Origin of the sequence: Methyloceanibacter sp. (genome assembly GCF_050726195.1) — a bacterium.
Taxonomy (GTDB): domain Bacteria; phylum Pseudomonadota; class Alphaproteobacteria; order Rhizobiales; family Methyloligellaceae; genus Methyloceanibacter.
Map to the genome: position 1 here is coordinate 223452 of NZ_JBOHJC010000001.1, position 43694 is coordinate 267145.

General features: G+C 64.3%; 38 protein-coding genes and 1 pseudogene (1 of these 39 only partly in view). 13 read left to right on the top strand and 26 right to left on the bottom strand.

Annotation, left to right across the window (positions count from 1 at the left end; all coding sequences use genetic code 11):
- From ACRECX_RS01160 to ACRECX_RS01190, 7 genes are all read right to left on the bottom strand, one after another.
- A protein-coding gene (locus ACRECX_RS01160; protein WP_431556970.1) for a DUF447 domain-containing protein crosses the window boundary here: on the bottom strand, positions 1 to 11 show its 5' portion. 586 nt of this gene lie to the left of the window's left edge; 11 of the gene's 597 nt are visible here — the first part of the coding sequence; the start codon lies at positions 9 to 11; its stop codon lies beyond the left edge, outside the window.
- Between the two features lie 19 nt (positions 12 to 30).
- A complete protein-coding gene (locus ACRECX_RS01165; protein ID WP_431556971.1) occupies positions 31 to 1431 on the bottom strand; it encodes a DUF6513 domain-containing protein in 1401 nt (466 codons plus the stop codon).
- A 13-nt stretch (positions 1432 to 1444) separates the two neighbouring features.
- Positions 1445 to 2107 carry a hypothetical protein gene (locus tag ACRECX_RS01170; protein WP_431556972.1) on the bottom strand — a complete coding sequence of 221 codons (663 nt, stop codon included), beginning with the start codon at positions 2105 to 2107 and terminating at the stop codon, positions 1445 to 1447.
- Positions 2108 to 2109: 2 nt separating this feature from the next.
- Positions 2110 to 2514, bottom strand: a complete 405-nt coding sequence (locus tag ACRECX_RS01175) for a dihydroneopterin aldolase (RefSeq protein WP_431556973.1) — start codon at positions 2512 to 2514, stop codon at positions 2110 to 2112.
- 41 nt (positions 2515 to 2555) lie between these two features.
- Complete coding sequence (locus ACRECX_RS01180; RefSeq protein WP_431556974.1) at positions 2556 to 3284, bottom strand: (5-formylfuran-3-yl)methyl phosphate synthase; 729 nt, start codon at positions 3282 to 3284, stop codon at positions 2556 to 2558.
- A gap of 28 nt (positions 3285 to 3312) precedes the next feature.
- A complete protein-coding gene (locus ACRECX_RS01185; protein WP_431556975.1) occupies positions 3313 to 5025 on the bottom strand; it encodes a tetratricopeptide repeat protein in 1713 nt (570 codons plus the stop codon).
- 102 nt (positions 5026 to 5127) lie between these two features.
- Positions 5128 to 6615 carry an NAD(P)H-hydrate dehydratase gene (locus tag ACRECX_RS01190; protein ID WP_431556976.1) on the bottom strand — a complete coding sequence of 496 codons (1488 nt, stop codon included), beginning with the start codon at positions 6613 to 6615 and terminating at the stop codon, positions 5128 to 5130.
- Between the two features lie 308 nt (positions 6616 to 6923).
- Between ACRECX_RS01190 and ACRECX_RS01195 the strand changes: the two genes are divergently transcribed.
- Together ACRECX_RS01195 and glnA are read left to right on the top strand one after the other, a co-directional pair.
- Positions 6924 to 7262: a P-II family nitrogen regulator gene (locus ACRECX_RS01195; RefSeq protein WP_431556977.1), complete on the top strand. Its 339-nt coding sequence runs from the start codon at positions 6924 to 6926 to the stop codon at positions 7260 to 7262.
- A gap of 97 nt (positions 7263 to 7359) precedes the next feature.
- The gene (glnA, locus tag ACRECX_RS01200; RefSeq protein WP_431556978.1) at positions 7360 to 8769 is read left to right on the top strand and encodes a type I glutamate--ammonia ligase; all 1410 of its coding nucleotides are present in this window, start codon (positions 7360 to 7362) and stop codon (positions 8767 to 8769) included.
- Positions 8770 to 8929: 160 nt separating this feature from the next.
- Here glnA and ACRECX_RS01205 read toward each other — a convergent pair whose 3' ends face one another.
- From ACRECX_RS01205 to ACRECX_RS01230, 6 genes are all read right to left on the bottom strand, one after another.
- Complete coding sequence (locus ACRECX_RS01205; protein ID WP_431556979.1) at positions 8930 to 9232, bottom strand: hypothetical protein; 303 nt, start codon at positions 9230 to 9232, stop codon at positions 8930 to 8932.
- Between the two features lie 86 nt (positions 9233 to 9318).
- On the bottom strand, positions 9319 to 10011 hold the full coding sequence (locus ACRECX_RS01210; RefSeq protein ID WP_431556980.1) for a glycosyltransferase family 2 protein: 693 nt from the start codon (positions 10009 to 10011) through the stop codon (positions 9319 to 9321).
- A gap of 10 nt (positions 10012 to 10021) precedes the next feature.
- Entirely contained in the window at positions 10022 to 11497 is a 1476-nt protein-coding gene (locus ACRECX_RS01215; protein ID WP_431556981.1) for a glycosyltransferase 87 family protein, read from the bottom strand.
- Between the two features lie 151 nt (positions 11498 to 11648).
- Entirely contained in the window at positions 11649 to 12221 is a 573-nt protein-coding gene (locus tag ACRECX_RS01220) for a DUF547 domain-containing protein (RefSeq protein WP_431557016.1), read from the bottom strand.
- 12 nt (positions 12222 to 12233) lie between these two features.
- Positions 12234 to 12524, bottom strand: coding sequence for a hypothetical protein (locus tag ACRECX_RS01225; RefSeq protein WP_431556982.1), 291 nt, complete (start codon positions 12522 to 12524; stop codon positions 12234 to 12236).
- A gap of 107 nt (positions 12525 to 12631) precedes the next feature.
- Positions 12632 to 13186, bottom strand: a complete 555-nt coding sequence (locus tag ACRECX_RS01230; protein WP_431556983.1) for a thioredoxin family protein — start codon at positions 13184 to 13186, stop codon at positions 12632 to 12634.
- 97 nt (positions 13187 to 13283) lie between these two features.
- Between ACRECX_RS01230 and phnD the strand changes: the two genes are divergently transcribed.
- From phnD to ACRECX_RS01260, 6 genes are all read left to right on the top strand, one after another.
- Positions 13284 to 14231, top strand: a complete 948-nt coding sequence (phnD, locus tag ACRECX_RS01235) for a phosphate/phosphite/phosphonate ABC transporter substrate-binding protein (protein ID WP_431556984.1) — start codon at positions 13284 to 13286, stop codon at positions 14229 to 14231.
- An 88-nt stretch (positions 14232 to 14319) separates the two neighbouring features.
- Entirely contained in the window at positions 14320 to 15156 is an 837-nt protein-coding gene (phnC, locus tag ACRECX_RS01240) for a phosphonate ABC transporter ATP-binding protein (RefSeq protein WP_431556985.1), read from the top strand.
- Complete coding sequence (phnE, locus tag ACRECX_RS01245; protein ID WP_431556986.1) at positions 15153 to 15959, top strand: phosphonate ABC transporter, permease protein PhnE; 807 nt, start codon at positions 15153 to 15155, stop codon at positions 15957 to 15959. The genes phnC and phnE (ACRECX_RS01245) overlap by 4 nt, the downstream gene beginning before the upstream one ends.
- Complete coding sequence (phnE, locus tag ACRECX_RS01250) at positions 15959 to 16774, top strand: phosphonate ABC transporter, permease protein PhnE (protein ID WP_431556987.1); 816 nt, start codon at positions 15959 to 15961, stop codon at positions 16772 to 16774. The genes phnE (ACRECX_RS01245) and phnE (ACRECX_RS01250) overlap by 1 nt, the downstream gene beginning before the upstream one ends.
- Positions 16775 to 16900: 126 nt before the next feature.
- Entirely contained in the window at positions 16901 to 18940 is a 2040-nt protein-coding gene (gene parE / locus ACRECX_RS01255; RefSeq protein WP_431556988.1) for a DNA topoisomerase IV subunit B, read from the top strand.
- Between the two features lie 132 nt (positions 18941 to 19072).
- Positions 19073 to 20488, top strand: a complete 1416-nt coding sequence (locus ACRECX_RS01260) for a M10 family metallopeptidase (RefSeq protein ID WP_431556989.1) — start codon at positions 19073 to 19075, stop codon at positions 20486 to 20488.
- Positions 20489 to 20521: 33 nt separating this feature from the next.
- Here the strand turns inward: ACRECX_RS01260 and ACRECX_RS01265 are convergent, their stop codons facing one another.
- Positions 20522 to 20995 (bottom strand): methyltransferase family protein, encoded by a 474-nt coding sequence (locus ACRECX_RS01265; protein ID WP_431556990.1) that lies wholly within the window; start codon positions 20993 to 20995, stop codon positions 20522 to 20524.
- Positions 20996 to 21358: 363 nt separating this feature from the next.
- Here ACRECX_RS01265 and ACRECX_RS01270 point away from each other — a divergent pair, with 363 nt between their 5' ends.
- Positions 21359 to 22834 carry a DEAD/DEAH box helicase gene (locus tag ACRECX_RS01270; RefSeq protein WP_431556991.1) on the top strand — a complete coding sequence of 492 codons (1476 nt, stop codon included), beginning with the start codon at positions 21359 to 21361 and terminating at the stop codon, positions 22832 to 22834.
- 201 nt (positions 22835 to 23035) lie between these two features.
- On the opposite strand, the gene ACRECX_RS01275 is transcribed toward ACRECX_RS01270, so the two are convergent.
- The 8 genes from ACRECX_RS01275 to ACRECX_RS01310 are packed head-to-tail and all read right to left on the bottom strand — an operon-like array spanning position 23036 to position 30324.
- Positions 23036 to 23419, bottom strand: a complete 384-nt coding sequence (locus tag ACRECX_RS01275) for a HesB/IscA family protein (protein ID WP_431556992.1) — start codon at positions 23417 to 23419, stop codon at positions 23036 to 23038.
- A 44-nt stretch (positions 23420 to 23463) separates the two neighbouring features.
- Positions 23464 to 23916 (bottom strand): SUF system Fe-S cluster assembly protein, encoded by a 453-nt coding sequence (locus tag ACRECX_RS01280; RefSeq protein WP_431556993.1) that lies wholly within the window; start codon positions 23914 to 23916, stop codon positions 23464 to 23466.
- Positions 23917 to 23930: 14 nt separating this feature from the next.
- Entirely contained in the window at positions 23931 to 25196 is a 1266-nt protein-coding gene (locus ACRECX_RS01285; protein WP_431556994.1) for a cysteine desulfurase, read from the bottom strand.
- Between the two features lie 12 nt (positions 25197 to 25208).
- Positions 25209 to 26564: a Fe-S cluster assembly protein SufD gene (gene sufD / locus ACRECX_RS01290; protein ID WP_431556995.1), complete on the bottom strand. Its 1356-nt coding sequence runs from the start codon at positions 26562 to 26564 to the stop codon at positions 25209 to 25211.
- A gap of 12 nt (positions 26565 to 26576) precedes the next feature.
- Positions 26577 to 27329: a Fe-S cluster assembly ATPase SufC gene (gene sufC, locus ACRECX_RS01295; protein ID WP_431556996.1), complete on the bottom strand. Its 753-nt coding sequence runs from the start codon at positions 27327 to 27329 to the stop codon at positions 26577 to 26579.
- A gap of 44 nt (positions 27330 to 27373) precedes the next feature.
- Positions 27374 to 27676 (bottom strand): hypothetical protein, encoded by a 303-nt coding sequence (locus ACRECX_RS01300; RefSeq protein WP_431556997.1) that lies wholly within the window; start codon positions 27674 to 27676, stop codon positions 27374 to 27376.
- Positions 27669 to 29141, bottom strand: coding sequence for a Fe-S cluster assembly protein SufB (sufB, locus tag ACRECX_RS01305; RefSeq protein WP_431556998.1), 1473 nt, complete (start codon positions 29139 to 29141; stop codon positions 27669 to 27671). Before sufB ends, ACRECX_RS01300 begins: the two co-directional genes overlap by 8 nt.
- Positions 29142 to 29175: 34 nt before the next feature.
- Positions 29176 to 30324 (bottom strand): cysteine desulfurase family protein, encoded by a 1149-nt coding sequence (locus ACRECX_RS01310; RefSeq protein WP_431556999.1) that lies wholly within the window; start codon positions 30322 to 30324, stop codon positions 29176 to 29178.
- Positions 30325 to 30593: 269 nt separating this feature from the next.
- Between ACRECX_RS01310 and ACRECX_RS01315 the strand changes: the two genes are divergently transcribed.
- Together ACRECX_RS01315 and tyrS are read left to right on the top strand one after the other, a co-directional pair.
- Positions 30594 to 31262 carry an alpha/beta hydrolase gene (locus ACRECX_RS01315; protein ID WP_431557000.1) on the top strand — a complete coding sequence of 223 codons (669 nt, stop codon included), beginning with the start codon at positions 30594 to 30596 and terminating at the stop codon, positions 31260 to 31262.
- Positions 31263 to 31369: 107 nt separating this feature from the next.
- Entirely contained in the window at positions 31370 to 32623 is a 1254-nt protein-coding gene (tyrS, locus tag ACRECX_RS01320; RefSeq protein WP_431557001.1) for a tyrosine--tRNA ligase, read from the top strand.
- A gap of 2 nt (positions 32624 to 32625) precedes the next feature.
- Here tyrS and ACRECX_RS01325 read toward each other — a convergent pair whose 3' ends face one another.
- Positions 32626 to 36282: an AsmA-like C-terminal domain-containing protein gene (locus ACRECX_RS01325; protein WP_431557002.1), complete on the bottom strand. Its 3657-nt coding sequence runs from the start codon at positions 36280 to 36282 to the stop codon at positions 32626 to 32628.
- Between the two features lie 637 nt (positions 36283 to 36919).
- On the opposite strand from ACRECX_RS01325, the gene ACRECX_RS01330 reads away from it, so the two are divergent.
- The gene (locus tag ACRECX_RS01330) at positions 36920 to 37342 is read left to right on the top strand and encodes a bactofilin family protein (RefSeq protein ID WP_431557003.1); all 423 of its coding nucleotides are present in this window, start codon (positions 36920 to 36922) and stop codon (positions 37340 to 37342) included.
- 45 nt (positions 37343 to 37387) lie between these two features.
- Here ACRECX_RS01330 and prfB read toward each other — a convergent pair.
- The 3 genes from prfB to ACRECX_RS01345 form a co-directional block, all read right to left on the bottom strand.
- Positions 37388 to 38501 (bottom strand): peptide chain release factor 2 gene (gene prfB, locus ACRECX_RS01335; RefSeq protein WP_431557004.1). Its coding sequence is split into 2 segments (ribosomal slippage): positions 37388 to 38431 and positions 38433 to 38501, totalling 1113 coding nucleotides; the frame shifts between segments, so codons are not numbered across the junction.
- Between the two features lie 81 nt (positions 38502 to 38582).
- The gene (locus ACRECX_RS01340) at positions 38583 to 41237 is read right to left on the bottom strand and encodes a penicillin-binding protein 1A (RefSeq protein WP_431557017.1); all 2655 of its coding nucleotides are present in this window, start codon (positions 41235 to 41237) and stop codon (positions 38583 to 38585) included.
- A gap of 234 nt (positions 41238 to 41471) precedes the next feature.
- Positions 41472 to 42719, bottom strand: coding sequence for an N-acetylmuramoyl-L-alanine amidase (locus tag ACRECX_RS01345; protein WP_431557005.1), 1248 nt, complete (start codon positions 42717 to 42719; stop codon positions 41472 to 41474).
- Positions 42720 to 43310: 591 nt separating this feature from the next.
- Between ACRECX_RS01345 and ACRECX_RS01350 the strand changes: the two are divergent.
- Positions 43311 to 43694 (top strand): annotated as a pseudogene (locus ACRECX_RS01350) (ribonuclease E/G); the annotation flags it as partial.

The window sequence follows — 43694 nt, forward strand, 5'->3', positions numbered from 1 at the left end:
ATCATGGGCATGGCGCGGCCTTGAGCGGGATTACGACACCTTGCGCTTCTTCTTGGCGACCAAAGTGTGGCCGGCCTCCTTCAGACGCGTCTTGTCGTCGGCCGGCGCGTCGGCGGCCACGCCCCAATCGAGCGGCTCGTCTTGCGCATAACGCTTGGCGAGCCGCCAGGCGATCTCGGCGCGGGCGAGCTCGGCCCCGAGATAAAAGGCATGGGCGCTGTCGCTGCCGAGATCGAGCTTGGGATAGAGGTCGAAAATTTCACGGCTGAGATGGTGGCCGTCGCGATTGTAGATGTGGACGCCGTCCTCGGCGATCTCGATCCTGAAGTTCTTGTCGCGCACGGCTTCGGCGTTCTCGGCGATCTCCTCGGGTGTGAGGGGAAACGGCCGCCGCGCATGAAGCGCGAGCAGCCCGTCGGCATAATCCTTGGGCAGGTCCTGCTCGGCGTGGCTCGCGAACATGATGCGGCGGGCGAGATCGTGCTCCTCCACCGTGCGGCGGGTGTGCGGGCTCACCTGCACCACGAGCACGTTGCGGATGTGAAGCTCCGAGGCGATGCCGAGCAGGACGGCGGTGATGCCGGTGGTATCGGCGTCGGTGAGCTCGGTGAGATTTCCGGTGCCCATCAGCATCTCGGCCTTTGGCCGCTCGCGGCGGACTTGCGCATAGCGCTCGAGCGAGGCCATGAAGCCGAAATTGATGGGGTCGAGCACCGGATCAACCAGGTAAGCCCGGCCCTTGGCGTCGAGCACGTCCATGGCGCGGTAGAGCGAGGATAAGTCGCCGTGATCCTTGGGGATCAGCACCGGCGTCGAAGCGACCTCCTCGGCGATGTTGAGCGTGGACTCGTTGAGACTGAGGAGATAGTCGGCGCCGGCCTTGCCGCCGCGCAGCAGCTCGTCAGGGTCGGCGGAGTCGACGCTGACCTTGTAGCCCTTCCCCTTGAGCGCCACGACCGTCTCCTCAAGATGCGGGAACGGCGTATCGGGGAGGCCGCCGAGGTCGATGACGTTGGCACCCTTGCGCGCGTAGTCCTCGGCGCGTTTCAAGATCGCGGCGACCGACAGTGCGGAAGCATCGACGATCTCGGCGAAAATCTGGATGTCGTATTTTGTCATGTCGGCGGCCTTCCGCGCGCGGCCGAAATAGGTCGGGATGTCCTTGAGCTCGTCCGGCCCACGCAGGACCGGCACGTTGTAGCGCGCGCTCAAGCGGTCGAGATCGGCGCGGCAGCGGCCAGGCAGCATGATCTTATCGGCACCGACCGGATTTTCGAGCCGCCTGAGGATGATGTCCTCTGTCATCAGGGCGGCGACCTTGACGCCGATATCGAGCACCTTCCAGTCGAAGCCGGCGTCCATGCCCTGAAGCACGGCCTCGAGCCGCGGCCGCGCCAGATGTCCGGTGAGGAACAAGATGCTTTCGGTCATCGCGGGGACGACTTTACTCGATCCGGGCGCCGCCGGGCGCGCCGTTCGTCAAGCACGCGGCAAGCGCCTCCTGGTCGCCGCGGCCGAACAACACGGCCGAGACACCTGTCTCGGCGAGCATGGATGGGAACGCCTCATCCACGAGGCCGGTTCGCGCAAGCTCTGCCGCGCTCAGCGGCGCACCCTGCCCCGCAATGGACTTGATGAGGTAGCAGCGCGCCGCGCCCAGCTTGCCGGCCAGCCAAAGTGCGAGGCTGTCGGAGGTGAGGCGCCAGGTCTCTTCGATATCAGTGCGGCTCGATATCAGCACATAAGGCGCCCATACCGCGACCCGACCGCGATCGATAGCTTCGAGCAGCGCGCCCTCGGTTGTGCCCACCTCGAGACCGGGGCGCAAACCCGCCACGGCCCAGGCCAGCTGATCCATGGCGAGCAACGCCATGCGGTGGGCGGCGGCGTCGCCAAAGCCGAGCTGTCGTTGGCAGCTCCGCACCTCGTCGGCAAGCGCCCCTCCCCCCGGCACGATGACGACCGGCGCGCCCGCCGCGGCAATCACATCGAGCCATGCGGGGAGCTCCGGCGAGCGGATGACGCTGCCGCCGAGCTTGACGACGGCGATTTGCGAGGCGCCCGCTGGGGCCGCGTGCGCTCGCCTGTGCAGCGCCGGCGCATCCATGGTCAGGTCCTCGTTCTGCTCCGCACGATCTCGACGCCGACGGCGCCCGGATCCTTGTCGAGCTTCTCGATGCTCACGGTGACGCGGGCCGCGCGCGGATGGGCGAGACAGTGCATGGCGATCTCTTCGGCCAGGGTTTCCACCAGATTGATGTGGCCGCGGGCGATGATCGAATTGATGCCGTCGATGATCGTGTCGTAGTCGAAGGCGCGCTCGATATTGTCGCCAAGCTCCTCCGAGCCGCGAATCACGTCGACATCGACGGAGAAGCGGACGCGCTGCGTGACGCCCTTCTCGTGGGTGTAGACGCCGATCTCCACGTCGAGCACGTAGTCGTGCACGAAGATGCGGTCGAGCGGCTCGCCCGTCTCGCGCGTGGAGGATACGCGTCCCAGCTTTTCCGTCATGACCCGGGTCCTGTCGCGGCGCTTTGTTGGCGCCGACCGTCCTAGCACAATGCGGGCGCTTGCGACTCCGGCATTTGCCGCTCGGGCCAAGGCGCCGCGACGGGGATCAGGGCCCGGATGCGGCCGCAGGCGATCGGGTCTAGGCGACCGTTCCGTAGGCCGTCATGACACAGCGCGCCACGGAAGCCGATTAGGTCCGGCGCAAGCGGGAGAAGCGCCGGCACCTGTGCGGCCCGCAGCGAGCCCGCCACCCCGGCGATCAGCCCTTCGCGGTGAGCGGCCTGCACGAAGCCCTCAACATCGCCGATGGTCATATGGTCCAACAGCGAGCCAGACTGCTTGCTGGCGGTGTCGAGCATGACGCCATGCGCGCCCGCGCGCCGCGCCAAGCGGAGCGCGTCGAACGACGGCATGGCGTCAGCGAAGAAAACGAGGACGAGGCGGGCGCGCAGCTGTGCAGCGCGTAGCGACTCGAGACAGGGCTGCGGATCGCCGTCAGGCCAGACCCCGAGCTTGACGTAGTCCACGCCGCTGGCGGCAGTCGCTGTAACGGCCTGCTCGACGCGGTGGGGCTCCATCGGCAGATCGCCCACCGTGGCGCTCACGGCGGCGCGGGCGGAAATTTCCACGATGCACGCTTCGAGGGTCGCCCGATCGACGGCGCCGAGAGCGCCTTGGCCGGGGTCCTTGAGGTCGACGATATCGGCCCCGGCGCCGAGCACGAGTTCCGCCTCGGCGCGGTTGCGCACGCTCGCAAGGAACAGGGTCATGACTGTGCCCCGGAGGCCTGAGACGGCATCAGCGGAAAAGCCAGTCGAAAACGCCGCCGCCACCGCCGGGGGCACCACCGCCTCCGCGGCGCGCACGGCGGCTCTCGCCGCGCGGCTGCGGCTGGGCCCCTAAGCCAAAGAATCCGCCATCATCCCGGCGGGCGACCGGCGTCGCCCTTTGCCTGACCTGGCGCAAGGTGACCTCGTTGGCGTGGCCGTCGGGATCGGTGACGACGACCGAGACCGCCTGCCAGTTCCACTGAGCAGTTTGCGAGCCCCAAGCATGAGGCTCGATGGAGACGATCTTGTTGGCGCGCGTGTCGACGATGGCGACATATTCGAGGTCGCCGCCTTCGCCGATATTGCCGGCGTAGTATTTCAACAGCCCAATGCCAGACAGTGCGTCGCGCAGCAGCTTCCATTCCAGAACCCTGGGCTTGCCCGCTCCGAACATCTCAAGCTCGGCCCGGAGCGATCCATAGTCAGGATTGGAGGCGATATAGCGTCCGGGTGCCGGTTCGGTGATGACCCACCCATCGACCGGATCCGCCAGCGGTTGGCCGGTCGCAATAGGGACTTCCTGACCCAAGCGAACCAGAGCCTCCCGGCTCTCGGTCTGGAACGGATCCTTGGCCAGAGCCCTCTGATAATCGAGGATCGCATCCTCCAGGCGCTCTTGCTTCTCGTAGACGCTTGCCCTGATGCGCAAGGCCAGCGGATCACCCAACGCCAACGCAAGCGCCTGATTGACATCGAGCAGCGCCTCGTCGGGTTGATCCGAATTCAACTTTGCCTCCGCGCGGAGGGCATAGGCCCTGGCGTTCTTGTAATCCATCTCGATGGCGCGGTTATAGTCGCCGATGGCGTCGTCGAAGCGGCGGTTATTGGCGAAGAGGATGCCGCGCTCCACATAGGCGTCGATCAGGTCGGGATTGAGTTCGAGAGCGGTGTCGAAGTCGGCAATCGCCTCCCGGAGCTTGTTCTCCGCGGCATAGGCGCGCGCGCGCAGCAAGACAAGATTGGGCTGCGGCACGTCGGGCTCGAGATCGAGCGCTAGCGTCGCGTCCGCCGCCGCCGCCGCATAGTTGGCAATGGCGAAGTTGGCCTCGGCGCGGTTGCGGTAGGCGGCAGCATATCTCTGATCGAGGCTGATGGCGCGGGAGAGGTCGCGTACGGCGGCGTGATAGCGCTCCAGCTCAGTATGGGTACGCCCGCGTCCGTTGAACGGCAGGCCGCTTTGCGGCATCAACTCCGCAGCCTTGCGGAAGGCTTCAAACGCCGCTTCGTACTGATGGAGCGCGGCATATGCATTGCCGCGGTTGATGTAGGCGGCGCCATAGGACGGCGACAACGCTATGGCCCGATCGAAGTCCTTCAGGGCCTCTTCGGGGTGGCCGAGTTCCATCAGCACATTGCCGCGATTGTTGTAGGCGGTGGGGCTTTCGGGGGCGAGCTGTATCGATTGGTTGAAGTCTTCGATCGCCTCCTTGGTTTGCTTCATGCGCCACTTGGCGATGCCCCGATCGCTATAGATGCTCGCCTGGACGAAATTGGAGACATCCGGCGTCGCCAGGGCCTCGTCGTACAAGGCGACCGCCCGGTCGAACTGCCCGCGGATCATGGCGGCGGCGCCTTCGCGCGCGCGCAGCAGCACCTGATCCTCGGCGCGCGTCCCGGCGGCGCCTGTGGCCAGGGCGGCAAGGACAAGGATCAGGCAGATGTTCGCGCGAAAGCATGCCATGGCGGCGACAGACCGGCTTTCCCTCGGACGGCGTCTTCCCTTCATGTCCCCCATAAGTCCGGAGTGTGTCAACAAAGGGTCGCCAGGCGGTTCCCCGGGCAGTCAGCGGCGATTCCCGGGCATTTCGAGGCTGCCGAGTACCTCCGGCAGCATTTCCGGCAGATCCTCGGCGATCAGCCCAGGACCGAAGGCTCGGGCCGCCTCGCCATGCAGCCACACGGCGGCGCTGGCCGCGAGAAACCCGCTCATGCCCTGGGCGAGCAGGCCCAAGACCATGCCGCCGAGGACGTCGCCGGAGCCTGCGGTTGCAAGCCACGGACTCGAGGTGGCGTTGATGGCGGCAGCGCCATCAGGCGCGGCGATCACAGTGTCCGCACCCTTGAGCACCACGGTAGCGCCCGAGCGGGCGGCTGCCCCGCGCGCTCGTTCGACCTTGGACTCCCCACCGATATCACCGAACAGCCTCGCGAATTCGCCATCGTGCGGCGTCAGCACCACAGGCTTTTGGCGCCGGGCGATGGCGGCAAAGAGTGCATCGGTGTCGCCGGCGAAGGAGGTCAGTGCGTCGGCGTCGAGCACGACGCTTGGCTTTGCGGCGAGGACCGCGCGCACCATGGACCTGGTCTGCTCGCCAACACCATGGCTGGGCCCGATCAGCACGGCGTTCTTGCGCTCGTCGGCCAGCATCTGCGCAAGCGCGCGCGCATCGTCCGCCTCACGCACCATGATGGCCGTCAGTTGCGCGGCGTTGACTGCGAGCGCATCGCGCGGCGAGGCCACGGTGACGAGCCCCGCCCCTGCGCGCAGGGCGCCGCGCGCAGCGAGCCGCGCCGCGCCGGTGCTGTAGACGGGCCCAGACACCACGACCGCGTGGCCACGCAGATATTTGTGCCCCTCCACGGTGGGCCACGGGTACTGCGGGAGCCATAGCTCCGGCTCGTCGGCGAAGGTGTTCGGCTTGACCGCGGCCAGAACGCTGTCGGGAATGCCGATGTCGATGACCTTCACCGCGCCGCAGTAGAGCCGCCCCGGCATCAAGAGGTGCCCCGGCTTGCGCCGGAAGAAGGTCACGGTCGCGAGCGCCCGGATGGCCGTGCCGCGGACCGCGCCAGTGGTGCCGTCGATGCCGCTCGGCACGTCGACGGCAACGATGGGCCCGCCGCGAGCGTTGGCTGCGTCGATCAATGCGGCAAGCTTGCCCTCGATGGGGCGGGCGAGCCCAGCCCCGAACAGCGCATCGACGATGACGTCGGCGCCGTCGAGAAGCCCCTCCCCGAGCGGTTCGATCCGGCCGGCAAAACGCCCGGCCATGGCGGCCGCATCGGCGGGGAGCTTCGCAGGGTCGCCATCGAAGCCGAGCCGCACCCTGTAGCCTCGCTCCATGAGATGGCGCGCGGCCACGAAGCCGTCGCCGCCATTGTTGCCAGGACCACACAGGACGGCGACGGCCGGCGCATCGGGAAAGCGGGCCGATATCTCGTTGGCGACGCCGCGCCCGGCGTTCTCCATGAGGATGACACCCGGCACCCCGCCCTCGATGGCGAGGCGGTCGGCGCGGGCCATCTGCTCTGCGGTCAGAAGCTCCAGCATTTGCGTTCGCCCGTCACGTTCCCCTCGCTGCGAGTTTGTAGACCCAGCGGAGCCGGCGAAGAACCCGGTCAATGCAGTAGACTTGGCGCCTTATTTTTGCGCATATCGCCCAAAATCTAGGCAGTCGTTTACCGAAATTCGCCTGTGAAATTCGCGATGCCCAGACAACTCTCTGGAATCGCGGAAGAAAGTACCGCCCAAGAGATTGGCATAGGGCGTGCTTTGGCTGGCGCATAGTAGGTTCATGGAGCGGCGAGAGTGCGCGGTAGCCCCTGTTTTGCGCCGCGCTAGGGAGGTGTAATCGAAGAATGAAAAAGATCGAAGCGATCATCAAGCCCTTCAAACTCGATGAGGTGAAGGAGGCGCTGCAGGAGATCGGGCTCCAGGGTATTACGGTGACGGAGGCCAAGGGCTTCGGGCGCCAGAAAGGGCACACCGAACTCTATCGCGGCGCCGAATATGTCGTCGACTTTCTGCCCAAGGTGAAGCTAGAGCTCGTGCTCGGCGACAGCATGGTGGAAAAGGCGATCGACGCCATTATCGCCTCGGCCAAGACCGGCCGCATCGGGGACGGCAAGATCTTCGTGTCGAATGTGGAAGAAGCCGTGCGCATTCGTACGGGCGAGACGGGGAACGATGCCATCTGAGAAGTAGTGCCGGGCAAAAATCTGGAGACCAACAACAGCAACCTTTCCGCCGCCGGACGTGGACGGGCGGTTCAAACATGCATGACAGGGGAGTAAAATGGCAGACGCAAAGAGCATCGCGAAGAAAATCAAGGACGAGGAAATCAAGTTCGTCGACCTGCGCTTCACCGATCCGCGGGGCAAGATGCAGCACGTCACGATGGACTCCAAGGTGATGGACGAGGAAGCCTTCGCCGAAGGCATCATGTTCGACGGTTCGTCAATCGCGGGCTGGAAGGTCATCAACGAGTCGGACATGAAGCTGATGCCGGATCCCGACTCAGCCGTGATCGATCCGTTCTTCGCCCAGAGCACGCTCGCCGTGTTCTGTGACGTGCTCGAGCCGTTGACCAATGAGCCCTACGAGCGCGACCCGCGCTCGATCGCCGGCAAGGCGCAAGCCTATATGCAGCAGACCGGCGTGGGCGACGTGGCCGTGTTTGGTCCCGAGGCCGAGTTCTTCGTGTTCGACGACGTGCGCTTCGCCACCGAGCCTTACAATTGCGGCTACAGGATCGACTCGATGGAGCTGCCGTCCAACATGGATACCGAGTACGAGATGGGGAACCTGGGACACCGCCCGCGCACCAAGGGCGGCTACTTCCCGGTGCCGCCGGTCGACTCGGCGCAGGACCTGCGGTCCGAGATGCTGTCGGTCATGGCCGACATGGGGGTCGTTACCGAGAAGCATCACCACGAGGTGGGCGCCGCCCAGCACGAGCTCGGCATCAAATTCGGTCCGATCGTCAAGACCGGCGACGCCATGCAAATCTACAAATACGTGATCCACAACGTGGCGCAGGTCTACGGCAAGACCGCCTGCTTCATGCCGAAGCCGATTTTCGGCGACAACGGCTCAGGCATGCATACCCATCAGTCGATCTGGAAGGGCAACACGCCCGTATTCGCCGGCGACAAATATGCCGACCTGTCGGACACGGCGCTGCACTACATCGCCGGCATCCTCAAGCACGCCAAGGCGCTCAACGCCTTCACCAACCCGAGCACCAACTCCTATAAGCGGCTGGTGCCGGGCTACGAGGCGCCGGTGCTGCTCGCCTACTCCTCGCGCAACCGCTCGGCCTCGTGCCGCATCCCGCTCGGCGCCGGGCCAAAGGCGAAGCGCGTCGAGGTGCGCTTCCCGGATCCCGCCGCCAATCCCTATCTCGCCTTCGCGGCGATGCTCATGGCCGGCCTCGACGGCATCGAGAACAAGCTCAACCCGGGCGACCCGATCGACAAGAACCTCTACGATCTGCCGCCGGAGGAACTGGAGAAAGTGCCGACCGTGTGCGGTTCGCTGCGCGAGGCGTGCGAGTCGCTCGACGCCGACCGTGCCTTCCTCAAGAAGGGCAATGTATTCACCGACGACGCGATCGACTCTTATCTCGAACTGAAGATGGAAGAGGTGGAGCGCTACGATATGATGCCCCACCCGATCGAGTTCGACATGTATTACAGCGTGTAGCGCGAGCAGCACGCGATAACCGAAAAAGACGGGGCGGCCGCAGGATATGCGACCGCCCCTCTTTCGCCCGGCCTGCAAACCTTCGGCTTCCCCCCGTGTTCCCCCGTCGGACACGGACCACCAAGGCTGTTGCCAGGCTCCCCCAACTACTCGCGCGCGACTACATCAAATAGAACGCTCCGTAGATCATCCCGCCGATGATGACCGTGTAGAGCCAGGACTTGTTCTGCTGGAACCAGCCATCCATCATCGACGGCAAGCCGAAAATCACAAAGCGCAGGAGCGACAGGGTCATGAGTGCGGCAACGCCGCCGAGCGCCCACAGCCAGAGATTGCCCTGCCCGATGGAACTCGTATGGCCGGCGTCGACCAAGTACATCCCGGCGTTGCCCGCGCCGAGATTGACGGCGCCCCACAGCGCCGCGGCCGCCGCGCCCATCAGCATGATGTACCGCATCAGCATGCTGCCCCCAAAGACCTCCTCGCATTTGAGAGGAATTTTAGGAAGCGGCCGTAAAGAAACGGGAAAGGGGTAGGCTTAAGCGCGAGTTAATCCGTGTTCAGGGCCGAGCGGGCGATCACCCCCAGGATGCCAATTGCGGCCTTGAATGAACCACGCAGCGTGCCGGAAATCTTCGAGGTTCCGATGCGCGGCCGATAGCTCACGGGCACCTCAAGGCATTTGAGCCCCGCCTTCGCCGCCTTGACCTGCATCTCGACGGTCCACCCGTACTTGCGGTCGACCATCTTAAGCCCATCGAGACTGTCGCGCCGAATTGCGCGAAAGGGCCCAAGATCGCTGTAGGCGACGCCCCAGAGGCGCCGCATCAGAAGACAGGCAAGCCAATTGCCGAAGCGCTGCTGTGGCGTCAGCGCGCCGCGCTGGGCCTTGCCGGCGACCCGCGAGCCAACAACGAAGTCCGCCCGGCGCTCGGCGATGGGTTCGACGAGAGCGGCCATCTCGGCCGGACAATCGCTATAGTCGCCGTCCAGAAACACGACGATATCGGCAGCATCTAGCACGCCTATGCCGGCCTGACACGCCGCGCCATAGCCGCGTTCGTGCTCGCGCACGATCCGGGCACCGGCACGCTCGGCAATCTCAGCCGTGCGGTCGCTGGAACCGTTGTCGGCCACGATGACTTGGTCGACCCATTCGGGGATGTCGGCGATGACGCGGCCGATGGCGCGCTCCTCGTCGAGAGCCGGAATGACAACCCCGATGCGCGCGCCCTTGTACACCGGCGGATCTCTAGGCAGGCATTGGAGGTCTAATCTTGCGTAGGGTCTCGAACGCGAGCGCGGTCCAGACGGGCACCCAAATAATCCACACGACCACGTCGTCGAAAATCTCGGGGCGGTCCCGGCTCAAGAAATAGAAGTCGAGATAATAGAGCGGAACGGTCGCGGTCAGAAGCAGGAACCCGATCCACGGCCGAAAGGCGAGGAACGGGGCGAACCAGATCGTGTACCAGGGGAACTGCGCCGGCGACAGCAGCACGAGAGCGCCGACCACGAGGCTCGCCCTACCCATCAGATCGTCGGGGCTCTCGATCGGCTTTCGGCTCGCCAGAAGCGCAGCCGCCACAAGGCCGAGCGCGATCATGCCGCGCGAGAGAGGGCCGGCCATGTCGGACGAGACCATCGTCACGCCAAGGACCGCCGAGACGGCGCGCTCCAGTGCCGGGAACAGCGCACTATTGGTCTGCCACGATGAGAGATAGGCGACAAAGCCCGACTGCTCGCTCATTCCCCCGAGCCAGACAGGCATGACCCACAGGGCAATGACGGCCACGAATGCACCGACCGGAGCCAGAAGCCTGCGGGGATCGAAACCGAGCTGGCGTAGGACGAGAGGCAACAGAAGGGCCGGCCAAATCTTCGCGCCAACCGCGACGGCGAGTGATAGCGCGGCAGCAACGGGGCGGCTTCGTAGCGCTAGCCAAAGCGCCGCGAGCACGAAGGGGAGCACGATCGCTTCCATATGGGCCGAATTGAACAGCTCCTTGATGACCACCGGATTCCACCAATAAAGCGCGGACCATAGCGGCGAGCGGCCCACCTCCCGGAGCAGCAGCACGATCATGCCGAGCGTGGCGAGGTCGAAGAGGAGAAGGATCGCGCGCCAGACCGAGAGGCTCCACGGCTTGAGATTGTAGGCCAGGGCGAAGGCGGCTTGGGCGACAGGCGGGTAAACGGACTTGAGATCTGGGTGGTTGATACGGCCCAGCACTGGCCCCGCTTCGCCCGCGAGCTGGCTCAGTTCGGCGTCATCGGCCGCACGGGCGTCCCTCGGCGACATCGCGTAAGGATTCTTGCCACTCGCCGTCACCGCGCCATCCCAGAGATAGCGCTGGTAGTCGTCCTCCAGCATCGGCTCGCTGGCGAAGAGAACGAGTCGCGCTGCGAGGCCGGCGGCGACGATGCAGACCAGGATGGCCTGGGACTGGCGGGGATCGCATTGCGCGCTGTCCGCGATGAGCCGCGGCAAACAGAGAGCATATGCAAGGCCCGCAAGAACCAGCCCGGCGGTAAGCCAGACGACCGGCATGTCGCCGACCTCGTAGGCGTAGCCGAAACGGGGAGAGAGCAGCGCCAAGACGACGCCGAAGCCGGTGACGAGGAGGCCGCCGATCACCCACCTGGCCGCCGCCGGACTCAACGTCGCCGTTGAAGCACCCCTTGCGGCGCCCGTCTCGATCACCCCGAGCCGCGTCTCATTACGCACTTCCCGGTGGATGCGTCATAGTAATAGCCCTTCGGGCACTTCTTCGATCCGGCCGAAGCCTCAAAGCCAACTCCAAGCAGCGCGACAATCGCAACCAGCGAAAGAACGAGTCTGGCCATTGCGTCCTCCTCCTTTGGCGACTCTGTCGAAGTCATTGGATTACGTCATTAAGTCCCCAGTCGTATTCGTAGCCCTCGACGGTTGTCACGCCAGCGAGCTTCTGCTTTAGCGGGGGCGCCGCGTAGCGGCGCAAATGCGCCAAGACGCCCTCTTCGGTGCCGCCGAAATCCTCTTGGTACCAATCATAGATGGAGGAAACGACGGGGCCGCCATTGTCGAACCGAGCGCCGCGCCTGCTGTTGACGTAATCCGTGGCGGCCGACTCGAGCTGCTCGTTCAACTTGTCGCCGGTGAACGCCTCGGTGCGGAGATTGGGGCACCCGATTGAGGCGCAGTTGACGGCATAATGGATGCGCGGGTCCTTGAAGATCGGCCGCAGGATGCCGTGCTCGATGTCGTCGAGGCTGAGCTCCACGCCTTTGATCTTGACCACCTTTGCTTTCCACGGTCCGCCGCCCAGCGTGGCGAGGAGGCCCCCGCCAAGCGAAATGTCCTTGATGGATTTGACCGGGTAACGTGACGCCACGATCTCCAAGGTCTTGGCATTGTAGAGATTGGCGAGAAGCGCGAACTGCTCGTTGCGGTCGAGTATGCCCGGATCGATCTGCTCGAGGCCCTAAATATACGCGCGCAGCGGTTGCAAGCCGTCCTGATTGAGAGCCGTATAGTCGACGCGGTTGAGCCCGTCGGAGCCCGGCTTCACGTAGGTCTTGAGAATTCGGTTCCAGGCGTCGTGATCGACGGTCTCGGTCGATGCCTTCGCCGACGTGCTGAACAGGTCTTGAGCTTGGTCCGCAGAGGCTGCCGACGGAAGAGTGACGGCGAACAGGAAAAGCGCGACGATGCCGGCAAGGTTAGCGGCGGCACACGCGTCTCCAGCGCGTCTGTGGGCTTGGCGAGCGGGCATGATGGCCTCCGCCAAACCCTAGGCGGCGCCGGCGAACACAATCAAATCACCAAGCCGTGACGCACCGACCTCGACGGCGGTATTGCCAAGGACCCGGGAGACGGCGGCTAGGCGGCCTTCCATTTGATGGAGCAGCCGATGGAGGGGATCTGCTCGCGCGGCCCTTGGCCGGTCTCCGCGATCTCCTTCATCGCCTCGAACAGGTCGCGGCGGACGCCTGGAGGCGCCGTCTCTTTGCGGCTCTCGTCGAGCCTGCCGCGATATTGCAGTTCGAGGTCGCGGTTGAAGCCGAAGAAGTCGGGCGTGCACACGGCGTCGTAGGCCCGCGCGACCTCCTGGGACTCGTCGAAGAGATAGGGAAAGGTGAAGCCGTGCGCGGCGGCGAAGCGCTTCATATTGTCGAATGAGTCCTCGGGGTAGTGTTCCGCATCGTTGGACGAGATTGCGACGGCGTTGATGCCGAGCGGCTTCAAGTCGTTCACGTCGCGCACGATGCGGCCGACCACCGCCTTCACGTATGGGCAGTGGTTGCAGATGAACATGACCAAGGTGCCGTTCGGGCCGCGGAGCCGTTCGAGGCTATAGGTCTTGCCGTCGACGCCGGGGAGCGCGAAAGGCGGCGCTTTCCAGCCAAAATCGCAGACGGGCGTATGCTCAGCCATGGCCCCTTCCTATTCGCAAATCTGTCACGGCGCCTCTCTATTACCTATGCTCGTTCGTGGGCCTATCAAGTTGGACGGAACGGGGCAAGACAAGGGCATGAGGCGATTTCTTGTAGCACTGGCCGTCGCCGTGATCGCGACCGTCCCGGCTTATGGCGCGTTCCAGCTCGACAGCCGCTATCAAGACGCGGATGACGACATGGTCGCCGACATCCCGGCAGACAAGGCCCAGCAGGCCGATCCAGCGACAATGATCTTCGCTTACACCCCTGTTGAGGATCCGGCGGTCTACGCCGAGGTCTGGCAGGAATTCATCGACGCCTTGGCGGAGGCAACCGGCAAGCGGGTGCAATTCTTTCCTGTGCAATCGAACGCCGCGCAGATCGAGGCGATGCGCGCCGGCCGGCTGCACATCGCCGGGTTCAACACCGGGTCTAACCCGCTCGCGGTGGCCTGCGCCGGCTTCCGGCCGTTCGCCATGATGGCCGCCGCGGACGGCTCCTACGGCTATGAGATGGAGATCATCACCTATCCAGGTTCGGGCATCGAGAAACTCGCGGATTTGAAGGGCCGCACGGTGGCTTTCACGGCGGAGACGTCGAACTCCGGCTACAAGGCGCCGTCGACGTTGCTGAAGTCCGAGCTCGGCCTCGAGCCGGAGCGTGACTACGAGCCGACTTTTTCGGGAGCGCACGACAATTCGGTGCTCGGCGTCGCCCACAAGGACTACGACGCGGCGGCCGTCGCCAACTCCATCAAGGCCCGCATGATCGACCGCGGCGTGGTCAAAGCGGACCAGTTCAAGACTCTCTACACATCGCAGACATTCCCGACGACCGGCTTCGGTGTCGCCCACAATCTCACGCCTGAGCTTCAGGACAAGATCAAGGACGTGTTCTTCTCGTTCGATTGGAAAGGCACCAAGCTCGAGGAGGAATTCAGCAAGTCGGGCGAAGCGCAGTTCATACCGATCAGCTTCAAGGATCACTGGGCCGTCATCCGCCAGATCGACGAGGCAAGCGGGGTCGTCTATTCCTGCAATTGACAGAGTACCTTAGGCCCGGACACTCGGCAGTTTGCGGGCCACCACCTTTCCCCTACGATGCGCTGGGCCCAGGGCTGGGATGAGTGCGATGCTGCGCGTTGAGTCTCTGACCAAGCAATACCGAACCGGCGACAAGGCGCTTTCCGGCGTCTCGTTCGACATGCCGGCAGGTCAGGTGGTCGGATTGATCGGCCCGTCGGGCGCCGGCAAGTCGACGCTCATTCGCTGCATCAACCGGCTGGTCGAGCCCACAAGCGGACGCGTGCTCCTCAACGATTGCGACGTCACGCATCTCGGGCGCGGTGCGCTCAGACGCGCGCGCCGGCACATGGGCATGATCTTTCAGGAATACGCGCTGGTCGAGCGCCTGACGGTGATGGAGAACGTGCTTTCGGGACGACTGGGATATGTGCCGTTCTGGCGATCGTATTTCCGGCGGTTTCCGCAAGGCGCCATTGACAAGGCGTTCGCGCTGCTTGCCCGGGTCGGGCTCACCGAGCAGGCCGACAAGCGTGCGAGCGCGCTCTCCGGCGGCCAGCGGCAGCGGGTCGGCATCGCCCGGGCGCTGGAGCAGGACCCGGAGCTACTCCTGATCGACGAGCCGACCGCGTCGCTCGATCCGAAGACCGCGCGGCAGATCATGCGGCTCATCTGCGAGGTTTGCCGCGAGCGCTCTCTGCCGGCGATCATCAGCATGCACGACGTGTTGCTCGCCAAGATGTTCGTCGACCGCATCATCGGTCTGCGTGCAGGCGAGATCGTGTTCGACGGCGCGCCGGCGATGCTCAACACGGCGACCCTCACCGAGATTTACGGCGAAGAGGACTGGACGCAGATTCATCAGGGCGACGACGACGGGGATGAGCGCGCTATGGCCCACGCCCTGGAACCGCCGCCCGAGGAACGCATGGCCGGCCTCGCATGAGCGCCTCGCTGACCGGGGCGCGCGCATGGCGGCGGCCGCCGCTCATCCGCAATCCCTGGCTGCGCTGGACGCTCTATCTCGGCGCGCTGATCTATCTCACGGCGGCGCTAGCAACCGTCGAGGTCAATTGGCAGCGCGTCGCGGAGGGGCTCAGCCAAGGCTGGCGCTTCGTCGAGGGGTTCCTGGTGCCGGACTTCTTCAGCCGGTCGCGCGATATTTGGCGCGGCATGGAGGAGAGCATCACCATGACGGTGACCTCGACCATCGCCGGCTGTCTGATCTCGGTCCCGATCGGGCTGGGCGCCGCGCGCAACATCGCCCCCCTTCCCGTCTACGCTCTATGCCGGGCCATCATCACCGTGTCGCGCTCCTTCCAAGAAATCATCGTCGCCATCCTGTTCGTGGCGATGTTCGGTTTCGGACCGTTCGCCGGCTTTCTCACCCTCACCTTCGGCACCATCGGCTTCATGGCCAAGCTCTTGGCCGAAGACATCGAAGACATCGACGAGGCGCAGGCGGAAGCCGTACGCGCGACCGGCGCGAGCTGGTGGCAGGTCATCAATTACGGCATTCAGCCGCAAATCACGCCCCGCCTGATCGGCCTGTCGCTCTACCGCCTCGACATCAATTTCCGCGAGAGCGCGGTGATCGGAATTGTCGGCGCGGGCGGCATCGGCGCCACCTTGAACACGGCCATGCAGCGCTACGAATACAGCACCGCCGGCGCCATCCTCATCATGATCATCGTCGTCGTGCTGCTGGCCGAATATGTGTCCAGCTATTTGCGGAAATGGGTGCAGTGATGCCGGTGATAACCGCGCCCGACCGCCTCGTTTGGCAACGGCGCACGCCGCTCGCACAATGGGCCATGTGGGCCGGCTGGCTCGCGCTCGCCGTGCTGTTCGTTCTCTGCTGGCAGGTAATGAACAAGAACACGATGTGGGTGTTCGTCGAGGACGCGCCGCGGCAGGCGGCCGATCTCCTCTCGCGGGCATGGCCGCCGCGCTGGTCCTATCTCGACCGTCTGTGGCGGCCGATGTGGGATACGATCAACATCGCGACGCTCGGCACCTTGCTCGGCATTATCCTGGCGACACCGGTCGCGTTTCTCGCCGCGCGCAACACGACGCCGAGCACGCTCTTAGTGCGGCCTCTCGCGCTCCTCGTGATCGTCTCGTCGCGGTCGATCAATTCCCTGATCTGGGCGCTCCTGCTCGTCGCCATCATCGGGCCAGGCATCCTGGCCGGGATCATCGCCATCGCGCTCCGCTCCATCGGCTTCATTGGCAAGCTGCTGTATGAGGCGATCGAGGAAATCGACGAGGGAGAGGTTGAGGCGGTGAGCGCCACCGGCGCCTCGCCGCTCCAGGTGATGGACTATGCGGTGGTGCCGCAGATCCTGCCGGCCTTCGCCGGCATCTCGGTATTCCGCTGGGACATCAATATCCGCGAATCGACGATCCTCGGCCTGGTCGGCGCCGGCGGTATCGGCCTTCAGCTCCAGTCGCCGCTCGCGCGCCTCGCCTGGGCGGAGGTCACCGTCATCTTCATCGTCATCCTCGTCACCGTCGTTCTCTCGGAATGGGTTTCGGCCAAGGTCCGGGCCGCGATCATTTGAGGCGCGCGGGGGCTCTTGAAAAAGCCGCGAACGCGTGCGAGCTAACGGCGAGTTCCTTTAACGTGTTGATTCTGTCCTGAGGCGCGCAGACGCGCGACTCGGCTTTGGGAGTTTGCCCGCAAGGCCATGCGCAAACCCGCTTCGTCGCGCGATCTGTTCGCCGACCTCGACCGCAAGCCGAAGAAGAAGCCGGCGGCCCCCGCACGAAAGGGCGGCCGCGGCACCTCGGACGATGCCTATACCGCCGCCGACATCGAAGTCCTGGAGGGCTTGGAGCCGGTACGCCGGCGTCCTGGCATGTATATCGGCGGCACCGACGAGAAGGCGATGCACCACTTGTTCGCCGAGGTGCTGGACAACGCCATGGACGAGGCGGTCGAAGGCCACGCGAACCGCATCGAGGTGGATGTCGACAAGGATGGCTTCGTCACCGTGACCGACAACGGCCGCGGCATTCCCGTCGATCCGCATCCCAAGTTCAAGAAAAAGTCGGCGCTCGAAGTCATCATGACCACTCTGCACGCCGGCGGAAAGTTCAACTCCAAGGTCTACGCCACGAGCGGCGGGCTGCACGGCGTCGGCGTGTCGGTGGCCAACGCGCTCTCCGAGCACATGGAGGTCGAGGTGGCGCGCGGCCAGAAGCTCTACAGGCAGAGCTATACCCGCGGGCATCCGGACGCCCCGGTCAAGACTCTCGGGCCGATCAAGAATCGGCGCGGCACAAGTGTAAGGTTCAGGCCAGATCCCAAGATCTTCGGCAAGGGTGCCGCCTTCAGCCCGAACCGCCTGTTTCGCATGGCGCGTTCGAAGGCGTATCTGTTCCGCGGCGTCTTGATCCGCTGGTCGTGCGCCAAGGCGCTGCTCGCGGGCGACGCTGAGACGCCGGAGACGGCGGAGTTCCACTTCCCCGGCGGCTTGCAGGATTTTCTCGCCCGCCGCATCGAAGGACAGACGACCGTCACCAACGACACGTTCCACGGCCGCATCGAGAAGACCAACGGCCACGGCTCGGTCGAGTGGGCGATCGCCTGGGTGGCGAGCGCCGACGGCTTTTTGAGCTCGTACTGCAACACGGTGCCGACGCCTGACGGCGGCACCCATGAGGCGGGATTGCGCGCGGCGCTGACCAAGGGCTTGCGCGCCTATGGCGAGCTCACCGGCAACAAGCGGGTGGCGCAGGTGACGGCCGACGATGTGCTCGGCACGGCGGCGGCCATGCTTTCGGTGTTCATCCGCGAGCCCGAGTTCCAAGGCCAGACCAAGGACCGGCTGGCGACTCAAGAGGCCGCGCGCATCGTCGAAAGCGCGATCCGCGACGCCTTCGACCATTGGCTGACCGGCAATCCCAACCAGGCCAACCGCCTGCTCGATTGGGTGGTCGACCGCTCAGAGGAGCGCTTGCGCCGCCGCAAAGAGAAAGAGATCGGCAGGCAGACGGCGACCCGGCGCCTGCGCCTTCCCGGCAAGCTCGCCGACTGCTCGGCGAGCGGTGCGCAAGGCACCGAGATCTTCATCGTCGAGGGCGATTCCGCGGGAGGTTCGGCCAAACAGGCGCGCGACCGCGCCACGCAAGCCGTGCTCCCGTTGCGCGGCAAGATCCTCAACGTGGCGAGCGCCAGTTCGTCGAAGCTCGCCGACAATCAGCTCTTGAGCGACCTCATCCAAGCTCTCGGCTGTGGTACCGGCACGCGCTACCGCGAGGAGGACTTGCGCTACGAGAAGGTGGTGATCATGACCGACGCCGACGTGGACGGCATGCATATCGCCTCGCTGCTGATCACCTTCTTCTACCGCGAGATGCGCGGGCTGATCGAAGGCGGGCATCTCTATCTCGCCGTGCCGCCCCTCTATCGCCTGAGCCAGGGCGCCAAGACACTCTACGCCCGCGACGACGCGCACAAGGACGAGCTGATGAGGAAGGAGTTCAACGGCAGGGGCAAGATCGACATCTCCCGTTTCAAGGGCCTGGGAGAGATGCTTCCCAAGCAGCTCAAAGAGACGACCATGGATCGGTCTGTGCGCACCCTGCTTCAGGTCGAGATCGCCGAGGACCGCGGCGCTACGGGCAAGCTCGTCGATCAGCTCATGGGCAACAAGCCGGAGGCGCGCTTCCGCTTCATCCAGGAGCGTGCTGCGTTCGCCGAGCCAGAAGAGCTTGATATTTGACCTTCCGTGCCGCTCCAGTAGACCGCTAAAAATCTCACAGCATTTTAGCGAGGAGCCGAGCCGTTCGCTAACGGCGGTCGCCCTAGTGTCCGCCGAAGCCTATAATCAAGAGGAATCGGGGAGAGAGCGGCAGTGGCGTCGACGGCGATCCAAGTTCAGACGTCGAGCAACGTCTTCGTGAAGGCGCTTCAGTGGGGCGGCTGGCGGTGGGACGACGGCGCCACACCCGGGACCAACATCACCTATTCCTTCGGTCCAGACGACGTATTTCTCAACTCGTCCTTGGGCATGTCGACGGCTTGGCAGCGTTATCAAATGGATGCCTATGAACGGGCCTTACAGAGTTGGGCGAACGTCGCCAACATCACCTTCACGGAAGTGGCGTCGTTTGACGACGCCAACTTCGTGGAGTTTGTGTTCCACAACAACCTCACCTCCATTCTTGGGATACACGAAACCCCAGACCCGGTGTTTCTGTCGGATGGAATAGCGGCGGGCGCCTACAACACGGCGGGTCCTGGATGGACCGTTTCCGGCCTGCAGGAAGGCGGCTTCGCCTTTTCCATTATCGTCCATGAGCTCGGTCATGCGCTCGGCCTGTCGCATCCCCACGACACGGGTGGCGGTTCGACCCGCTTCCCCGGCGTCGCTCCCAACACGCCCTCCGATCTTGGCGACAACAATCTGAATCAGGGCATCTTCACGGTGATGTCCTACAACGACGGGTGGACCGGACTCGGGTCCTCGTCGAGCGCAAACTATGGCTGGTCGGCAGGCCCGATGGCGTTCGACATCGCGGCAATCCAGGCGCTGTACGGTGCCAATGACAGCCATCGCACCGGCAACGACACCTACGTGCTCCGCCACACGAACGGAGATGAAGACGCGCTGGTCGCCATTTGGGACGCGGGCGGGACCGACGCCATCGTCTATGGCGGCAAGTTCTCCGCGGCGATCGACCTCCGCGCGGCGACGCTGGAAAATGCCCCTGGCGGCGGCGGGTTCGTGTCCTACGCCCCTGGCGCCCCGAGCACGCACCTCGATCATTGGAACGCCTTCACCATCGCCAACGGCGTCGTTATCGAGAACGCGAAAGGCGGAGCCGGCGCTGACTGGATCAGCGGCAACGGCGCGGACAACACGCTCAAGGGCGCCGGGGGTAATGACAAGCTGATCGGCCGCGGTGGCGACGATGCTCTGGTCGGCGGGCCCGGCGGAGACAAACTCTCCGGCGGCGGGGGCGAAGACGTGTTTGTTTTCACGTCGCTGTCGCATAGCAGGCCCAACAAACGCGACCACATCGGCAATTTCGGGCGCGGCGAGGACCAAATCGACCTAGAGTCGATCGACGCGAAAACCGGCATGCCCGGCAATAAGGCGTTCAAGTGGATCGGGAAGCAGGACTTCAACGACAAAAAGGGCGAACTCCGCTACGAGGATCTCGGCAAGAAGGTGCTGGTCGAGGGCGACGTCAACGGCGACGGCAAAGCCGACTTCGCCATTCTGGTGAACGTAGGGAAGATCGGCGGTGGCGACTTTATTCTCTGAGCGCCATTTGCGGAGCGCCGCTCCAGAGCGACGTCACAACCAGCGCGGCACAAGCGCCTTGTACCGGCGGTAGTCGTCGCCGAATTTCCGTTCGAGATAGGCCTCCTCGGGCAACACCACGCCCCGCTGCAAGATCATTAATGCCGGTATCAGCAGCAGGAGCACCCAGAGGCTCGTCAGCACGAGCGAGAGACCGAAGTAAACGAGCGCGAGGCCGATATAGATCGGGTTGCGGGTCACCCGATACGGGCCGGAGGTCACCAGGGCGGTCGCCGGCTGTCCGGGCACGACTTTGGTCCCCGCCCTGTGGAAGGCCCGCACCGAGAGGACGCCTAGGACCAAGCCCAATGCGATGAACACGAAACCGACAGCAAGCCCGAGGCCGTTGGGCTGGGCCAGGCCGGGCCCGATCGGCGCGAACAGGGTCAAGAGGCAACCGAGCCCGAGCGCGGCAAGAAACAGGAGCGGCGGCTTTATCGCCACCTCGGCGTAGTCGGGCGTGCTCATCGACGCTTTAACCCTCTTCGAGGAGCACCCCCCTGCCCGTCTTCCGCCGCCGCGTCAACCGGCATTCCTTTTGGGAAAACGGCCCGCGACCAGGGCGCAAAATCCTCGACTTTAGGCTCCAGCCCTGCCGCCCGCTTGGCGAAAGCCACGGTTTCCGGACGGTTTACCCTTCTTCTGCGTACTTTTGCCCCTTGCGCCAATGCGCCACGCCGCCTATTTGAGGGGCAAGCATTCCACGGTCATATCCCCGTAATGCTGAAGTGGTGTCTTGCGCAAAGCCCACGAATCGTAGCAGCAAATCTTTGCGCCTATAGAAAGAAGATGCGCGTGGCCTCATGGACCGCGCGGTATTTTTGCTAACGCATGAGCTTCTCCAATCTTGGCCTAAGCCCCAAAGTTTTGTCTGCCGTCACCGCGGCAGGCTTCGAGACCCCCACCCCAATTCAAGAGAAAGCGATCCCCGTGGCCGTCACCGGCCGCGACGTGCTCGGCATCGCCCAGACCGGAACCGGCAAGACCGCTTCCTTCGCGCTGCCGATGCTGACGCGGCTCGAGCGCGGCCGGGCGCGGGCCCGCATGCCACGCTCCCTGATCCTGGAACCGACGCGAGAACTTGCGGCCCAGGTTGCCGAGACCTTTGAGATCCTCGGCAAGGACCACAAGCTGACGGTGGCGCTACTTATCGGCGGCGTGTCCTACGACGATCAGGATCGCAAGCTCGACCGCGGCGCCGACGTGGTGATCGCCACACCAGGCCGGCTGCTCGATCATTTCGAGCGCGGCAAGCTGCTCCTCAACGGCATCGAGATCCTCGTGGTCGACGAGTCCGACCGCATGCTCGACATGGGGTTCATTCCCGACATCGAGCGCATCTGCAAACTCCTTCCCTTCACCCGCCAGACGCTGTTCTTCTCGGCGACGATGCCGCCGGAAATCCAACGCCTCGCCGACAACTTCCTGCACACGCCGGAACGTATCGAGGTGTCTCCCCCGGCGACCGCGGCGACGACCATCGTGCAGCGCCTGAAAAAGGCGCCTGACGACCCCGCCGGCAAACGGCAGGCGCTGCGGGAGCTGATGCGCGAGGTCGACGTCAAGAACGCCATCATCTTCTGCAACCGCAAGAAGGACGTCGGTGTTCTCTTCCGGTCGCTGCAACGGCACGGCTTCAGCGTCGGCGCCTTGCACGGGGACATGGATCAGCGCCAACGCATGGCGACCCTCGACGCCTTCCGCAACGGTACCATCGCCTTCCTAGCCGCGAGCGACGTGGCGGCGCGCGGCCTCGATATCCCCGACGTGAGCCACATCTTCAATTACGACGTCCCCATCCATCCCGAAGATTACATCCACCGCATTGGCCGTACCGGCCGGGCGGGTCGCGAAGGCTTCGCCGCCATGCTGGTAACGCCGAAGGACATCAAGGCGCTGAAGGCCATCGAGCGGATGCTGCACCAGGAGATTTCCTGGATCGACGGAGCGCTGACCCAGGAAGAGATGGTCGAGGGGGAGCGTTATGAACGGGGGAATGGGCGGCGCCGGCGTGGCGGCCGCTCGCGGGACCAGAAGCGCCCCTCAGGGCAGAACGGGCAGCATGCGGCGCGGAGCGGTTCGCCGGATGCCCACAAGCCGGCGGGGCATGCTGTCCCGCCCAAGGCGCGGGATGAGCGCCGCAACGATCCGAAGCGCGACCAGCACAAACATCATGTGAAGCCGAGCCATGGCGGCCATGGTGCCGCGGACCGGCCCAAGGCGCAACCGCAAGCCCCGCGCCAGAAGCAGCGGGGCATGGGCGATCACGTGCCTGCCTTCATGATGCGTCCCGTGCGGGTGCCGTAAGCAATCCCTTAGCCAACTTCTCCGTGTCATGCCCGCGCAAGTGGGCATCCAGTAACCCCTGCCATCGTAATCGAGACGGCGGTGGTTACTGGATCGCCCAGCCCTTCGCCCGCCGAAGGCTTGTCACAGAGTCATCCGACTTGAGGCTTCGGGCCGCAGGCGGGTCAAGCCGCGCGATGACGAGGTCTATTCTGTTGAAATCTACTCTGACGCTTCGGCGGTGGCCGGTTCGGCGGGCTTGAGCGTCACAGACTCACCGCAGCCGCAGGCGCTGGTCTGGTTCGGGTTGTTGAACACGAAGCCGGAGCGCAATTCGCCCGTCTGGTAGTCCATCTCCGTGCCGAGCAGGAACATGACGGCGGTGGGGTCGATTAGGAGCCTGACCCCCTTGTCCTCGACAATCTCGTCGTGCGGCCCGCGCGCCTCGGCATATTCCATGGTGTATTCCATACCGGCACAGCCGCCGTTCTTCACGCCGATGCGCACGCCCTCGATCGCCCTGCCGCTAGCGACGGAGAGGGCGCGGATGCGCTCGGCAGCCGCCTCGGTAAGGCGCATGGCTTGGGGACGGGGGCGTGTGTTCATGTTTGCAAAGTGGGACAAATCGGCGGCCGGTTCAAGGGCTTGCCCTAGAACATGTTGAGGGTCAGCTTTGCCTCGTCGGACATGCGCGACATGTCCCAGGGCGGGTCAAACACGAGATTGACCTTCACCTGGCCGACGCCGGGGACGGAGGAAATGGCATTCTCGACCCAGCCCGGCATGTCGCCGGCAACCGGGCAGCCAGGCGCCGTCAGGGTCATGTCCACCTCGATATTCCGGTCGTCGTCGACCTCGAGCCGGTAGATCAGGCCAAGCTCGTAGATATCGACCGGGATTTCGGGGTCGAACACGGTCTTGAGCGCGGCGACCAGATCGGTGCGCAGCCGCTCGAGCTCCTCAGGGGGAATGGCCGAGCCGTCGCCCTCCCCGCCGCCGGTGGCACCGACGCAGCCCTTGATGTCGTCGGGCATGGCGTCGCCTTCCGCAACTACGGGCTCCGTCCGTTCCGTCTCGTCCTTATCGCGAATCTTTTCAATCATTTCTGCGGCCGGTCTTAAGAGAACATCTCACGGGTCTTGTGCAGCGCCTCCATGAGGCGATCGACCTCCTCGAAGGTATTATACATGGCGAATGAGGCGCGGGCTGTCGAGGTCACGCCGAACCGGGCAAGCAACGGCTCGCAGCAATGGGTCCCGGCCCGCACGGCAACGCCGTAACGGTCGAGGATCGTGCTCACGTCGTGGGCATGCGCGCCTTCCACCTCGAACGAGATGATGCTGCCCTTGCGCTTGGCGCATCCGAAGATGCGGAGCCAGTTCAGCGCGCCGAGGCGCTCCATGGCATAGGCGAGGAGGGCCTCCTCATGCGCCCTGATGCGGTCGCGGCCGACGCTCTCCACGTAGTCGATGGCGGCGCCGAGCCCGATGGCCTGGACGATTGCGGGCGTTCCCGCCTCGAAACGATGCGGCGGGGTGCCATAGGCCACATCGTCGGTGCTCACCCAAGCTATCATCTCGCCGCCGCCCTGGTAGGGCGGCATGGCCTCCAGGTGCTCCTTCTTGCCGTAGAGCACGCCGATGCCGGTCGGGCCGTAGAGCTTGTGGCCGGTGAAGGCATAGAAATCGACGTCGAGGTCCTGGACGTCGACCGGCAGGTGGACCGCACCTTGCGCGCCGTCGACAAGCACGGGAATGCCGCGGGCATGCGCAATGCGCACGACCTCCTTCACCGGCACGATGGTGCCAAGCACGTTCGACATGTGGGTGATGGCGATCATCTTGGTACGCGGGGAGATCAGCTTCTCGAACTCCTCGAGCAGGAACTCGCCGTCGTCGGACACCGGCGCCCACTTGAGGACCGCGCCCTGCCGCTCCCGCAAGAAGTGCCAGGGCACGATGTTGGAGTGGTGCTCCATGATCGTGAGCAGAATTTCGTCGCCGGCGCCGATCCGCGGCCGGCCAAAGGAGGACGCCACGAGATTGATGGCCTCGGTGGCGTTGCGGGTGAAGATGATCTCCTCGTCGGCGCGGGCATTAATGAAGGATCGCACCTTGCCACGGGCCTTCTCGTAATTGGCTGTGGCGAGATTGCTGAGGTGATGTAGGCCGCGATGGACGTTGGCGTATTCGTGCTCATAGGCGCGCGAGATGGTCTCCAGCACGGCTTTCGGCTTCTGCGCCGAGGCACCGTTGTCGAGATAGACGAGCGGCTTGCCATGAACCTTCTCAGCCAGGATCGGGAAGTCGGCGCGGATCGCAGCCACGTCGTAGGGCGCTTCCCCGGTGCGGAGATCCTTGGCCGATGGTGTGATGATTGTCATCGGCCCTCCTCCTCAGTCCTCGAACTGGACGCCGAGCCAATCGGCGGCGGAGGCGGCGAACGCATCGCGCAGCGCCTCGTTGTCGATCTGCTCGAACGCCTCGCCGACAAAGGCTTGAATCAGCAGCGCGCGGGCTTGCGCCTCAGGCAGGCCGCGGGATTCCAGATAGAACAGGAGATCGTGGTCGATCTGGCCCGAGGTCGCGCCGTGACCGCAGACGACGTCGTCGGCGAAGATCTCGAGCTCCGGCTTGGAGTCGAACTCGGCGGTCTCCGACAGCAGCAGCGCCTGCGCCATCTGCTTCGAGTCGGTTTTCTGCGCGCCGGGTGCGACGACGATCTTGCCCTGGAAGACGCCGCGCGCTTCCTCGTCGACGACCGCCTTCAACAGCTCGCGCGTCCGGCAATGCGGTACGAGATGCTCGACCAGGATCGTCGTATCGCAATGCTGGCGGGCGCGCAGGAGAACGGCCCCCGAAATGTCGGCCGAGGCATGCTCGCCCATGAACCGCGCATAGATCTGATTGCGCGCCAATGCCGCGCCGGTCGACAGCTGAAAAGCTTGATAACGGGCGTCGGCGCCGATCTTTGCCAGCCACACGCCGAGATGGAGCGTTTCGCTTCCCTCGCGCTGAAACTTGATGTGGGCGATGGCGGCCTTGTCGCCGACCAGGGTCTCGGTCACAGCATTGCGCTGAAGCCCCTTCAGGCCGAGGCTTCCAAAGCTCTCAAGCACGGTGGCCGACGCACCCTTCTCGGCCACGATCACATTGCGCGTGACCATGGTGGCGGCCTCGCCGGTGCCATCCAGATGGATCAGGTGGATGGGCTTGTCGAGGGTGACGCCTTCGCCGAGGCGCAAGGTAACCCCGCCGGTCATCAGCGCCGTATTGAGCGCCAGCACGGCGTCGTCCTCGCGCGGGTTTGCCTGGTCCAAAGCCTGCTTCAACCACTCGGGCGGCATTTCGAGCACGTGCGCCAGCGAGGCGACCTCGACGCCGGCCGCGCGCAAGCCCGCCATGTCCGAGAGATCGACCCTAAGCTCGCCCTCGGCGAGGACGAGCCGGTATGCGGGGAATTCCGCCAGAGGTTTGCCGAGCGCCGTTCCGAGCTCCTCCTCGCCGACGGTCGCGCCGAGCGCGCCGATCAGCGGCGGTACCTCGGTCAGCCGCGCGCGCAGGTCGGTGTATTTCCATGCCTCGATGCGGCGATGGGGCAGGCCGAGATGGGCGTAAGCCTTGATGGCTTTGGCGCGCAATTCGGCGACGAACGGATTGGCCGCGCCGGGCAGCGCCTTCTCGGCCTTGGCGTAGAGATCGAGAAGTTCCTGCTCTGACTTGGTGCGGAACTGCTGGACGGACAGGTCCATAAGCGCTCCCCGTTAGGCAACCGCGGCTTCGCCGAACTCGGCGTAACCGGACTTCTCGAGCTCAAGGGCAAGCTCAGGGCCCCCGGAGCGCGCCACCCTACCGTCGGACAGGACATGAACGCGGTCCGGCACGATGTAGTTCAAGAGCCGCTGGTAGTGGGTGATGACCAGCATGGCGCGCTCTGGGCCGCGCAGCGCGTTCACGCCGTCGGCGACAATCCGCACGGCGTCAATGTCGAGGCCGGAGTCGGTTTCATCGAGCACGCAAAGCGATGGTTCGAGCAGGGCCATCTGGAGGATTTCGTTGCGCTTTTTCTCGCCGCCGGAGAATCCGACATTGAGCGGGCGGCGCAGCATCTCGATATCGATTTTGAGGTCCTTGGCCTTCTCTTTCACCACGCGCAGGAAATCGGGAGTGGACAGCTCCTCCTTGCCGCGCGCCTTGCGCACGGAATTCACCGCCGTGCGCAGGAAGGTCATGGTGGCGACGCCGGGAATCTCCATGGGGTACTGGAACGCCAGGAACACGCCGGCCACGGCCCGCTCGGTCGGGTCCATGGCGAGCAGGTCCTCGCCCTTCCAGGTGACGGTGCCCTCGGTAACCTCGTAGTCCTCGTTGCCGGCGAGCACATAAGCGAGCGTCGACTTGCCGGAGCCGTTCGGCCCCATGATGGCGTGTACCTCGCCCTGCGGAAGCGCGAGGTCGAGGCCTTTCAGGATCTCGCGACCATCGACATCGACGTGAAGGTTCTTGATCTCAAGCATTCCGACTTCTTTCTAACCCTTTGAGGTTGACTCTGTTTGCAGGCTCAGGCTCCCGAGCCGGGGCTTTGTCCACGATAGTCCGTGACGGTGCGCTGATGGTCGCATTTGCGGTTGGCCAAGGCGATGAAGACCGCGCCGGCAATGAGGGCGATCACCGCGAACGCGGCGATGCCGTAAACCGGCGCACCGTTGGCGGCGAGCAGCAGTCCCACCGTCGCGGCCACGATTAGGACCGTCACGAAGGCAAACACAACGAGTTGGCCTTCGCGGGAAACCGGCGCCATGACCTTGCGCGGATGACCGACGGGGAAGCGCCGCGCGAACCAATATTGCTGGAGCTTAGCCAACGCTGCCCTCCAGGCTGATGCCGATGAGCTTCTGGGTCTCGGCCATGAACTCCATGGGCAGATGCTGAAGCACGTCGCGCACGAAACCGTTGACGATGAGCGCCACCGCCGCCTCCTCCGACAGCCCGCGGCTCAGGCAGTAGAACAGCTGGTCGTCGGAGATCTTCGACGTGGTGGCCTCGTGCTCGAAGGTGGCGGACGCGTTCTTGGCCTCGATATAGGGCACGGTGTGCGCGCCGCATTTGTCGCCGATGAGGAGCGAATCGCAGCAGGTGAAGTTCCGCGCATTGGTGGCCTTGCGATGCGCCGAGACCAGCCCGCGATAGGTGTTGTTCGAGTGCCCGGCGGCAATGCCCTTGGAGATGATGCGGCTCGACGTATCCTTGCCGAGATGGATCATCTTGGTGCCGCTATCGACCTGCTGATAGCCGTTGGAGATGGCGATCGAGTAGAACTCGCCGCGTGAGCCATCGCCGCGCAGGATGCAAGACGGGTACTTCCAGGTGATCGCAGAGCCGGTCTCCACTTGCGTCCAGGAGATCTTGGAGCGGGCCCCGCGGCAATCGCCACGCTTGGTGACGAAGTTGTAGATGCCGCCCTTGCCTTCCTTGTCGCCGGGGTACCAGTTCTGCACCGTCGAGTACTTGATCTCGGCGTCCTCGAGGGCGACGAGCTCGACCACGGCGGCGTGCAGCTGGTTCTGATCGCGCATCGGCGCGGTGCAGCCTTCCAAATAGCTAACATAGGCGCCCTTGTCGGCGATGATCAGCGTGCGCTCGAACTGGCCGGTCTGCTCGGCGTTGATGCGGAAATAGGTGGAGAGCTCCATCGGGCAACGCACGCCCTCCGGCACGTAGACGAACGAGCCGTCGGAGAACACCGCGGAGTTCAAAGTGGCGTAGAAGTTGTCGGTGATCGGCACCACGGAGCCGAGATATTTCTTCACGAGCTCGGGGTGGTTCATCACCGCTTCAGAGATCGAGCAGAAGATCACGCCGGCCTTGGCCAGCTCTTCCTTGAAGGTGGTGACCACGGAGACGCTGTCGAACACGGCGTCGACGGCGACCCTGGGCGCGCCCTTGACGCCAGCCAGCACCTCCTGCTCTTTCAGCGGAATGCCGAGCTTCTCGTAGGTCTTGAGCAGCTCTGGGTCGACCTCGGCCAGGCTCTTCGGACCCTCCATGCTCTTGGGGGCCGAATAGTAGTAGAGTTCCTGAAAGTCGATCTTGGGATACCGGACATTGGCCCAAGTGGGCTCCTGCAGGGTCAGCCAGCGGCGAAAGGCCTGTAGCCGCCAGTCGAGCAGCCACTCGGGCTCGTACTTCTTGGCCGAGATGAACCGCACGATGTCCTCGTTCAGGCCCTTGGGGGCCCTGACCGATTCGATGTCGGTGAAGAAGCCGTATTTGTATTTGTCGACGTCGATCTGACGGACGCGTTCGACGGTCTCTTGCACTGCCGGCATAGCTACTGCTCCAAATCCTTTGTCTGGCGGCTAGTTACGCCGCTTCCTTCGCGCTCTTCTTGAGCCGCTTGATCAACTCACCGAAGGCCAGGAGGAAGCCTTCAATATCGGTATTCCGGGTCCCAAAACCAAGGCTTGCGCGGATCGCGCCATGCGCGATCTCGGGCCGCACCCCCATCGCCGCCAGCACGTGCGAAGCCTCGACCTTCCCCGACGAGCAGGCGCTGCCTGCGCTCACGGCGATGCCGGCAAGATCGAGCCCGATGACCAAAGTCTCGGCCTTGGCGCCAGGTACGGCGATGCACGAGGTATTGGGAAGGCGCGCAACGCCGGCGGACAGCACGACGGCATCAGGCGCAATGGCGCGCACGCCCTCCTCGAGCGCATCCCTTAGCTTGGCGGTCTCGTCCATCTTGGAGAGGTCGGCGGCCGCAAGCTCGGCGGCAACGCCGAAACCGACGATGCCTGCCACGTTCTCCGTGCCGGCGCGACGCTGGCGCTCCTGACCGCCGCCCTTGATGAGTGGCTCCATGGTCGCGCCTTCGGCAAGCACCAATGCGCCCACCCCCTTGGGGCCGCCGATCTTGTGGGCCGACAGGGTCATGAGGTCGGCGCCCCAGGGCCCGATATCGAGAGGCACACGGCCGGCGGCTTGTACGGCGTCGGTATGCAACAGCCCGCCAGCCGCATGGGCGATCTCGGCGGCTTCGGCGACCGGCTGAATGGCGCCGGTCTCGTTGTTGGCAGCCATGAGTGAGACGAGCGGGCGCCAGCCGCCCGGCTCGTGGCGCCTAACCTGCTCCCGAAGGACGGCGAGGTCGGCGATACCGTCCGCCGTGACGGGAATAACGCTGGTCGTCTCGCGATGGAACCGGCCGCCGGATAGCACCGATGGGTGCTCGACCGCCGACAAATAGCAATGCCAAGCTCCGCCGGATTGCGCCGCGAGCGCGAGCACATTGGCTTCGCTGCCTCCGCTCGTGAAGACCACGTCCTCGGGCCTCGCGCCGACGAGAGCGGCCACTTTCGCCCGCGCGTCCTCGATCGCCGCGCGCGCCGTCCGCCCCTCCTCGTGCACCGAGGACGGGTTGCCGTGAAGGGCGAGCGCCTCGACCACCGCCTCGCGGACTTCGGTCCGGAGCGGCGCAGTGGCGTTATAGTCAAGATAGGAGCGCTGGTTCATGCTCTGCTGAGACTCGCGGCCGAATGCCGCCGGTTAACGCTTGCACGGGCCCCCGTCGCACGTGCTATGAAGCGCGGCCTGACAATTTGGACCGCTCCAAGCGCCCAGCTGATTTGGAGCGGCCTTGTTTGGAACAATTCTAATCTCTAGCCTGTATAGGATTCCGAGGCGGCAGAGTCAAGGTTCGCGGCGGTGTTTGGTGCGCACGATAACGCGCCCCATATACAGTCTCGCTCACAAAAATAACGTTCAGTCGAGGCCACCAGTTCATGCCTGAAGTCAACATTAGCGGCCCGGGCGGCCGGATCGAGGCCCGCTATCACCACGAGCGCTCCCCCAGCTCGCCTGTCGCTCTCATCCTGCATCCCCACCCGCAATTCGGCGGGACAATGAACAACCAAGTCGTCTACCACTTGTACTACGCCTTCCAGAAGCGGGGCTTCTCGGTGTTGCGCTTCAACTTCCGCGGCGTAGGACGGAGCGAGGGTCTGTTCGACAACGGGCCCGGGGAATTGGCGGATGCTGCCACGGCGCTCGACTGGCTTCAGGCCTACAACGCCGACGCTCCGTCCTGCTGGATCGCCGGCGTCTCGTTCGGCGCGTGGATCGCCATGCAGCTCCTGATGCGGCGCCCAGAGATCGAGGGCTTCATCTCCGTAGCGCCGCCCGCCAACCTCTACGACTTCACCTTCCTCGCTCCCTGCCCCTCCTCGGGTCTGATGGTCAACGGGGCGAAAGATCGAGTCGTGCCAACGGAGTCCGTGCGCGGGCTCGTGGATCGGCTGAAGACGCAGAAAGGCATCGTCATCGAGCACGCGACCGTGCCCGACGCCAACCACTTCTTCGAGGAGCGCATGGACGGCCTCATGCAGGTGGTGGATGGCTATCTGGACAAGCGCCTCGGCAAGACCAAGAAGCGAAAAGAGTCGGCTGCGTAGAGGGTCACCCCAGCGCAGGCCGCCTGAAGGTCGCGTTTGGTGTTCGCCGTCCAACCTGATAGAGGCTCTTGGCGAACGCTGATTCAGACGCACGAGGCGGCCACGCCATGAGCACCGTCAAGTCAGACTTCCTGCACGAACTCGCGACCCGCGGCTACATTCACCAATGCACCGACGAGGCAGGGCTCGACAAGCTTGCGCGCAGCGAGATCATCACCGGCTATATCGGCTTCGACTGCACGGCGCCGAGCCTGCACGTGGGCAACCTGGTCTCCATCATGCTGTTGCGCAAGCTGCAGCAGACGGGCCATCGCCCCATCGTCTTGATCGGCGGCGGCACTACCAAGGTCGGCGACCCATCCGGCAAGGACGAAGCGCGCAAGCTGCTCACCGAGGCCGAGATCGCCGCCAACATCGCCGGCATCGAATCGGTGTTCGCCAAGTTCCTGAGCTTCGGCGATGGCGATACCGGCGCGGTGATGATCAACAATGCCGACTGGCTCGATCAGCTCAATTACATCGACTTCCTGCGCGACTATGGACGTCATTTCAGCGTCAACCGCATGCTGACTTACGAGTCGGTGAAGCTCAGGCTCGACCGCGAGCAGCCGTTGAGCTTCATCGAGTTCAACTACATGGTGCTCCAGGCCTATGACTTCGTGGAGCTCTACCGCCGCGAAGGCTGCCGGCTGCAGATGGGCGGCTCGGACCAATGGGGCAATATCGTCGGCGGCATCGAGCTCGGCCGGCGCACCGAGGGCGTCGAGCTGTGCGGGCTGACCTCGCCGCTGCTTACCACCGCTTCGGGGGCCAAGATGGGCAAAACCGCCGCGGGCGCGGTGTGGCTCAACCCGGACATGCTCTCCCCTTACGACTATTGGCAGTATTGGCGGAACGTCGAGGACGCGGACGTGCCGCGCTTCCTCAAGCTCTTTACCGAGCTGTCGCTCAAGGAGATCGGCAAGCTCGCCGCGCTCGAAGGGGCCGAGCTGAACGAAGCGAAGAAGATCCTCGCCACCGAGGCGACCGCGCTCGTGCATGGGCGTGATGCCGCCGACCGCGCCGCGGAGACGGCGCGCACCACCTTCGAGGAAGGCGAGATCGCCGCCAACCTGCCGAGCGTCGAGGTGGCCCGCGCCGATCTCGAAAATGGGCTGGGCGTGCTGAACGCGAGCCTGCTTGCCGGTTTCGTCCAATCGACGGGGGAAGCACGGCGGCAAATCAGGGGCGGCGGCATCAAAGTCAACGACGTGGCCATCACCAATGAGCGGCATGTGCTCACGCTCTCAGACCTGACTGAGGAAGGCGTGATCAAGCTGTCGCTGGGCAAGAAGCGGCACGCGCTGATCCGGCCCGTCTAGGTTCAGCGACCGAACGGCTGGACGCCTTCAAATTCGGGAGACGCCGAGGCCGCAGCCGCATCCGGCGGGATCGAGCCGGTGAAGTCGAAGATTTGGCGGAAGATCCCGGGCGTCATCACCGACATCGGATTGACGAGCACCGAGGGATCATCAAGCTTGCCCTTGATGGCGAAGGTAATGCCGACTACGCCTTCCCCCTGCCGGCCCACCAGCACCCTGCCAAGAATGGGAATGTTGCCGAGCGCCGAATTGAGCCCATAGAGCGGCACGTAGGTGCCGCCCAGGTCGACCGTTTGCGACTTGAAGTCCACCGTGCCGCGCATGGTGGCGCCGAGCGCCGGGCCGTTGATGTAAGCGTCGCGTAGCCGGAACTTTCCCGATCCCACGGAGAAGGGCGCGCGGAGCTGCTTGAAGCGAATCCTTGACCTGGCGATTTGCTGCTTTTGCTGTCCCAACACCGCCGTCGAGCTAGGGTCGGTGAGGACATCAGCCACAACGGCATCACCCACCACGTCAAAGTCCTGCGCCCACAAGGTGCCCAACTTCGTCCCCGGACCGCCAGCGTCGAGATTGACCTGCAAGGAAGCCAATCCGCCCTCGATACTCCGGTAAAAGCCGACGAGCTTGAACGCCGCTCCGGCATCACGAGCTTCAGCCTTGATCAGCCGCGCTCCATTGCTCTCTTCGAGCTTGACCGCGAGCGGTGCCGAGCCGTTCAACGCACCCTTGGCGTCGAGCGCGACGAGCTGGCCGTTGCGCTTCTTGACCAAGACTTCAACGTCGGTCGCCGTCGTGTCGTAGAAGCCGCTGACCTGGCCGATCTTTGCGGTTAGATCGATGCCGAACGGATCAGAGGGCTCGTCCGAGCCGTCTTCGACGAGCTGGCCTGCCGAAAACAGCGACCGGAAAAACTGCTTGCCGTCATAAGTCGGGCCCTCGGCGTGAATCTCGAGGACCTGGTCGTCGCGAACCGACGCCGTGATCTCGACATGGGTGAACTGGTTGACGGAGAAATCCGAGAAGTGAAAGCCCTTGAGGTGCTGCTCGGCGTCGATGGCGATCTCGCCATAGACGGCGATGTCGTCGCCAACGATCCGCAGGTTTTTCAGGTCGGTCGAGCCGTCTTCGTTCTTCACGACGTCGAAGGCAATTCTGGCGGCCTGGCCCTTCGGCTTTGTCCACCCCATGCCGCCGAACACGAGTTGCGCGTCGGTGAGGTCGGCCTCCATGCTCATGGCCTGGGTGCTCTTGCCAAGTCCTGCGACCGACAAGGTCAGCGTGGTCGGGCCTTGAACCAGATGGTTCACCTTGATGCCGAGCTGCTCGCGCAGGGCCTCATCGAGTGTGGCCGAGACTTGGACCGGCGGCTGCTGATCGTCAGGCGTGTAGAAGACGCGCTGCCAATTAATCTCGGCAGGCACGTCCTTGATCTTGATTTCTCCTCTCGCAGTGACGCCTGCGTCGGAGAGATCAACGCCGAGAGCGCCGCCCTCGATGCCCATGTCGCCCACGATGTTCGAGGCGATGGCGTCGTTGAGCCGCGCCATGCCCTGCATCTTGATCTCCTTGAAGTCGAGCTCCGCCTTGAGCGGCATCGACAGGGTAAATTCGCCTTCGGCGGTGCCGCCAAGAAAGTCAGACTTCATGCCTACTTCCCTGATGTAGCCGAGAGGTTCGTGATCGAGGAGCTGCATCACCGTAGGGGTCGCCGCCGCCGCCCTGAAAGTAATGACGCCTTGCTGCGGGTCCTCGCGGAGGTCGGGAATGAAGAACCGCCCCTCGCTCAGCGCAACCTCCTCGCCGGAGGCAACCACGATCCTCGCCTGGGGAATGTCCACGACAAATTCGGTGCCGACGACCGTGAGTTTGGCATCGCCTGTGATCACCGGCGGCATCTTGGGGATATAGGCAATGCTCATGCCGCTGAGATTGAGCTCCACGCTGATGGCGCCGTCGGGCGCATCGCCTCCCTTCTCAATCTCGGCAAGAGCGCCGGCCGGCAACGCCACATTGAATTTGCCGCCCAGGACCTCCCCCCCGGCGATGCGCGCGAGCACCCATTTGCGCGCTTTGCCGGCGAGGAACTTCGGCCATAGCTGCTTGAGCGTGTCGACCGGCATGGCGCTCACGTCGCCGGCGAGGTTGATTTCCGGCGATCCCGGCGCATCGACGACGGTGCCGGACACGACGATCGACGCACCACCGGCACGAATGACGAAGCGGGAAAGGGTCAGGCGTCCGTCTTTCGGGGCGATATTGCCCATCGCTCGCCATTCATCGACGTTGGTGGGGCCGAGCCCGAACTCCTCGATGGCGAAGACTGCGTTCTCGGCCTTTAAATCGAAGTCCCACGAGACCGGCTTGTTCTTCGCGTCACGCACGGGACGGAACTCGCCGCTGATGGTGGCCTTGCTCTTGCCCCAGCGAAGCGTGGACGGGGCGATCTCGACGACGTCGTTGTGCTTGTGATAGCGCACAGTGAAGTCGCCGTGGTCGATGCGCATCGGCATGTCGCGGTCCCAAGGGGGCGTGATGTGTCCCGGGGCCAGCCTGAGCTTCGCCTCGCCCGACAGAAAGTCGCCCGAATTGGACAGTTCGACGGTGCCGTCGCCGTCGACGGCCATATCAAGAGCCCGAAGCACACCGATCGATGGAAAATTGCCGGCGATACCCGAGGGGACCAGGTTCTCGATCAGCGCGGTGATGGAGAGGCTGTCGCGCCGCGTATGTTCCTCAGTACGGACCTCGAGTTGCCAATCGCCCTTGCTCGAGGCAACGTTGGCCTGTCCGACCAGGATGCTGCGATTGTCGCGATGCTCGAGGTCGATGGCGAAATCCGGAACTTGCCATAGCGTCTGCTCGCCATCCTGGTTGAGAACGACGATCGCATTCTTGAAGCCGAAGCGCGTCAGATAGGATGTGTCGCCAGCCCGCGCACGATCGAAAACCTCGGCCACCGTCTTGTTCAAATCGAACTTCCGAGGGCCGGCGCCGACGGGGGGCTCGAGACGCTTCGTGACGACGGACTCGGGCGCCACTTCGAGCTGATCCGCGGCCTCACCCGCCGGCAACGTGCCGCGCATCAAGCTATCGCCATCCTCGCCCGAAGGTCGTGTGAAGCTCAGAGCAAGGCCCTGGTCTGAGTTGTGGGAAAGCAGAAGGCGCGGACCGATGAAATCGACGCTTCCCGGCGCGAGCCGGCCCGACAGCAGCGCGCTGCCACTCATGCCAATGGCGGCGAGCGGCGCCTGCGCCACGATCGAGCCATCCTTGTCGATCAGGCGAATGTTTCGCAGGCGGAACAACACGCCAGGTCCGTCGGCGCTGCGCTGGAGAACCGCATCGTCGATCTTCACATGGAGATCGGTGAGCTGGTCGTTGATTGCCGTCTCGATCGGCGGGACGAGGCTCGGCAGGGAAATGGGTCCGCGGGCCAAGCGTCCATAGCCGCCGACGATAGCGATGAGACCGACGACGAGGATGCCGGCGAAGATCTCACGACAGACATGGGCGCCGCGCGAGGACAGCCTGGCAAGCTCGATCTGAACCGGCGGAGGAACCCGCTTCACGAGCGCCCGGCCCCGCGCGGGCAAGGCACGAATGGCTTTGCCACTCTCGGAAGTGAGCTTGAGGAAGGTCCCCGCGATCGGTTCGTTCATTCAGTCACAGGCCCCGACAAAGCTTCGGCAAGCAGGCGATCGCCACACGCTTCCGAGGGCTCGTGCAAGCGCCCAAGCGCACCCACCAGCCTCGCCGAACAAGCGATGCCCCGGTCCGCTCATGGTCTTTGCCGGCACCCCCCAAGGCGCACCCTTAACGTCCCGCCCGTGCCTCGTTACCACGGCGCACAAAGCGAGGCTAAGGTCTTGTGGCATAAGATGCGCCAAAATCGGCCAAAGGAAGGCGATTTTTTGCGACTGAGACCCTCGCCGCCGCGTCCCCCTTTGGGGCGGAAGCCGCGGGGCCGGAGAACCCCCATGACAAGGTTGGGGTGAGGCGATATTGTCACAAGAAGGCGTCGGGCCCTGGGTGTTAGCCTTCAGACGAGAAGCTCCGCGACAATCCAGGTAGGCGGACTAATGTCTTATGTCGCGGGACCTAGTGCCGAGTACGTTTCGCGCTGCGTCACTCGTATCGGATGGGGAGGTACCACGTATGTTCACGAAGAAGCCTGAGGGCGAGACTGTCACCAAGCTGGGCGAGAGGCCGAGCAGTTCCGAAACCAAATCATCGCCTTTCACTGAAAGGCCCGCCACGTATGCGAAAGGCCCAAGCCCGAGCTCCAGTGCCAGCAAGATGGTCCCTTCCATCATTGGCGAAGATCTGACGATCACCGGCAACGTCACGTCGAAAGGAGAGATTCAGGTCGACGGCGAAATCCAGGGGGACATTCATTGCGGCTCCCTTTTGCTCGGCGACAGGTCCCAGGTCATGGGATCGGTCATCGCCGAGGACGTCGTCGTGCGCGGCAAGGTGGTGGGCTCGGTCCGGGGCCTCAGGGTTACCCTACAGGCGCAGTCCCATGTCGAGGGCGACATCTTTCATCAAAGCCTCGCCATCGAACAGGGCGCCTATTTCGAAGGGAAGTCGCGCCGGTCCGACGATCCGATGGCAGAGGTCAAAGGCGCCGACAGGCCGGCCCACAAATCCTCCAGCTTCGATCAGAAGTCGAGCGACACGGGCAGCGGAAATCCGTTCTCAGGCCGCGCCGCGGAATAGCGGAGAGGTCTTAGGCCGTATTCAGGCAACGGACGGAACGCCGGTCTACACCTTGGCGTCGGCGTGAATGCGCTCGGCCAGGGCCGCCTCGATAAAGGCGTCGATGTCGCCGTCGAGCACGGCGCTCGGATTCGTACTTTCGACGCCTGTCCGCAAATCCTTCACGAGCTGGTAGGGCTGTAGCACGTAGGATCTGATCTGGTGGCCCCAGCCGATCTCGGACTTCGAGGCGGCCGCCGCTGACGCCTCTTCCTCGCGCCGCTTGAGTTCAGCCTCGTAGAGCCGGGCGCGCAGCATGGCCCACGCCGTCGCCCGGTTCTTATGCTGCGACCGCTCGTTCTGACACTGCACGACGATCCCGGTGGGGATGTGCGTGATGCGTACCGCGCTGTCGGTGGTGTTGACGTGCTGGCCGCCGGCGCCAGAGGCGCGATACGTGTCGATGCGGACGTCCTTGTCGTCGATCTCGATGGCGATGGTGTCGTCGATCGCGGGGTAAACCCACACGGAGGCAAAGCTCGTGTGGCGCCGCGCATTAGAGTCGAAGGGCGAGATGCGCACCAGGCGGTGCACCCCGGACTCAGTTTTAAGCCAGCCATAGGCGTTCATGCCTTTGACGAGGACAGTAGCGGACTTGATGCCGGCTTCCTCGCCGTAATGCTCGCCGATGATCTCGGTCTTGTAGCCCCGCGCTTCCGCCCAACGCAGATACATGCGCTCGAGCATCTGCGCCCAATCCTGGCTCTCGGTCCCTCCGGCGCCGGCGTGAATCTCGACATAAGCGTCGTTGGCATCCGCCTCGCCGGAAAGCAGGGCTTCGACCTCGCGGGTGTGGGCCTCCTGCCGCAGCTTGCGCAGTGCCGTCTCGGCCTCGGCGACAATGGTCTCGTCGCCCTCCTCCTCACCAAGGGCGATGAGGGTGAGATTGTCGTCCAGTTCTCGCGTGAGGCGTTCGAAGGCGTTGAGCGAGGTTTCGATCTGCTGCCGTTCGCGCATCAGGCCTTGCGCGCGGAGCGCATCGTTCCAGAAGTTCGGCGCCTCCGCCTCGCGGTCGAGCGCCGTCAGCCTCGCCTTTGCCTGAGCGGGGTCAAAGATGCCTCCTGAGTAAAGACAACGATTCCTTGATATCGTTGACGACCGTCTCGGTTTCGGCCCGCATTCGGATTCCTCGGATCTCGCAGGACAATGAAACGCGTCAGGCGGGGAGCAACCCCGCCTGAAGCTCGCTTGCGCTTCGGCCTTAGTAGAGGCCGCCGGTGCCCGATGTCAAAGCCCGGTCATTGCCGGGGGGCGGGCCAGGAAAGCCTGCGCCCTGGCTTGGCGGAATCTGCCCGGGTGGCGGCGGGAATTGCCCTTGCGGCGGAGGGAATTGCCCTTGCGGCGGCGGAAACTGCCCTTGCGGTGGCGGAAACTGGCCGGGCGGCGGCGGGAAATCTTCGCCCGAGGCCGACGGGAATCCAGGCGGCTGTTCATCCTCGACGGCGTCGGGGTAATCGGGGAATTCCTGACCCGGAAGCCCCTCTCCCTCGCCCTGAACGGCGACGGCGACGCCCGCAGGCGCTTGCCCGGGCTTGAACGCCTCCAGGACGACGTCCCCCTCGCCCGGACGCGCCGGCAAACCGGTCGTGTGATTGACACGCACCAGCATCGCCCCGGGCGGAGCGCGGAACGGAACCGGCGGCACGCCCTCCAGCGCCACCTTCAGAAAGTCGCTGACGATCGGCGCGGCAAGGCCGCCTCCCGTCGCAGACCGTCCCATGGATCTCGGCTGGTCGTAGCCGACATAGGCTCCGACGGCGAGGTCGGGAGTGAAGCCGATGAACCACGCGTCCTTGTAGTCGTTGGTCGTTCCGGTCTTACCCGCCAGCGGCCGCTTGAGCGCTTTCAGCCTGGTCGCCGTGCCGCTCTGGACCACACCTTCCATGATGCCGACCATCTGGAACGCGGAAATCGGATCGATGATCTGCTCGCGGACGTCGACAAGCGCGGGCCCCTTCTGTCCGGTCCACTCGCGCGCCCCGCATTCGGTACAGTCACGCCTGTCGTGCCGCCAAACCGTGCGGCCATAGCGATCCTGGATTCGATCGATGAAGGTGGACTCGATCTTCTTGCCGCCATTGGCGATCATGGAATAGGCGGTGACCATGCGGATCAGCGTGGTCTCGCCCGAACCGAGCGACATGGCAAGCGAAGGCATCAGGTTGTCATAAACGCCGAACCGCCGCGAGTACTCGACGATGGTCGGCATCCCCATGTCGCGAGAAAGCCGCACCGTCATCAGGTTGCGCGACTTCTCGATGCCCCGACGCAAGGTCGAGGGCCCCGCGCCGCCGCCCGAATAGTTTTTCGGGCACCATTTGGGCATGCCCCTGCCCTGGTCGATGCAGATCGCGCCGTCGACGATAATGCTGGATGGCGTGTAGCCGTTGTCGAGCGCCGCCGTGTAGATGAGCGGCTTGAACGAGGAGCCGGGCTGCCGGAGCGCCTGGGTGGCGCGGTCGAACTGACTCTGGGCGAAGCTGAAGCCGCCGGCGATGGCAAGCACCCTGCCGGTATGCGGGTCCAGGGCGACGAGAGCGCCGCTCACCTCAGGAGGCTGCTGCAGCGACCACTCACCCTCGACGACCTTCTCCGTCTCGGTGCCGTCCTCTGCTTTCTGCTTCACCCGGCGCGGCGCCACGTAGATGACGTCACCGGGCTTCAGGACCGCATTCACCGCGCCCTTGCGCGTCCACTTCACCTCCTCGAGCGGGATGACACCGATTTCGCGCTGCTCGACGAGCTTGCCGGTTTTGTCGCGACCGGGGCGTATGCCCACCTTGGCCTGGTCCTTGGTGGCTTCGAGCACGACGCCAAGCTTCCACGGCTCGATGTCGCTCCACACCGGAACGCCGGCGAGCGCCTTGCCCCAATCGCCGGCAATGTCGATCGTCTTCTCGACGCCACGCCAGCCGCCATGGGTGCGATCATAGGCGGTCAGGCCGTCGACCAAGGCCTTGCGCGCGATGGCCTGCAGACGCGGGTCGAGCGTCGTGCGAACGGACAGACCGCCACCATAGAGTTTGTCCTCGCCGAAGCGGTCGAGAATCTCACGGCGGACCTCCTCGGCAAAATACTCAGAGGCAAAAATCTTGGGCCCATAGGTTCGTGCTTGGACCCCGAGCGGCGAGGCCTTCGCCTCCTCCCCTTCTTCGACGGTGGCGAAGCCGTTTTCGACAATGCGGTCGATGACCCAGTTGCGCCGGGCGACCGCGCGCTCGGGATATTTAAACGGATCGTAGTTGCTCGGCGCCTTGGGCAACGTGGCGAGATAGGCGGCGTCTGCCAGAGTCAGCTCATTCAGCGCCTTGTCCCAATAAGTCTGAGCCGCGGCGGCGACACCGTAAGCACCAACGCCGAGATAAATCTCGTTGAGGTAGAGCTCGAGGATCTGCTCCTTGGTGAAAGCGCGCTCGATACGGATGGCGAGGATTGCTTCCTTCAGCTTGCGCTCGATGTTCTGATCCTTGGTCAGAAGGAAGTTCTTGGCGACCTGCTGGGTGATCGTCGAGGCACCGACCATACGCCGGCCGGACTGCATGGCACTCAAATTGGTGGTGACAGCGCGCAGAATCCCCTGAATGTCGAGGCCGCCATGCTGATAGAAGTTCTTGTCCTCGGCCGATATGAAGGCCTCGACGAGGCGCTGCGGAATCGCCGTGATCGGCACGTAGATGCGGCGCTGGCGGGCGAATTCAGCGATCAACCTGCCGTCATTGGCGTGGATGCGCGTCATCACCGGCGGCTCGTATTTGGCGAGCACTTCGTAGTCCGGCAACTCCTGCGATACTTTCCACAAGACAAAGGCAGCGGCGCCAGCAACAGCGATGAATAGGATCATGCTGGCGGCGAACATGAAGCCGAGAAAACGCAAAAAGAACCCGCCGCGACGACGGCGGCGCCGCTGCTCCGGCGGCTTGACTGGTGCCGTAATATCCATTGGTCCCGATCCGTCAAACCCCGGCTCGCCCCCGGGGGTACCCACGCTCAACCCTAGCCAAGAATATGGCAATAAAACGCTGAACACGTATCAGGTATCAGGATTCCGGCGTCAGGTCACCGGCACTCCAGGGCGCGCGTCTAACTCAGCTCAGTAGGGCATGCGGGCAATGCGCTTGGCGAAATAGTCGTCGATGGCGGCCGTGACCGAGTCGGTCATGCGGTCGCGCCAGCTGTCGGACGTCAGCTGCTTCTCATCGTCAGGGTTACTCAAAAAGCCCAGCTCGAGCAGCACCGAGGGTACGTCCGGCGCCTTCAGCACGCGAAATCCAGCCGATCTGAGCCGTTTCGTGTGTAGCGTACCTTTGGTCGCGAGTTCTCCGACAATGGACCGCGCAAACACCACCGAGCGGTTCTGGGTTTCGCGCTGCGCCAGGTCGATAAGGATGTTGGCCACCACTTCGTCGGAATCGCTCGGCAATTCGACGCCGGCGATGACGTCGGAGAAGTTCTCTTTAGCGGCGAGCGCCCTCGCTTCCTCGTCCGAAGCTTGCTCCGACAGAGTATAGACCGTGGCGCCGCGCGCCTTGTCGATGGTAATGGGGAAATAGTCGGCGTGGATGGATAGAAAAAGTCCCGCCCCCTTCTTCTGCGCGAAGGCGACCCGCTCCTGGAGCGGAAGGAAGGTATCATCGTCGCGCGTTAGATGAACTTCGTAGCGCCCGGTGGCGGTCAGCTTCTCTTTCAGGCGCTTGGCGAACTGGAGTACCACCTCTTTCTCCGTGACCCCGTTGGCGCTGCTGGTGCCGGGATCGACGCCGCCGTGGCCAGCGTCGAGAACGACGATGGGCTTCGCATCGGCGGGACGCTCTGGCGGCTGCGGCAGCGGCGCATGCGTGGCCTGGCTCTCGGCCAGCGGCTTCGCCTCGCGGAGCTTGGTAAGGAACGTCTGCTCGTCGGTCGGAACGAGGTCGATGACGAGACGCGCGGGCTGATCGTCGCGCGGCTCGAGCACGAAGACCTTGTCGATGAGGAACGGCCCGCTGACGTCGATGACGATGCGCGACTTGCCTGGCGCGAACAAGCCATAGCGGTATGCGGTGACGAGGCCCCTCCGCTCCTTGCCGATGCCAGGCGGCATCTGGAAATTCACGTCGGGAGCGTCAACGATGACCCGATAGGGATTGCCCAGGGCGAAGACGTGGACATCGACCTTCCGCGACAGGTCGGCGATGAACCGGGTGCGTTCGCGGTCGCCGGCGAGGCGCGCATCCTTGGCAATCGTGCCCTTCGATTGGGCGTGGGAGGGTGCGCCCGCGAGCAAAGGCAGCACCGCCGAGAGCATCAGCGCCATCACCCCTGACAGCGCGACTGCAATCAAGGCACGCAGAGCTCGCATTGTTCCCCACTAACTCGACGTCGCGCGGTTTGGTTCTCAACGGGCGCGTTGGCCGGTACGATACGCAAACACGTTGGAATCGGGCTAAATTGTTAACCACAGCTGGTTAAGCGACCGTTGTGACCCTTTGGCGGCGCTCACGCACGAGGCTTGCCAAATCTCCCGGCAAGCCCGTAATAAGGGTCAGGCTCTTCTGAGCCCTAGCCCTCGGACGCCACGCGGCGATACGGGCTGAGTTGTTTTATCGCGTCTGGCCTTATGAAATTTAAGCCAAGACGCAGACAAGCGGCGGCCAGGTAACAGACGGCCGTCCAGTTGAAACTACTGGCCGCGCTTCGCGGCTTGTGAGGAATGCGATGCAGAGTCAGGGCAATCAGCTAAGCACCGGGAATCACCGGGCTTTCCTGACGCCTCTGGGCACTTGGCGGCCGCCTGTGGCCGAACCCCACAGCCGGGAGACTTGGCTGCTCGTGGGTCATCGCAACGAATCATGGTCTATTGGTCATTGGCGCGCGCGGGCCTCAGGCTCACGCCCGGCGAGGCGGTTTTTGATGCCGCCCTTCCCGGCCCGCGCGGCGGAGAACACACAACATGTCAAGCAAAATGCTAATCGATGCGGCGCATCCGGAGGAGACCCGGGTCGTCGTGGTAAAGGGCAATCGCGTCGAGGAATTTGATTACGAATCCGCGAATAAGAAGCAACTCAGAGGCAATATCTATCTTGCCAAAGTCACGCGCGTCGAGCCGTCGCTCCAAGCTGCATTTGTCGATTACGGCGGCAACCGGCACGGCTTCTTAGCTTTTACCGAAATACATCCAGACTATTACCAGATCCCGGTCGCGGACCGGCAGGCCCTTCTCGAAGAGGAGGCCGCTGAGCAAAGCCGCGCCTCCGCTGAGGAGGCCGCTGAGGACGAGGCCGCCGCGGGGCGCCGCCGCCGCCGCGGCCGGCGCGGCCGTAGCCGGGTCGACACC

Bases quoted from the DNA above. Each gene is read 5' to 3' on its own strand.
- glnA (WP_431556978.1), top strand. From the start codon at position 7,360: ATGGCAGACGCAAAGAGCATCGCGAAGAAAATCAAGGACGAGGAAATC.
- ACRECX_RS01230 (WP_431556983.1), bottom strand. From the start codon at position 13,186: ATGGCTGAGCATACGCCCGTCTGCGATTTTGGCTGGAAAGCGCCGCCT.
- ACRECX_RS01270 (WP_431556991.1), top strand. From the start codon at position 21,359: ATGAGCTTCTCCAATCTTGGCCTAAGCCCCAAAGTTTTGTCTGCCGTC.
- ACRECX_RS01285 (WP_431556994.1), bottom strand. From the start codon at position 25,196: ATGACAATCATCACACCATCGGCCAAGGATCTCCGCACCGGGGAAGCG.
- ACRECX_RS01190 (WP_431556976.1), bottom strand. From the start codon at position 6,615: ATGCTGGAGCTTCTGACCGCAGAGCAGATGGCCCGCGCCGACCGCCTC.
- ACRECX_RS01185 (WP_431556975.1), bottom strand. From the start codon at position 5,025: ATGGCATGCTTTCGCGCGAACATCTGCCTGATCCTTGTCCTTGCCGCC.
- ACRECX_RS01330 (WP_431557003.1), top strand. From the start codon at position 36,920: ATGGTCCCTTCCATCATTGGCGAAGATCTGACGATCACCGGCAACGTC.
- ACRECX_RS01165 (WP_431556971.1), bottom strand. From the start codon at position 1,431: ATGACCGAAAGCATCTTGTTCCTCACCGGACATCTGGCGCGGCCGCGG.
- ACRECX_RS01265 (WP_431556990.1), bottom strand. From the start codon at position 20,995: ATGAGCACGCCCGACTACGCCGAGGTGGCGATAAAGCCGCCGCTCCTG.
- sufC (WP_431556996.1), bottom strand. From the start codon at position 27,329: ATGCTTGAGATCAAGAACCTTCACGTCGATGTCGATGGTCGCGAGATC.
- parE (WP_431556988.1), top strand. From the start codon at position 16,901: ATGCGCAAACCCGCTTCGTCGCGCGATCTGTTCGCCGACCTCGACCGC.
- ACRECX_RS01315 (WP_431557000.1), top strand. From the start codon at position 30,594: ATGCCTGAAGTCAACATTAGCGGCCCGGGCGGCCGGATCGAGGCCCGC.
- sufD (WP_431556995.1), bottom strand. From the start codon at position 26,564: ATGGACCTGTCCGTCCAGCAGTTCCGCACCAAGTCAGAGCAGGAACTT.
- tyrS (WP_431557001.1), top strand. From the start codon at position 31,370: ATGAGCACCGTCAAGTCAGACTTCCTGCACGAACTCGCGACCCGCGGC.
- ACRECX_RS01225 (WP_431556982.1), bottom strand. From the start codon at position 12,524: ATGCCCGCTCGCCAAGCCCACAGACGCGCTGGAGACGCGTGTGCCGCC.
- phnE (WP_431556986.1), top strand. From the start codon at position 15,153: ATGAGCGCCTCGCTGACCGGGGCGCGCGCATGGCGGCGGCCGCCGCTC.
- ACRECX_RS01310 (WP_431556999.1), bottom strand. From the start codon at position 30,324: ATGAACCAGCGCTCCTATCTTGACTATAACGCCACTGCGCCGCTCCGG.
- phnC (WP_431556985.1), top strand. From the start codon at position 14,320: ATGCTGCGCGTTGAGTCTCTGACCAAGCAATACCGAACCGGCGACAAG.
- sufB (WP_431556998.1), bottom strand. From the start codon at position 29,141: ATGCCGGCAGTGCAAGAGACCGTCGAACGCGTCCGTCAGATCGACGTC.
- ACRECX_RS01205 (WP_431556979.1), bottom strand. From the start codon at position 9,232: ATGCTGATGCGGTACATCATGCTGATGGGCGCGGCGGCCGCGGCGCTG.
- ACRECX_RS01325 (WP_431557002.1), bottom strand. From the start codon at position 36,282: ATGAACGAACCGATCGCGGGGACCTTCCTCAAGCTCACTTCCGAGAGT.
- ACRECX_RS01180 (WP_431556974.1), bottom strand. From the start codon at position 3,284: ATGACCCTGTTCCTTGCGAGCGTGCGCAACCGCGCCGAGGCGGAACTC.
- ACRECX_RS01275 (WP_431556992.1), bottom strand. From the start codon at position 23,419: ATGAACACACGCCCCCGTCCCCAAGCCATGCGCCTTACCGAGGCGGCT.
- ACRECX_RS01345 (WP_431557005.1), bottom strand. From the start codon at position 42,719: ATGCGAGCTCTGCGTGCCTTGATTGCAGTCGCGCTGTCAGGGGTGATG.
- ACRECX_RS01280 (WP_431556993.1), bottom strand. From the start codon at position 23,916: ATGATTGAAAAGATTCGCGATAAGGACGAGACGGAACGGACGGAGCCC.
- ACRECX_RS01195 (WP_431556977.1), top strand. From the start codon at position 6,924: ATGAAAAAGATCGAAGCGATCATCAAGCCCTTCAAACTCGATGAGGTG.
- phnD (WP_431556984.1), top strand. From the start codon at position 13,284: ATGAGGCGATTTCTTGTAGCACTGGCCGTCGCCGTGATCGCGACCGTC.
- ACRECX_RS01170 (WP_431556972.1), bottom strand. From the start codon at position 2,107: ATGGATGCGCCGGCGCTGCACAGGCGAGCGCACGCGGCCCCAGCGGGC.
- phnE (WP_431556987.1), top strand. From the start codon at position 15,959: ATGCCGGTGATAACCGCGCCCGACCGCCTCGTTTGGCAACGGCGCACG.
- ACRECX_RS01175 (WP_431556973.1), bottom strand. From the start codon at position 2,514: ATGACGGAAAAGCTGGGACGCGTATCCTCCACGCGCGAGACGGGCGAG.
- ACRECX_RS01340 (WP_431557017.1), bottom strand. From the start codon at position 41,237: ATGTTCGCCGCCAGCATGATCCTATTCATCGCTGTTGCTGGCGCCGCT.